Origin of the sequence: Mycobacterium sp. SMC-21, from assembly GCF_045310825.1 — a bacterium.
GTDB lineage: Bacteria > Actinomycetota > Actinomycetes > Mycobacteriales > Mycobacteriaceae > Mycobacterium.
Map to the genome: position 1 here is coordinate 1 of NZ_JBJIAO010000011.1, position 56811 is coordinate 56811.

At 66.0% G+C, this 56811-nt stretch carries 54 protein-coding genes and 1 pseudogene (1 of these 55 only partly in view); 23 read left to right on the top strand and 32 right to left on the bottom strand.

Annotated features, from left to right (window positions below):
• Positions 1-98 precede the first annotated feature (98 nt).
• A complete protein-coding gene (locus ACJH6H_RS13305) occupies positions 99-1037 on the bottom strand; it encodes a MerR family transcriptional regulator (RefSeq protein WP_406775023.1) in 939 nt (312 codons plus the stop codon).
• Between the two features lie 99 nt (positions 1038-1136).
• On the opposite strand from ACJH6H_RS13305, the gene ACJH6H_RS13310 reads away from it, so the two are divergent.
• Entirely contained in the window at positions 1137-2108 is a 972-nt protein-coding gene (locus tag ACJH6H_RS13310; RefSeq protein ID WP_318986403.1) for a nitronate monooxygenase, read from the top strand.
• Positions 2108-2908: an endonuclease VIII Nei2 gene (gene nei2 / locus ACJH6H_RS13315; protein WP_318986402.1), complete on the top strand. Its 801-nt coding sequence runs from the start codon at positions 2108-2110 to the stop codon at positions 2906-2908. Before ACJH6H_RS13310 ends, nei2 begins: the two co-directional genes overlap by 1 nt.
• On the opposite strand, the gene ACJH6H_RS13320 is transcribed toward nei2, so the two are convergent.
• Together ACJH6H_RS13320 and ACJH6H_RS13325 are read right to left on the bottom strand one after the other, a co-directional pair.
• The gene (locus ACJH6H_RS13320; RefSeq protein ID WP_318986401.1) at positions 2810-3955 is read right to left on the bottom strand and encodes an acyl-CoA desaturase; all 1146 of its coding nucleotides are present in this window, start codon (positions 3953-3955) and stop codon (positions 2810-2812) included. The two genes, nei2 and ACJH6H_RS13320, sit on opposite strands and share 99 nt — an antisense overlap.
• Before the next feature lie 36 nt (positions 3956-3991).
• Positions 3992-5044 carry a ferredoxin reductase gene (locus ACJH6H_RS13325; protein ID WP_318986400.1) on the bottom strand — a complete coding sequence of 351 codons (1053 nt, stop codon included), beginning with the start codon at positions 5042-5044 and terminating at the stop codon, positions 3992-3994.
• Between the two features lie 145 nt (positions 5045-5189).
• Here ACJH6H_RS13325 and ACJH6H_RS13330 point away from each other — a divergent pair, with 145 nt between their 5' ends.
• Together ACJH6H_RS13330 and ACJH6H_RS13335 are read left to right on the top strand one after the other, a co-directional pair.
• Entirely contained in the window at positions 5190-5870 is a 681-nt protein-coding gene (locus ACJH6H_RS13330) for a TetR family transcriptional regulator (RefSeq protein ID WP_318986399.1), read from the top strand.
• A gap of 10 nt (positions 5871-5880) precedes the next feature.
• Positions 5881-6654: an enoyl-CoA hydratase-related protein gene (locus ACJH6H_RS13335; protein WP_318986398.1), complete on the top strand. Its 774-nt coding sequence runs from the start codon at positions 5881-5883 to the stop codon at positions 6652-6654.
• Here the strand turns inward: ACJH6H_RS13335 and ACJH6H_RS13340 are convergent, their stop codons facing one another.
• From ACJH6H_RS13340 to ACJH6H_RS13350, 3 genes are read right to left on the bottom strand one after another with little or no spacing between them, the layout of a single operon-like run.
• Positions 6655-7080, bottom strand: coding sequence for a hypothetical protein (locus ACJH6H_RS13340; RefSeq protein ID WP_406775024.1), 426 nt, complete (start codon positions 7078-7080; stop codon positions 6655-6657).
• Positions 7077-9986, bottom strand: coding sequence for an RND family transporter (locus tag ACJH6H_RS13345; protein ID WP_406775025.1), 2910 nt, complete (start codon positions 9984-9986; stop codon positions 7077-7079). The genes ACJH6H_RS13340 and ACJH6H_RS13345 overlap by 4 nt, the downstream gene beginning before the upstream one ends.
• Positions 9983-10429, bottom strand: coding sequence for an MmpS family transport accessory protein (locus tag ACJH6H_RS13350; protein WP_406775026.1), 447 nt, complete (start codon positions 10427-10429; stop codon positions 9983-9985). The genes ACJH6H_RS13345 and ACJH6H_RS13350 overlap by 4 nt, the downstream gene beginning before the upstream one ends.
• A 142-nt stretch (positions 10430-10571) precedes the next feature.
• Here ACJH6H_RS13350 and ACJH6H_RS13355 point away from each other — a divergent pair, with 142 nt between their 5' ends.
• Positions 10572-11177, top strand: coding sequence for a TetR/AcrR family transcriptional regulator (locus ACJH6H_RS13355; RefSeq protein WP_226519231.1), 606 nt, complete (start codon positions 10572-10574; stop codon positions 11175-11177).
• Here ACJH6H_RS13355 and ACJH6H_RS13360 read toward each other — a convergent pair.
• From ACJH6H_RS13360 to ACJH6H_RS13370, 3 genes are all read right to left on the bottom strand, one after another.
• Positions 11147-13363 (bottom strand): heavy metal translocating P-type ATPase, encoded by a 2217-nt coding sequence (locus tag ACJH6H_RS13360; protein ID WP_406775027.1) that lies wholly within the window; start codon positions 13361-13363, stop codon positions 11147-11149. The genes ACJH6H_RS13355 and ACJH6H_RS13360 overlap by 31 nt on opposite strands.
• Positions 13353-13637 carry a DUF1490 family protein gene (locus ACJH6H_RS13365; protein ID WP_061007103.1) on the bottom strand — a complete coding sequence of 95 codons (285 nt, stop codon included), beginning with the start codon at positions 13635-13637 and terminating at the stop codon, positions 13353-13355. The genes ACJH6H_RS13360 and ACJH6H_RS13365 overlap by 11 nt, the downstream gene beginning before the upstream one ends.
• Positions 13638-13819: 182 nt before the next feature.
• The gene (locus ACJH6H_RS13370; RefSeq protein ID WP_406775028.1) at positions 13820-14965 is read right to left on the bottom strand and encodes a GTP-binding protein; all 1146 of its coding nucleotides are present in this window, start codon (positions 14963-14965) and stop codon (positions 13820-13822) included.
• 130 nt (positions 14966-15095) lie between these two features.
• Here ACJH6H_RS13370 and ACJH6H_RS13375 point away from each other — a divergent pair, with 130 nt between their 5' ends.
• The gene (locus ACJH6H_RS13375; RefSeq protein WP_406775029.1) at positions 15096-15641 is read left to right on the top strand and encodes a YceI family protein; all 546 of its coding nucleotides are present in this window, start codon (positions 15096-15098) and stop codon (positions 15639-15641) included.
• A 76-nt stretch (positions 15642-15717) separates the two neighbouring features.
• Here the strand turns inward: ACJH6H_RS13375 and ACJH6H_RS13380 are convergent, their stop codons facing one another.
• From ACJH6H_RS13380 to ACJH6H_RS13415, 8 genes and pseudogenes are all read right to left on the bottom strand, one after another.
• Positions 15718-16356: an HD domain-containing protein gene (locus ACJH6H_RS13380; protein ID WP_406775030.1), complete on the bottom strand. Its 639-nt coding sequence runs from the start codon at positions 16354-16356 to the stop codon at positions 15718-15720.
• 107 nt (positions 16357-16463) lie between these two features.
• Positions 16464-16730, bottom strand: coding sequence for a UBP-type zinc finger domain-containing protein (locus ACJH6H_RS13385; protein ID WP_061007099.1), 267 nt, complete (start codon positions 16728-16730; stop codon positions 16464-16466).
• A 459-nt stretch (positions 16731-17189) separates the two neighbouring features.
• A pseudogene (locus ACJH6H_RS13390) lies at positions 17190-18673 on the bottom strand (N-6 DNA methylase).
• A gap of 14 nt (positions 18674-18687) precedes the next feature.
• Positions 18688-19086, bottom strand: coding sequence for a PIN domain-containing protein (locus ACJH6H_RS13395; protein WP_406775031.1), 399 nt, complete (start codon positions 19084-19086; stop codon positions 18688-18690).
• A gap of 20 nt (positions 19087-19106) precedes the next feature.
• On the bottom strand, positions 19107-19964 hold the full coding sequence (locus tag ACJH6H_RS13400; protein ID WP_406775032.1) for a hypothetical protein: 858 nt from the start codon (positions 19962-19964) through the stop codon (positions 19107-19109).
• A 123-nt stretch (positions 19965-20087) separates the two neighbouring features.
• Positions 20088-20987, bottom strand: coding sequence for a GIY-YIG nuclease family protein (locus ACJH6H_RS13405; RefSeq protein ID WP_267323766.1), 900 nt, complete (start codon positions 20985-20987; stop codon positions 20088-20090).
• A complete protein-coding gene (locus tag ACJH6H_RS13410) occupies positions 20984-22294 on the bottom strand; it encodes a restriction endonuclease subunit S (RefSeq protein ID WP_406775033.1) in 1311 nt (436 codons plus the stop codon). Before ACJH6H_RS13410 ends, ACJH6H_RS13405 begins: the two co-directional genes overlap by 4 nt.
• Positions 22291-25014: a DEAD/DEAH box helicase family protein gene (locus ACJH6H_RS13415; protein WP_406775034.1), complete on the bottom strand. Its 2724-nt coding sequence runs from the start codon at positions 25012-25014 to the stop codon at positions 22291-22293. The genes ACJH6H_RS13410 and ACJH6H_RS13415 overlap by 4 nt, the downstream gene beginning before the upstream one ends.
• Before the next feature lie 565 nt (positions 25015-25579).
• Here ACJH6H_RS13415 and ACJH6H_RS13420 point away from each other — a divergent pair.
• A complete protein-coding gene (locus ACJH6H_RS13420; protein WP_267323770.1) occupies positions 25580-26761 on the top strand; it encodes an NAD(P)/FAD-dependent oxidoreductase in 1182 nt (393 codons plus the stop codon).
• Between the two features lie 6 nt (positions 26762-26767).
• On the opposite strand, the gene ACJH6H_RS13425 is transcribed toward ACJH6H_RS13420, so the two are convergent.
• From ACJH6H_RS13425 to ACJH6H_RS13440, 4 genes are all read right to left on the bottom strand, one after another.
• Positions 26768-27538 carry an SDR family NAD(P)-dependent oxidoreductase gene (locus tag ACJH6H_RS13425; RefSeq protein ID WP_267323771.1) on the bottom strand — a complete coding sequence of 257 codons (771 nt, stop codon included), beginning with the start codon at positions 27536-27538 and terminating at the stop codon, positions 26768-26770.
• 139 nt (positions 27539-27677) lie between these two features.
• Complete coding sequence (locus ACJH6H_RS13430; RefSeq protein ID WP_267323772.1) at positions 27678-28535, bottom strand: pseudouridine synthase; 858 nt, start codon at positions 28533-28535, stop codon at positions 27678-27680.
• Complete coding sequence (locus ACJH6H_RS13435) at positions 28532-30277, bottom strand: glycerol-3-phosphate dehydrogenase/oxidase (protein WP_267323773.1); 1746 nt, start codon at positions 30275-30277, stop codon at positions 28532-28534. Before ACJH6H_RS13435 ends, ACJH6H_RS13430 begins: the two co-directional genes overlap by 4 nt.
• A gap of 73 nt (positions 30278-30350) precedes the next feature.
• Positions 30351-31766 carry an NAD(P)H-quinone dehydrogenase gene (locus ACJH6H_RS13440; RefSeq protein WP_318986386.1) on the bottom strand — a complete coding sequence of 472 codons (1416 nt, stop codon included), beginning with the start codon at positions 31764-31766 and terminating at the stop codon, positions 30351-30353.
• A 60-nt stretch (positions 31767-31826) separates the two neighbouring features.
• Between ACJH6H_RS13440 and ACJH6H_RS13445 the strand changes: the two genes are divergently transcribed.
• Complete coding sequence (locus ACJH6H_RS13445; protein WP_267318214.1) at positions 31827-32294, top strand: gamma-glutamylcyclotransferase; 468 nt, start codon at positions 31827-31829, stop codon at positions 32292-32294.
• 73 nt (positions 32295-32367) lie between these two features.
• Here ACJH6H_RS13445 and ACJH6H_RS13450 read toward each other — a convergent pair whose 3' ends face one another.
• From ACJH6H_RS13450 to ACJH6H_RS13460, 3 genes are all read right to left on the bottom strand, one after another.
• Entirely contained in the window at positions 32368-33255 is an 888-nt protein-coding gene (locus ACJH6H_RS13450) for a hypothetical protein (protein ID WP_406775035.1), read from the bottom strand.
• Between the two features lie 214 nt (positions 33256-33469).
• Positions 33470-34639, bottom strand: a complete 1170-nt coding sequence (locus ACJH6H_RS13455) for a M20 family metallopeptidase (protein WP_318986384.1) — start codon at positions 34637-34639, stop codon at positions 33470-33472.
• Positions 34636-35847, bottom strand: a complete 1212-nt coding sequence (locus ACJH6H_RS13460) for a M20 family metallopeptidase (protein ID WP_346417049.1) — start codon at positions 35845-35847, stop codon at positions 34636-34638. The genes ACJH6H_RS13455 and ACJH6H_RS13460 overlap by 4 nt, the downstream gene beginning before the upstream one ends.
• A 1-nt stretch (position 35848) precedes the next feature.
• Here ACJH6H_RS13460 and ACJH6H_RS13465 point away from each other — a divergent pair, with 1 nt between their 5' ends.
• Entirely contained in the window at positions 35849-36709 is an 861-nt protein-coding gene (locus tag ACJH6H_RS13465; RefSeq protein ID WP_406775036.1) for a purine-nucleoside phosphorylase, read from the top strand.
• Positions 36710-36775: 66 nt separating this feature from the next.
• Here the strand turns inward: ACJH6H_RS13465 and ACJH6H_RS13470 are convergent, their stop codons facing one another.
• Positions 36776-36976: a hypothetical protein gene (locus ACJH6H_RS13470; protein WP_346417033.1), complete on the bottom strand. Its 201-nt coding sequence runs from the start codon at positions 36974-36976 to the stop codon at positions 36776-36778.
• Positions 36977-37023: 47 nt separating this feature from the next.
• Positions 37024-37188, bottom strand: coding sequence for a colicin E3/pyocin S6 family cytotoxin (locus ACJH6H_RS13475; RefSeq protein WP_406775096.1), 165 nt, complete (start codon positions 37186-37188; stop codon positions 37024-37026).
• Between the two features lie 30 nt (positions 37189-37218).
• Between ACJH6H_RS13475 and ACJH6H_RS13480 the strand changes: the two genes are divergently transcribed.
• Both ACJH6H_RS13480 and ACJH6H_RS13485 read left to right on the top strand, forming a co-directional pair.
• Positions 37219-38727 carry a phospho-sugar mutase gene (locus tag ACJH6H_RS13480; RefSeq protein ID WP_406775037.1) on the top strand — a complete coding sequence of 503 codons (1509 nt, stop codon included), beginning with the start codon at positions 37219-37221 and terminating at the stop codon, positions 38725-38727.
• Between the two features lie 83 nt (positions 38728-38810).
• Positions 38811-39347, top strand: coding sequence for a hypothetical protein (locus tag ACJH6H_RS13485; protein WP_406775038.1), 537 nt, complete (start codon positions 38811-38813; stop codon positions 39345-39347).
• Here the strand turns inward: ACJH6H_RS13485 and upp are convergent.
• Positions 39344-39967 (bottom strand): uracil phosphoribosyltransferase, encoded by a 624-nt coding sequence (upp, locus tag ACJH6H_RS13490; protein ID WP_406775039.1) that lies wholly within the window; start codon positions 39965-39967, stop codon positions 39344-39346. The two genes, ACJH6H_RS13485 and upp, sit on opposite strands and share 4 nt — an antisense overlap.
• 50 nt (positions 39968-40017) lie before the next feature.
• Between upp and ACJH6H_RS13495 the strand changes: the two genes are divergently transcribed.
• The 7 genes from ACJH6H_RS13495 (at position 40018) to ACJH6H_RS13525 (ending at position 47440) form a co-directional block, all read left to right on the top strand.
• Positions 40018-40323, top strand: coding sequence for a type VII secretion target (locus tag ACJH6H_RS13495; protein WP_406775040.1), 306 nt, complete (start codon positions 40018-40020; stop codon positions 40321-40323).
• Complete coding sequence (locus tag ACJH6H_RS13500; RefSeq protein WP_406775041.1) at positions 40320-41420, top strand: C40 family peptidase; 1101 nt, start codon at positions 40320-40322, stop codon at positions 41418-41420. The genes ACJH6H_RS13495 and ACJH6H_RS13500 overlap by 4 nt, the downstream gene beginning before the upstream one ends.
• A gap of 58 nt (positions 41421-41478) precedes the next feature.
• A complete protein-coding gene (locus tag ACJH6H_RS13505; protein ID WP_318986377.1) occupies positions 41479-41661 on the top strand; it encodes a hypothetical protein in 183 nt (60 codons plus the stop codon).
• Between the two features lie 10 nt (positions 41662-41671).
• Positions 41672-42955: a primosomal protein gene (locus ACJH6H_RS13510; protein ID WP_346417040.1), complete on the top strand. Its 1284-nt coding sequence runs from the start codon at positions 41672-41674 to the stop codon at positions 42953-42955.
• Positions 42956-43000: 45 nt separating this feature from the next.
• Positions 43001-43840, top strand: a complete 840-nt coding sequence (locus ACJH6H_RS13515; protein WP_406775042.1) for an alpha/beta fold hydrolase — start codon at positions 43001-43003, stop codon at positions 43838-43840.
• 196 nt (positions 43841-44036) lie between these two features.
• A complete protein-coding gene (locus ACJH6H_RS13520; protein ID WP_406775043.1) occupies positions 44037-44486 on the top strand; it encodes an MmpS family transport accessory protein in 450 nt (149 codons plus the stop codon).
• Positions 44483-47440 (top strand): RND family transporter, encoded by a 2958-nt coding sequence (locus tag ACJH6H_RS13525; protein ID WP_406775044.1) that lies wholly within the window; start codon positions 44483-44485, stop codon positions 47438-47440. The genes ACJH6H_RS13520 and ACJH6H_RS13525 overlap by 4 nt, the downstream gene beginning before the upstream one ends.
• Here ACJH6H_RS13525 and ACJH6H_RS13530 read toward each other — a convergent pair.
• The 4 genes from ACJH6H_RS13530 to ACJH6H_RS13545 all read right to left on the bottom strand — a co-directional run bounded on the left by ACJH6H_RS13530 (position 47419) and on the right by ACJH6H_RS13545 (position 51176).
• Positions 47419-48504 carry an adenosine deaminase gene (locus tag ACJH6H_RS13530; protein WP_020102806.1) on the bottom strand — a complete coding sequence of 362 codons (1086 nt, stop codon included), beginning with the start codon at positions 48502-48504 and terminating at the stop codon, positions 47419-47421. The genes ACJH6H_RS13525 and ACJH6H_RS13530 overlap by 22 nt on opposite strands.
• 28 nt (positions 48505-48532) lie before the next feature.
• Positions 48533-49354 (bottom strand): dienelactone hydrolase family protein, encoded by an 822-nt coding sequence (locus tag ACJH6H_RS13535; protein ID WP_212806673.1) that lies wholly within the window; start codon positions 49352-49354, stop codon positions 48533-48535.
• Positions 49355-49405: 51 nt separating this feature from the next.
• The gene (locus tag ACJH6H_RS13540; RefSeq protein WP_318986372.1) at positions 49406-50695 is read right to left on the bottom strand and encodes a thymidine phosphorylase; all 1290 of its coding nucleotides are present in this window, start codon (positions 50693-50695) and stop codon (positions 49406-49408) included.
• Between the two features lie 85 nt (positions 50696-50780).
• The gene (locus ACJH6H_RS13545) at positions 50781-51176 is read right to left on the bottom strand and encodes a cytidine deaminase (RefSeq protein ID WP_318986371.1); all 396 of its coding nucleotides are present in this window, start codon (positions 51174-51176) and stop codon (positions 50781-50783) included.
• Positions 51177-51401: 225 nt separating this feature from the next.
• On the opposite strand from ACJH6H_RS13545, the gene sdhC reads away from it, so the two are divergent.
• From sdhC to ACJH6H_RS13565, 4 genes are read left to right on the top strand one after another with little or no spacing between them, the layout of a single operon-like run.
• A complete protein-coding gene (gene sdhC, locus ACJH6H_RS13550) occupies positions 51402-51836 on the top strand; it encodes a succinate dehydrogenase, cytochrome b556 subunit (protein ID WP_212806679.1) in 435 nt (144 codons plus the stop codon).
• A gap of 59 nt (positions 51837-51895) precedes the next feature.
• A complete protein-coding gene (locus tag ACJH6H_RS13555; protein WP_061002042.1) occupies positions 51896-52315 on the top strand; it encodes a succinate dehydrogenase hydrophobic membrane anchor subunit in 420 nt (139 codons plus the stop codon).
• 11 nt (positions 52316-52326) lie between these two features.
• Positions 52327-54081 carry a succinate dehydrogenase flavoprotein subunit gene (gene sdhA / locus ACJH6H_RS13560; RefSeq protein ID WP_212806680.1) on the top strand — a complete coding sequence of 585 codons (1755 nt, stop codon included), beginning with the start codon at positions 52327-52329 and terminating at the stop codon, positions 54079-54081.
• 1 nt (position 54082) lies between these two features.
• Positions 54083-54868: a succinate dehydrogenase iron-sulfur subunit gene (locus ACJH6H_RS13565; protein WP_020102797.1), complete on the top strand. Its 786-nt coding sequence runs from the start codon at positions 54083-54085 to the stop codon at positions 54866-54868.
• A gap of 71 nt (positions 54869-54939) precedes the next feature.
• Here ACJH6H_RS13565 and ACJH6H_RS13570 read toward each other — a convergent pair whose 3' ends face one another.
• The gene (locus tag ACJH6H_RS13570) at positions 54940-55788 is read right to left on the bottom strand and encodes a hypothetical protein (protein ID WP_406775045.1); all 849 of its coding nucleotides are present in this window, start codon (positions 55786-55788) and stop codon (positions 54940-54942) included.
• Positions 55789-55931: 143 nt separating this feature from the next.
• On the opposite strand from ACJH6H_RS13570, the gene ACJH6H_RS13575 reads away from it, so the two are divergent.
• On the top strand, positions 55932-56811 hold the 5' portion of the coding sequence (locus tag ACJH6H_RS13575) for a diiron oxygenase (RefSeq protein WP_406775046.1). It continues 98 nt past the right edge of the window; only the first 880 of its 978 coding nucleotides appear in the window; the start codon lies at positions 55932-55934; its stop codon lies off the right edge, out of view.

Sequence of the window (56811 nt, forward strand, 5' to 3'; positions counted from 1 at the left end):
TGCTTCGAATGCGGATACCCACTGGGCACGACAACCTCCCAAATCAATGGATGTTGTCTTGACCGTATGAATCTGCCCGGGAAAGTCGACGATGGAGTTCACGCTCGGCGCAACCAGTCCAGCACCTGCTGTGCGTGCGTGTTCGGCGGGAAGATCGGGTAGAAGACGTGCTCGATGCGGCCGTCGCAGATCACCATGGTGAGTCGGGTGTAGAGGCGCGGGTGCCCGTCGGCAGCGAACGTCGGGAGCCGCAGCGCGTCGGCCAGAACGAACGTCTCGTCGGACAGCATGTGGAAGGGCAGTCGCAGCCGACGCACCACTTCTGCCTGATAGTCGACGTCCTGGCTGGACAGTCCCCAGACCTGGCTCGCCCCAGCGGCTTTCAGCTCGGCGAAGTGGTCACGGAAGTCGCATGCCTCGGTGGAACACCCTCGGGCCCCGGGAATCGCATCCCAGCCCGCGGGGAGGTCAGCACCGGGACGGCCGGTCAGTGGATACAGATACACGATCGTCCGCCCCGCCGGCAGCTGCCGCAGCTGGACTTCCCCACCGCCGCTCGACCTCAGCGTGATGTCGGGGACCTCCAGGCCGACGAGATGATCAGCGGCGCCGTCGTTTTCGGGGACAGGCAGGCCGGCGGGGAGCGTCGTGAAATCTGTCAACGGTTCGTCCTTCTTGTCGAATGCTCGGCATGCGGCGGCGTCGAGCCGCGCCGCGAGGTCGTGTCGGCGCCGCGTCAGCGACGCGATGGTCTCGTCGAGGACGGCGATGCTGTCCCGATACGCCACGAGCGACTCGGGACACTCGTCGCTGTGTTCGTGGCCATGACGAAGGCAGTCGATGAACGGTCCGGCCTTCGACGGGGCGATGCCGACGGCGGCGAGAGCACGCACCTCGCTGACGATCTGCACATCCTCTTCGGAGTAGTCCCGGTAGCCGTTGGGCAGGCGCGACGGCGCCAGCAGGCCGAGGTCCTCGTAGTACCGCACGGCCTTGGTCGACGCGCCCGTCCGCCGGGCCAGCTCGGAAATCTGCATGGTCAATGTCCTCAATCGAGAGGGTAAACATTGCCGCCGGGGGCAAGGTCAACTTCCGCGGCCGCGGGACCCGCTCACACCGAGTCCTAGAGTGAAGCCATGGCCCTGCACACCCCGTTGACGGAACTGTTCGGCATCGAGCACCCGATCGTCCTGGCCCCGATGGGCGACGTATCCGGTGGCCGGCTGGCAGCCGCGGTGTCGGAGGGTGGCGGGCTGGGCCTGATCGGCGGCGGCCGCGGCGACCTCACGATGCTCGCCACCGAATGCCAGTTGGCCAAGCAGGGCACCGAAAAACCCTGGGGCGTCGGCCTACTCACCTGGGCGGTCAATCAGGAGATCATCGACTGGGTGATCGCGCAGCAGCCCGCCGCCATCATCTTGTCGTTCGGCGACCCGGCCCCGTTCGCCAAAGCGATCCACGACGCCGGCATTCCGCTGCTGTCCCAGGTCCACAGCCTCGATGAGGCCAAGCAGGCCCTCGACGCCGGAGTCCAGGTGCTGGTCGCGCAGGGCCGGGAAGCCGGGGGCCACCACGGCGGCCGGTCGACGTTGCCGTTCGTCCCCGCGGTCGTCGACATCGCGCACGGCATCCCGGTTCTTGCCGCCGGTGGGATTGCAGACGGCCGCGGCCTGGCCGCTGCACTGACGCTCGGCGCCGCGGGCGCCATGATCGGCACCCGATTCGAGGCCACCCACGAGTCCCTGCTCAGCGCCGCCGAGTCGAAGGTCATGCTCAAGGCGAAGGCGGCGGACACCACGAGCGGACGCGCCATCGACATCGCCGCCCGGCCCGTCGAAACGCGTTGGCCCGCCGAGTATCCGGCGCGCACGTTGCGCAGCGTCTTCACCGACACGTGGCAGGACCGCGACGCCGAGCTCGACGCGGATCCCAAGGCACAAAACGAGTTCCGCACCAAGGTCGCCGAGCTGGACATGGACTACGTGCCGATCTGGGCCGGTGAGGCCCTCGACCTGATCGACGAGCTGGAACTGGCCGCTCCCCTGGTCCAGAAAATCGCGCACGACGCCGAACGCGCGCTGACCCGAGCCCACGCCTACATCCGCTGATGCCCGAAGGCGACACCGTTTTTCACACCGCAGCGATCCTCCGTGAGGCGCTGCAGGGAAAGACGCTGACGCGCTGCGACATTCGCGTCCCGAAGTTCGCCACCGTCGACCTCACGGGCCAGACGGTCGAGGACGTCATCAGCCGCGGCAAGCATTTGTTCATCCGCACGGCCGAAGCCAGCATCCACTCGCATCTCAAGATGGAGGGCAAGTGGCAGGTCAACACCAGGCCCCGCCGGCCCGACCACAAGACGAGAATCATCCTGGAAACCAAGGACATTCAAGCGGTGGGTTCAGAACTCGGCATCCTGGAAGTCCTCAAGCGGGACCACGACGAGGAGCCCGTCAAGCACCTCGGCCCGGATCTGCTCGGCCCGGACTGGGATCCACACCGGGCTGCCCAGAACCTCACCCAGGACCCCGACCGGCCACTGCATGAAGCACTACTCGACCAACGCAACCTCGCCGGCGTCGGCAACGTCTACGCCAATGAGCTGTGTTTCATCGTCGGCCGCCGCCCGACCGCCCCGGTCAGCACAGTGAAAGACCCGCTGCGGCTGGCGCAGCGGGCCCGGGACATGTTGTGGCTGAACAGAAACCGATGGAGCAGGACTACAACGGGCGATACCCGGCCCGGCCGTCAACTCTGGGTTTACGGCCGGGCCGGGCAGGCGTGTCGCAGGTGCGGGACGCTGATCGAATCAGGCGACCGGAACCGGCACCAGAACCTCGACGTCGTCGGCGACCTCAACAACCTCCGTGACCGGATCACCTTCTGGTGCCCGCTTTGTCAGCCATGAGTCCGGCAGGGCCAGGCGGCAGATCTTCTTGACCACCGAGAAGAACTGCTTGTGGATCGGGCCGGTGTTGTAGGGCAGGTCGTACTTCTCGCACAGTGCCTTGACCTCGGGCGAGATTTCCGCGTAGCGGTGCGCCGGGATGTCGGGGAACAGGTGGTGCTCGATCTGGAACGACAGGTTGCCGCTGAAGATGTGGAACCACTTGCCGCCGGACAGGTTCGCCGAACCCAGCAGCTGGCGGTAGTACCACTGGCCGCGGGTCTCGCTCTTGGTCTCCTCGATGGTGAACTCGTGCGTGCCCTCGGGGAAGTGGCCGCAGAAGATGATCACGTACGACCACACGTTGCGCATCAGGTTCGCGGTCATGTTGCCGGCGAACACGAACGGCAGGAACGGCCCGGCCAGCAGCGGGAACGCCACGTAGTCCTTGATGGTCTGCTTACGGACTTTCGCCCACATCTCGCGCAGCATGTCCTTCTTGTCGCGCAGGCGGATTTCACCGGTGCGGATGCGCTCGGCCTCCAGCTCGTGCAGCGCGACGCCGTACTGGAAGAACACCATCAGCAGGAAGGCGTACACCGGGTTGCCCAGGAAGTACGGGCTCCACTTCTGGTCCTCGCTCATGCGCAGGATGCCGTAGCCGATGTCGCGGTCCATGTCGACGATGTTGGTGTAGGTGTGGTGCATGTAGTTGTGCGAGTGCCGCCACTGGTTGGACGGGCAGGCCGAATCCCATTCGAAGTTCTGGCCGCGCAGCGCCGGGTCACCCATCCAGTCGTACTGGCCGTGCATGACGTTGTGGCCGATCTCCATGTTGTCCAGGATTTTCGACAGGCCGAGCATCACGGTGCCGATGGGCCAGGCCGGCGGCAGGAACAGCAGGGCGCGGCCACCGACCTCCAGCTTGCGCTGCATGGCGATGATGTTGCGGATGTAGTCGGAGTCGCGGTCACCGAGGTCGGCGAGGTGGCGTTCGCGGATGGCGTCGAGCGCGCGGCCGAATTCGTCGAACTGCTCGGCGGTCATGGGGGCGGGACGTTGAGCCATGGTTCGTCTCCTTTGTGTGTGGGCTGGGTGGGTGGTCTAGAGGTCGATCTGGACGTCGCCGCACGGGGCGGTCACGCAGATTTCGATGTTTTCGTCGGGGGTTGTCGAGACGGCGCCGGTGATCAGGTTCTTCACGGGGCCGCTGATCTTCTTGCGCGTGCAGGTGTGGCAGATGCCCATGCGGCAGCCGTTGGTCGGGTTGAGGCCGGCGGCCTCGGCCTGCTCGAGGATCGAGCGACCGTCGTCGACGACGTCGACCTTGCTCTCGGTGAAGGCGACGCTGCCTCCGGAGGCCTCGGTCGGGACCGCGATGACCGGAGGCACGAAGCTCTCGGACTGCGCGCCCGGCAGCAGGTCCTTGACCGCATCGACGAGTGCCGGCGGGCCGCAGACGAACACCGCATCGGGGTTCGGCATGGCGGCGGCCAGGTGATCCGGGCCGAAGTGGCCGCTGAGGTCGCCGCGGTTGGACCGGGTGTAGCTGTGCAGCACCTTCACGCCGGGGGTGGCGGCCAGCTCGGTGGCGTACGCGGCCTCTTCGGGGTTGCGGGCGTAGTGGATGAAGGCCACCTCACCGTCGAAGTTCTCCTCACGCAGGGTGCGCAGCATGGACAGCACCGGGGTGATGCCGCTGCCGCCGGAGACCAGCAGGATGCGCCGGGGGCGCTGCTCGGGCAGGACGAAGTCACCACCGACGGAGTCGAGGTGGACGACCATGCCGGGCTCGGCGTGCTCGAACAGGTGGGTGGAGACCAGGCCGCCGTCGTGCAGGCCGACGGTCAGTTCGATGACCGGGCTGCCCTCGGAGTTGGCCGGCGAGTAGCACCGGGTGCGGCGACGGCCGTCGATCTCGACGGTCAGGTTGATGTGCTGGCCGGCTTTGAAGCCCTGCCAGGCGTCGTTGGGCTGCAGGGTCAGGGTGACGCTGCGCGGCGTCTGCCGACGGACCGCGACGACCTTGGCGCGGGCATCGTTGACAGTCCAGGTGCGGTCGAAAACCTCGGTGTACCGGTCCACGCCATGCGGGCCGGTGAGGATGCCAACCAGGGCGGAGCGCCGTACTCGGCGGCTCAAAGTTTCGGTGAACATGTGTACACAGTGGCCGACTCCAACCGTTTGCGTCAAGACTTAAAGTGCAGGTTGTTGCCCGGATCACAGGGTGAACATCCGTATCGATAACTCATACACATCTGTATCGATCTGCGGTTTCGGTGCGCTGTGTAAACTTTGTTCGGTGAACAGTCGTACCCCTGGTTCACGCGACCGGAGGTCCAGCCGCTCATCAAGCTCCCGCGTCCAGGACAACCTCTCTCGCGAAGAGCGCAAGGAAGCCACCCGCCGCGCCATCATCGCGGCCGCCCTCAAGCTGCTCGACGAGGACAGTTTCAGCGCGCTCAGCCTGCGTGAGGTCACCCGCGAGGCCGGCATCGTGCCGGCAGCCTTCTATCGGCACTTCGAAACCATGGACGCCCTCGGCCTGGTCCTGATCGACGAGTCGTTCCGCGCCCTGCGGGAGATGCTTCGTGGCGCCCGCGCCGGCCAACTCGATCCCAAGCGCATCATCGAGTCCTCGGTCGACATCCTGTTCAACAGCGTCGCCGAACGCCCCGAGCACTGGCGCTTCATCAGCCGCGAACGCAACAGCGGCGTCACCGCGCTGCGCTACGCGATTCGCACGGAAATCCGGTTGATCACCTCGGAGCTCGCGATCGACCTCGGCCGGCTGCCGGGGCTCACCACCTGGAGCGCCGAGGACCTGAACATCGTGGCCGGACTCTTCGTCAACACGATGATGACCACCGCCGAATCCATCGACGACGCCAACGACGCCAAGGCCCTGGACGACGTCAAACGGACCGCACGCAAGCAGCTGCGCATGATCGCCGTCGGCGTGGCCGGGTGGCACAGCGGCTAACGTCAGGCGCATGACAACGCTGTCGCTCGCATATCCTCGCCCCGATATCGCCGTCCTCACGCTGGACCGGCCGGACAAACTCAATGCGCTGAACCTCGAACTCGTCGAGGCCCTGCACAGCACCCTCGAGGAGATCCACCGGAACAACGAGTGCCGTGTTGTCGTACTCACCGGCGCCGGCCGCGGATTCTGTTCCGGCCTGGACCTTTCCGACCCCAACCCGCCGGAAGCCGGTGGCGGACTGGAATTTCCACGCTCGGGCATGCGCTGGCAGGAACGTATCGCCGAGCTGACCACGCGGATCCAGAATCTGCGCCAGCCGGTGATCGCCGCGGTCAACGGGCCGGCATACGGCGGCGGTTTCGCCATCGCGCTGGCCGCCGACATCCGGATCGCGGGACCCGGCGCACGGTTCTGCACCCAGTTCATCAAGCTGGGCATCGGCGGCTGCGACATCGGGGTGAGCTACACCCTCCCCCGGATCGTCGGCGCCGGGCAGGCGTTCGACCTGATCCTCACGGCCCGGACGGTCGAGGCCGACGAGGCGCTGCGTCTGGGGCTGGTCTCACGACTGTCCGCGGACGACGTCGTCGCCGATGCCCTGGCCATCGCCGAAACCCTGTGCGGCTACGGAAAGTTCGGTGTCGAATCGACCAAGCAGGTGCTGTGGGCCAACCTCGAGGCTCCCAGCTTGCAGGCCGCACTGCATGTCGAGAACCGCAGCCAGATTCTCGCGGCCTCGGCCCACATCGATCTGGCGGCAAAGGCGTTCGGTAACCGGTAACTAGGGCACGCGCTTCTTCAATCGTGCCACCCGGTGCAACTGACCGAAGATGTTGAGCGACGTCAACATCGGGATGCCGCCGACGAAGGTGCGGAACGAGGGGTGGCCGCCGTGGACCTGGAGTTCGTACATGCAGCCGACCACGTAGAAGAAGCCCATGGTGAACAGCAGCGCAGGTATCGCGTAGGCAAGCGGTGAGCCGGCGTCGGACACCAGTTCCTTCGCGTAGTCGATCTCGTCCTGCGACATCGGTTGGCCTTGACGCACTTTGGCCAGTACGGCTTTGTGGGCGCCCACCTGTTCACCCAATGGTGCGGGTGGTCGTCGTTCCAACCCGCGTACGTACACGAAGACGCACGTGATGAGGATCAGCGCCAGCATTCCGGCGAGGATTGTCAGCCCGCCCCACAGCTCCATGTCCGTCATGCGTCTCCTCCGTGGCTTCGCGAACCCACACCCGACCCGCTGACCGCGGGATCGCCGTCCTCCCACAGCAGCAGTTGACGCACCGATTGCCGCGATCCGTACGGCTGCAGCATCTGGCTCGCAGGGCGCGGCCGCACCTTCAGCGGCCACCAGAACCACCGACCGAGTAGCACCGCGATGGCCGGCGTCATGAACGACCGCACGATCAGCGTGTCGAACAGCAGGCCGAGGGCGATGGTCGTACCGATCTGGCCGAGGACCCGCAGATCGGCAAACAGGAAGGACGCCATGGTCGCGGCGAACACCAGCCCGGCCGACGTCACCACCGCGCCGGACCCGGCCATCGCGCGGATGATGCCGGTGTTGATGCCGGCGTGGATCTCTTCTTTGAACCGCGAGATGAGCAGCAGGTTGTAGTCCGACCCCACCGCCAGCAGCAGAATGACGGCCAGCGCCAACACAATCCAGTACAGGTCGATGCCGAAGATGTCCTGCCAGATCAGCACGGACAGCCCGAAGGAGGCGCCCAGCGACAGCGCCACGGTACCGACGATGACCAGGGCCGCGACGATGCTGCGGGTGATGAACATCATCACCAACAGAATCAGGCTCAGCGCCGCGATCCCCGCGATCATGAGGTCGTATTTCGCGCCCTCCTGAATGTCCTTGTACGTGGCCGCGGTACCGGCAAGGTAGATCCTCGATCCACCCAGGGGCGTGCCCTTCACCGCCTGCTGCGCGGCGTGCCGGACGGCGGCGATGTGCGAAATGCCTTCGGGCGTGGCGGGATCGCCTTCGTGCGTGATGATCATGCGGGCGGCCTTGCCGTCCGGCGACATGAACAACTTCATGCCGCGCTGGAACTCGGGGTTCGTGAACGCTTCCGGCGGCAGATAGAACGAATCGTCGGTTTTCGACGCGTCGTAGGCCTGCCCCAGTGCGGTGGCGTTCTGCAATGACGCGGCCGCCTGGTCGTTGAGACCTGAGTTCGTGGAGTAGTTCGTCATCGTCAGATCGCGGTTGGTCTCCTGGCTCGCGATCTGCGGCGGGATCAATGCGAGCAGCTTCGGTTGCAGCGCATCGAGTTTGGCGATACTCCCGGCGACATCACCCAGTTGGTCGGTCAGGTCATCGATACCGTCGAGCGAATCGAAGACCGAGCGCAACGCGGCGCAGATCGGGATGTCGTAGCAGTGTGGTTCCCAATAGAAGTAGTTACGGATCGGCCGGAAGAAGTCGTCGAAATCGGCAATCTTGTTGCGCAGGTCCTGCGCCGTGGCGACGGTCTGCTGAAATGCCTTGGCCTGCTCGTGGGTGAGTGCCCCGGATTGCTGCTGCAGCGAATACTGCTGGCGCAGAATGTCTATCGACTTGTTGATCACGTCGACCTGCCTGAGCAGGTCAGCACTGCGCGCCTGCTGGAAGGGCAGGTTGTTGATCTGCCCGGCGTTTCCGGCACTGATCAGGAACGGTATCGACGAGTGGTCCAGGGGCGTGCCCAGCGGCCGGGTGATCGACTGCACCTGCGCGATGCCGTCGGTGTGGAACACCGCTTTCGCGACGCGCTCCAGCAGGATCATGTCGGTGGAGTTGCGCAGATCGTGGTCGGCTTCGATCATCAGCAGTTCGGGATTGAGTCGGGCCTGAGAAAAGTGCCGCTCCGCGGCGGCGTAGCCGATATTGGCCGGAGCGTCGGCGGGCATATACGGGCGGGTGTCGTAACTCGTCTTGTACCCGGGCAGAGCGATCAGGCCGATGAGGGCCACCGCGACGGTCACCACGAGAATGGGGCCGGGCCAGCGCACGATGGCCGTGCCGATGCGCCGCCAGCCTTGCGTCTGCAGCTGACGCACGGGTTCGAAGAGGCCGAAGTGCCGGCCGATGCACAGCAGCGCGGGCGCGAGCGTCAACGCGGCGACGACCGCGACGAGAACGCCTGTGCCGGCCGGGATTCCGAGGCTCTTGAAGTACGGCAGCCGAGTGAACGTCAGACAGAACACCGCGCCCGCGATGGTCAGGCCCGACCCCAGGATGATGTGCGAGGTGCCGTGATACATCGTGTTGTACGCCGTGACCCGATCCTGACCGGCGTATCTGGCTTCGTGGAACCGGCCGAGGATGAAGATCGCATAGTCGGTGCCGGCGGCAATGACCAAGAGTGTCAAGAGGTTTGTCGAGTACGTCGACAGCTCGATGATGCCGGCGTTGGCGAGCACCGCGACGACGCCGCGGGATGCGGTCAGCTCGATCATCACCGTGAAGATCACCATGATGACCGTCGTGATCCTGCGGTAGAGCGAGAACAGCATCACCATGATGACGCCGATGGTGATCAGCGTGGTCTTCAGCGTGCCGTGCCGGCCCACCTCGAACTGGTCGGTGATCAGGGGCGCGGCGCCGGTCAGATACACCTTCAAACCTCTTGGCGGCGGCGTGGTTTCGATGATCCTGCGGACGGAGTCGACGGATTCGTTGGCCAAGGATTCACCCTGATTGCCGGCGAGGTAGACCTGTACCAGCGCGGCCTTGCCGTCGGCGCTCTGCGAACCGGCCGCGGTCAGCGGGTCACCCCAGAAGTTCTGCACGTGCTGGACGTGTTTGGTGTCGGCGGTGAGCTTGTCGATCAAGCCGTCGTAGTAGTGGTGCGCAGCGGCGCCCAACGGCTGGTCGCCTTCGAGGACGATCATGGCCGAACTGTCGGAATCGAACTCGTGGAACACCTTGCCGATCTGCTTCGCCGCCTGCAGCGACGGTGCGTCCGTCGGGCTCAGTGACACGTTGTGCGACTCGGCCACGGTCTCCAGCTGCGGCACAAAGACATTCGTGACGACGGCCAGGCCCAGCCAGAAGAAGGCGATCAGCACCGAGTATCGGCGGATGAAGTCGGGAACGCGGCCCGCGCTCATCCTGATTTGTCCAGACAGTAGGTGAAGGCGTGCACGGTGTTGACCGTTCTCTCGTCCTTGACGGCGTCGTCGATGGTGATGCGGCAGCCGATCGAGCCGCTGTCGCCCTGGGCCTGAAGATTGACGAACACCGCGGGCTGTGTGGTGGTCGTGTCGTAGGTCCACGGCAACGTGACGGCGTCGGCGCGCTGCGGTTGGGCATTGACGTCCAGGTAGGTGACGGTGGCGACCGTTCCCGGCGGTCCGTAGACCTCCATCACCACGTGCTTGGGGTTGAAGGGCACGATGTCGTTCACCGCGCCACTCGGGGTCGAGGTGACGTCATGCGAAGCGAAGATGCCTTGCAGTCGGTACACCGCGAACCCGGCGACCACGACCACCATCACGGCCACCACGTACATCCAGTGCTGACCGAGCCGGCGTCTGATCGAAAATCGCTGCATCCGTGAACCTTTCGCACGGGTGGGCGCGAACTGCGCGGGAACGTATCCGGTTGCGTCGTTCGTCAACGAGGTTGACGGTATGACATTAACCCCGCCGGGGCTATAATTCAACACGTAAAGAATTCTGTGAGTAGGGAGTCGAATGACCCAGCGACCCACCCGGGGTGGACGCCGCCCGGGACCCAACGGAACCCGCGAGGCGATCGAGGAGACCGCACGAAAGCTGTTCGCGGAGTTGGGGTACGAGCGGACATCCCTGCGGCAGATCGCGTTGCAAGCGGGCGTCGACCCCGCGCTGGTCAGCCACTTCTACGGTAAGAAGCGGGACCTGTTCCTTGCCGTGGTCGAGCTTCCGGTGGAACCGTCGGCGATCATCGGCCGGGTGCTCGACGGCGACAAGAATTCGGCGGGCCTGCGACTGGCGACATTCATCATCGAGGTGCTGGACGACGAAGTCCGGCGCCGGCCCATGATCGGCATGGTGCGCGCGGCCACGGCCGAGCCGGAAGCCGCGAAGCTGGTCCGGGACTTCCTGGCGCGCAAGATCATTGCGCCCATCGCCGAGGGACTGGGCTCCGCCGATGCCGACTACCGTGCCGCGCTGGTCATGTCACAGGTCAACGGTTTCGCCATGGCGCGCTACGTCATCGGCCTCGAACCGCTCGCCAACCGCTCGAACGAACAACTCGCCGCCGACCTCGGCGTGACGCTCCAGCGTTATCTGCTCGGCGAGCTCGCGCCGGACTGAGCCAGCTCGTGGCGGATGAGCCGCGAGCTGTTGGTGACAACGGCGACGGACGACGCGTTGTGCAAGATCGCGGCCAGGACCGGGGACAGCCCGCCGACCGCTCCCAGTAGCAGCCCGACGGCGTTCACCGCGATCGACATGGCGTAGTTCTGCCGGATCACGCCGACCGCGTGGTTGCTGAGCCCTCGGACGTCGAGCAGCCGTCGCAGGTCGTCTGTCGACAGTGCCACGTCTGCGGTCTCGACGGCGACGTCGGTGCCGGCCAATCCCATGGCGATACCGATGTCCGCCGCGGCCAGCGCGGGTGCGTCGTTGACGCCGTCCCCCACCACCGCAACGATGTAGCCCTCGTCATGCAGGGTGCGCACCAGCGCGAGCTTGTCCTCGGGTAGCGCGTTGGCCTTCCATTCGGTGATGCCGAGTTCGGCGGCGACTGCCTGCGCGGTCTCGGCGTGATCACCGGTGAGCATGACGATCCGGCGTACGCCCGAGGACCGCAGGCGCGCAAGCACTTCTGCCGCTTCGGGGCGCACCTCGTCGCGAAGGCTGATCAAACCCACCAGTTCACCGTCGACGGCAAGCAGTAGCGGCGTCTCGGCCTGACGGCGCAGGCGCTGCACCCACTCTTCGGCTTCGCCGCACACGGTGACATTTTCCCGATCCAGGAGAGACGGGCTGCCGAGCAGCAACGTGCGGCCATCGGCGCGGGTCCGCATGCCCAGACCGACGAGCACCTCGCACTCCTCGTGCGGCGGAATCACGATGTGTTTGTCTTCGGTCGAACGGATCACCGCCTCGGCCAACGGATGCCGTGAGTGAATCTCCGAACTCGCCGCGTACGCGAGAATTTCCTCGGGAGTCCAACTCTCCCGGAAGGAAACAATATTCGTGACAATGTGCCGGCCGAGAGTCAAGGTTCCGGTCTTGTCGAAGACCACGGCGTCGGCCCGGCCGGCCGCTTCCAGGTGCGAACCGCCCTTGATCAGAATCCCGCGCCGGGCGCCGTTGCCGATGGCCGCACTGATCGCGGTCGGAGTGGCCAGCCCCACGGCGCACGGGCACGCCACCAGCAGCATGGTCATCGCCCGGCGTACGTCGCCGGTGACGAGGAACGTCGCCGTTGCCAGAACGAATGAGGCGGGCACGAAGCGACGGGAGAAGTTCTCGCCCACCGTCTGGATCGGTGCCCGATCACGTTGTGCCTCTTCGACTCTCGCCACGATGCGGCCCAGCACGGTGTGACTGCCCACCGCCCGGGCCCGCACGACCACCCGGCCCCGCACGACCACTGATCCGGCGTGGACGGCCGCACCCGGCGCCACGGTCACAGGTAGGGTCTCGCCCGTGATGGCCGACTGGTCGACGATCGCCTCGCCCGCGACGACGTCGCCGTCGACGGGAATCGCGACCTGCTCGTGAACGACGACCAGATCGCCGATCCGCAGCGCTTCGGCATTGACCTGCACTTCGGTGCCGTCGTCCAACTGCACCCAGGCGGTGTCCTGAACGCCGCGCAGGAGGTCCGCGATGGCGCGGCGCGTACGACGCAGCGTCAGATCCTGAAGGTATTCACCGATGTTCAGCAGCCACAGCACCGTCAGTGCGACGACGTTCTCGCGCAGGACCAGACTCGCTATGGTCGCCGCGGATACCAGCAGATCGGTGCCGGGCGACTTGCCGCCGCGCAGGGCGCGCAGCGCCCCGCGCAGGAAGGGGTACCCGGTGACGATGGTCGCGCCCGTCGCGAACGTCCGCGCGGCCGGCCCGAGCAGCCGCGGTCGGGACAGTCCGTAGCGACGGAATCCCAAGAGTGCCAGAGCCAGCGCACCGAGCGCCATCCGAAGTACATCGGCATTGTGAATGTCGGCCGAACGCGGCGAGCGGGCGGGGACCAGCTGAGCGGGGGTGGCTTGCGCGGCCCGGATCGCGGTCAGCAGCTGCGCGGTGTCGCAGCGCTGCGGCGAGTACCAGATCACCACCGACGCCGTGCGCGGGTACGCGTGGACGGTTCTGACGCCACCGACCTTGTCGGCGGCGTCTTCGATCGCCACCGCACGGACGGCGTCACCCCGCAGCCACGGGACATGCACCCGAATCCGGCCCGCCGCAACGGATATCACCGTCAGTTCGGCGTCGGCATCGATGCTGGGCGCATCGGCCACGTCGGTCAGCACATCAGTGGTCATGGGAATGTTCGGCGTCGGCCACCGACGGCGGGGGCACTTCTTCGCCTATCCGCTCGCGCGCCTCGGCCATCACATCGGCGACCTTGAGCCGGGCGTTCTCTGCGGCTTCCTCGGCTTTGCGCGTGCCGCGCAGCGCCCACGCTGCGGTGGTGACACTGGCTTCGTGGACCGGCGCCGCGCGCAGCGCCTTCCGCAGCACATCGTATGCCGCCACGCCGATGACGCCGGTGGCCACCGTCCTGGTGGCTTTGATCAGTGCTGGGTGAATCGACATCAGGCGGTCCCTCTCGTCATGTGATGTGTTGTGCGGTTGTCATTTTCACGCGTTCCCCGGCGATGAGGCACGAGTGGCGGCCGTGATCATGGCGGACCGGGCCGGCACCGCGGACGCGTGTCATACAGCCCAAGGTAGTGCGTGATGCCCCTGCGCGGCGGGCTTGCTTCAAATGACACGCCTCAGACGTGACTGTGCGCGGCGGTCCAGGCCGGCAGCGGGTCCGCATAACGCAGCCAGGCACTCGTGCCGGCCGCCATTTCGTCGTCGGTGAGGAGCGCTGAGTCGAGAAGTGCTCGTACCGAGCTGGTTTCGAGGCGGATACCGATGAAGACGATCTCCTGACCGGGATCTATGTCGGTACTCGTCCAGTACTGCGCGGGCTCGATCGTGAGATTTGGACCGGCCTGCGACCAGATGGCGGCGATGTTCGGGCGGGTCGCGATCCAGCAGAAACCCTTGCTGCGCAACAGGCCTCGCACCTGATCGAGGGCCGCGGCGAGACGCTGCGGATGAAACGGGCGAGCAGCACGGAACGTCATGCTGCTGATGCCGTATTCCTCGGTTTCGGGAGTGTGCCCATTGGCGATCTCCTCGTCCCACCCGGGCGCTTCCGCGGCCAGTTCCGGATCGAACAACCCGGTGTCCAGAACGGTTGCCAGCGGGACGATCCCGTGCTCGGTGTGCTCGATCCGCGCGGTGGGGTTGAGGCGCCGCACGACGGCCTCGACGGTCGCAATCGTCTTCGCGCTCACCAGGTCGGTCTTGTTGACGAGGATGACGTCGGCGAACTCGACCTGATCGACCAGCAGATCGGCGATGTTGCGGCCGTCGCCGTCGGCCACCGCCAGGTTCCGGTCGGCCAGCGCCTCCCCGCGCGCCAATTCCGGCAGGAAGGTGCACGCGTCGATGACGGTGACCATCGTGTCGAGTCGGGCCAGCTCGGACAGGATGAAACCGTCCTCGAACTCCCAACTGAAGGTCGCCGCCACCGGCATCGGCTCGGAGATGCCCGTCGATTCGATCACGATCTGGTCGAATCGGTTCTGTCGGGCCAGATCCGCGACCGCGGTGATGAGGTCTTCACGCAGGGTGCAGCAGATGCAGCCATTGGTGAGCTCGACGAGCTTCTCTTCGGTCCGGTCGAGATGCCCCTGCCCCGCGATGAGCGCCGCGTCGATGTTCACCTCGCTCATGTCATTGACGATCACCGCCACCCGGCGCCCCTCCCGGTTGGCGAGGATGTGGTTGAGCAGCGTCGTCTTGCCTGCTCCCAGGAAGCCCGAAAGCACGGTCACCGGGATGAGGTCAGCTGAGGTCGAGGACATGACCTTAACGATAATCATTTTCATTAAGGAATGCGAGTCGACCGCCGGAATAATCCGGACTGCGGTCCGGTTGGGCAGTGCAGAGTCCGGACGAGCCGGTGCTCACACACGAGAGACAAAGGACAGGCACATGACCACCGCAACCGCTCCCCTCAGCGTCGGCACCTGGGCGATCGACACCGCCCACTCGACAGTCGAGTTCTCGGTACGCCACCTGATGGTCAGCAAGGTCCGCGGGAAGTTCGAGAACTTCAGTGGCACCATCACCGTCGACGCGGACGGCACGCCGTCGGTCACCGCCGAGATCGATGTGACATCGCTCAACACCGGCAACGAACAGCGCGACGGCCACGTCAAGTCGGCAGACTTCTTCGACGCCGAGAACCACCCCGTCGCGACCTTCGTCTCGACCGCCGTGCGGCCCAACGGCTCGTCGTACCTTCTCGACGGCAACCTGACCATCAAGGGCAACACCCGCCCGGTCACCCTGAACCTGGAATTCAACGGCGTGAGCCCCGGCATGGGCAACGGCGAGGTCTCCGGCTACGAAGCGTCAGTTGTCATCAACCGCAAGGACTTCGGCGTCGACCTCGACCTGCCGATGGAGACCGGTGGCGCCGTCGTCGGCGACAAGGTGACCATCACCCTCGACATCGAGGCCGTCAAGCAGGCCTGATCGAAGAGACGACGCCGGGCCGGGTTTTCCCCTGTCTGTCGCCCGGCCCGGCGTTGTCCATCGCCATCATCTGCGTTCATTCCGGCCAGGCATTGCCCTGAATGAGGTCAACCATGTTGATCCGTTCGAACGACGGGTCGAAGTGCGCCAGCACGTCGTCGTTCATCGTCCCGAACGTGGTGAGCGGACGATCGACCATGCCGGCGTTGAACGCCCGCAGGATGCGGTTCTTGAAATCGGGGCGCGGATGGGCGGCTACCACCTCGGCGCGCTGCCGGTCGCTGATCTCGTCGAGCCCCAGACCGATGACGTCGGTTTCGACGCCCATGATGACCACCGCGATCTCGGGCGCCAGGTGATGCGGGACCTCCGGCGTGGTGTGCAGCGCGATCGCCAACCACACGTTCGTCGCTTCCTGCTCGCTACGGCCGAAGTCCAGCAACAGTTTTCGAGCCAAGTCGGCGCCGTCGATCTCGAACCGCTGATGCTTGGTGCCGTACTCCGTCGTGAGGCCCAGGTCGTGGAACATGCCGCCCACGTAGGCAAGTTCCGGGTCGACATCGAGGCCGCGCGCAGCGGCCTTCAACGATCCCCACAGGAACACCCGGCGGGAGTGGTTGAACAAGGTGTCGTCGGTCGCCTTCCGGACGATCGAGGTGGCCTCCCGGACCAGCTCGGTATCCGGAATCGTCACTCCTGCAATGACTTCGGTCATGATCGTCAACCTTCCATCGGACTAAATTGGATACATTCCATTTTGTCCGCGGATCGACCAGACTTACAGGGCGCGCAATGCCACGCATCCCACAGATCAGGACATGATCAGACGTACTTCTCGTGCACGTAGCACCACCGCCAGTTCTCACCCGGCTCGAAGGACTGCACGATCTCGTGCCCCGGCGTCTGCGCGTGCGCACTCGCGTGTTTCATCGGCGACGAATCGCAACAGCCCACATGCCCGCACGTCAGACACAACCGCAGGTGCACCCAGCGGGTGCCGGCCGCAATGCAGTCCTGGCAGCCCTTGGTGGTCTGCGGGGTGACCAGGCGGACGTTCTTCAAGTGCGAGTCGCCGAAGATGGATGCCACGGCCGTGCCCTCCTCCGACTGTCGACGCTTGCGGTACCGCACCCGCGATCAATCCACCGTAGCGCGCGAAAAGTCCATCCGCTTCGTCGAGATACGCTCAGGACGCTGCCGGGGCTGCGGCGACTGCGCGCGAGTATCTTGGTCGAGCTTTACGTCATCTCCGCGTGGACCGCACGCGCCGTTGCGTTTACCTGGATCCGGGTCGTCGCCAGCTTTACGAGAGCCGCTCCGCCACCACCCCATTCCGGTGGGTTGGCTGAGTTCCTTGCCTTTGGGCAGCGGCCCAGGCTTCCCTCCCAGCAACACCGTCACGACCCTGCTGGCCTGGTTACGATAACGCCGACAACACCAATACCGCGCCCGACAATCCGGCTACAAGCGACGCGAATACCACTGAGCACGATCTAGCAGCCGCGTACCCGGCAACTCATCGAGAAGCAACAAGCACACGCACCGTGCTTACAGAGCCTCGCCGCCGGCCGAAGCTTCGAAGGCCGAGGCTACTGCCTCGAACTCGGCGAGCGCCGCCGTCAAGTCTTCAACGATTTCCCTGGCAATCACCTCAGGCGCCGGAAGGTTGTCCGCGTCCTCAAGCGACTCGTCGCGCAACCAGGTGATATCGAGGTTGACCTTGTCGCGGGCGAGGAGATCGTCGTAGGAGTACGCGTGCCAGCGAGTGGATTCGACCCGCTCGTCGCGGGGTTTGCCCGACAGATATGACTCGACGAAGTCATCCAGGTGGCTGCGCCGCAACGGATTCTGCTTGAGCGTGAAGTGCTGGTTGGTACGCAGGTCGTACACCCAGAGCTTACTGGTCCACGGGTGTTCCGACGCCGGCTTCTTGTCGAAGAAGAGCACGTTGGCCTTCACGCCCTGAGCGTAGAAAATACCTGTCGGCAGTCGCAGCATGGTGTGAAGGTCGAAGTCTGCCAGGAGTTTCCGGCGCAGTGTTTCCCCTGCGCCGCCTTCAAACAACACATTGTCCGGCAGGACAACCGCCGCGCGGCCATTGATATCCAAGATCGTCATGATGTGTTGCAGGAAGTTGAGCTGCTTGTTGCTCGTAGTGACGACGAAGTCTTGACGCTCGATTTCGATATCGTCGCGAACCTCGCGTCCGTCCGCGCCAATCATCGTCAGCGACGACTTGCGCCCGAACGGAGGATTAGATAGGACGACCGACCACCGACGGCCGGGGTCAGCAATCAACGCGTCACGCACCTCAATCAACGACGCGCCGTCAGCAGCGCCGATGCCGTGCAACAGCAGATTCATCGCAGCCAACCGGGCAGTGCCATCGACGAGTTCGTATCCGGCGACGAAGTTGTCGCGAAGGTGGGTTCGCTGCGTCGGGGTGAGCTTGCCTGCCGCTTCGGCCACGTGCTCATGCGCGACAAGGAGGAATCCGCCTGTGCCGCAGGATCGACGACGGTGTCTGCCACCGACGGGTCGATGACGTCGACGATGGCACGGATGAGGTCACGTGGCGTGAAGTACTGCCCGGCACCAGAACCCTTGTCCGAGGCACCCTTGGCAAGCAACTCCTCATATGCGTCGCCTTTGAGGTCCGTACCCGACGCGGACCAGTTTTCTTTGTCGATGAGGTCAACAATCAGTCGCTTGAGCTTGGCTGGATCCTGAATCCTGTTCTGCGCCTTGCGGTAGATAGTCCCCAATGTTCCCGGCTGCTGACCGAGCCCGACGAGAATCTTGGTGTACTCGACTTCGAGGTCGGTTCCCTCGGCATCAAGGAGCTTCTGCCAGGAGAACTCGTTGGGAACGATCTTCTGCGGGTTTAGTTTTCGCGTCGACCGCTCATGCGCCATTTTCAGGAATAGCAAGTACGTGAGCTGCTCTGTGTACTCGATGACGCCGACGCCGTCGTCGCGCAGCACATTGCAGTACGACCACAGCTTGTCGACGAGGCGACGCGATTCAGACATGCGTTCCTTTGAAATCAGTTGATAACATCGAGGTTTGGAGCACCCTGAAAAATTGCGTCTCCAGACAACAGCTCGAAGTGCTTGGCGATAGCGCAAGCTGCGATCCAGCGATCAGCGGTATGAATCTTGTCGTGGAGCGGGTGACCCCCGGCGCGGCAATCTGCCGAAAGCTTGGCATACGCCCCGACTACGTCGACATCTGCATAGATCGTCGGCGTGCGTTGAAGCACTTCAAGCAGACGCGCCATCCGGGGAGCGCCCCAATTCGCTTGGCGGGCACCGCTGAGGACCTCGCCTCGAGTCTGAAAGGAAATGACCGTGGGCCGCCCCGCCAAGACCTCACGCCATTCCTGCGCGCGCGAATCTGCAGCTACTGGATTGACGTAGATACGGCTAAACACATCGGTATCCACGACGGTCGCTCCCGGCCGGCTCATGAGCGAATTGCCTGAAGGAAAGCGGCCCATTCCTCCTCTGTGGGATCAACACCGCCGTTCGGATCCGGCCCGGGAGCACTCGCAAGAATTTCGTCCGGCGAAACGACGTCGTGCTGCCGAAACTCTGCGACCGGATCGACTGTTTCGTGTACCCGTGCGTCATCCAAGATCACTACCCGTCCAGACGGACTGAGCGTTGCCATGCCCTCGGCGTGAACCCATTGTCCGACGAGCCGCGCAGCAGCTGCATCATCGGCGACGCGGCGCAATTCGACTGTGTTGCCGACGTCGTCGCGGAGTCGAAACTTGTGGGAATGCAGGTCCACCTTCTCCAGCCGCCCAGCCGCAGTGCCGGCGCCACCAGCAGTCTGTCGGGCCGTTGCCCAAGTCTCGGGATGGGCGTTTGAGGCCTCGATACGAATGTCACCGCGGGACGGCGAGGCTACGACGACGGTGTCCGCGGCAGCCCTCATCGCGAGAGTCAGCTTGCCTGCCGACTCGGCGATCAATTCACTGACCCAGTCCGGCCGATGGTCGGTGCTGATCGCCGTCAGTACCTCCCAGAACCTGTCGTCGGCATCGGCCAGCCCGGGAACCTCGACGTCGAGCTTTTCGGTCGGCCCTTTGCTGAACTGGAGCACCGTGCTCCCCTGCTGAATGGCGCCCAACCGCAGTTCGGCGAACTCCTCCACGTACTGCTTGGATCGCCCAGGGCCAGCCGCATCTGCTGCATCACGGCTGAGTCTGGTGACCAACTCCTGCAGCGCAGCCGATATGGCGCTCAGGTCTTTCAGTGTGATCTCGCCGCTGGGCGCAGAGCCTCCGACGAGGCGCAGTTCGATCTGCTTGATCATGACCATCGCCTCCCATCTGCGATTCCATGAGGTCGGTCGTTTGCCTCCGGACCATTGTGCCGCGCGAAGCCGCTCTCGCTTACCAGAATAATTGCAGTGCCCACCGACAAGCTGCTCGCGCCGCTACTCGACGCCGCGACTCTCCCAGTCGCCAAAGGTTGAACCGTCCGAGGCGATCCACTCTCGGCGTCCATTGCAGGAGTGCCCCCATGCAACAGCGCCCGCCGTGGAAGGTGAGCTGAACGGGATGCTCCGGGTGACCACGCCCTTCCCAGCTTCGATGACGACCGCCCCGTCGGCGATCAACTGCTCATGATGCGCACGGTACGACGCATACGACTTAATCGTGCTCTGAGCCTTGCCGATGCCCTGCCAAACCGCCACGACAATTGACCCGGCGAGCATGGTGAACTCGCCGTCGATCTGCTGGGCCTTAGCGTCGACGCCTTGCTTGGCGTTGCGCAGGTGAAATACCGGCGAATCCGAGTCCACGACGTCCCGGATTCCGGGCTTCGGGAGCGGGATGCGGATGGCATTGACGCCAAGAACCGGCAGTACGATCTCAAGTTGCGAAACGAAGTAGTCCATGTCGGAGGCATCCGCTTCGGGCAACGCCGGCGGCGACGGAGCCGTACCGTTCTCGACCTTGACGCGCCCAGCTCTTGTCGCCAGATCGATGATGCGTGACTCAAGATAGCGACCATGGGCCTTCGTCAGATTCGCGTCCTTCGACGTGATCACGACGACGCGATCCCAAAAATCTTTCTCCCGTTGGTGATACCGCAAGCGCTCAGCGACGACGTCGGCCTCACCGATGTAGCAACGAGTGTTTCCAACAACAGCTTCGTCTTCGCCCATCAACAGGTAGGCGCCGGTGCGTTGAGCCTCTTCGCGTTTGAGGAGATCGGCCAGTTCTGACCGCGGCGCCGACAGCACATGCCCAGTCCAATTGGTGATCTCAGCGGTGGTGAGTCCGCCGGCGCTGCCGTCTACAAGGAAGAGCTTGATCTGCTTGCCGCTCATACAGTTTCGAGTTCTTTCACGTCAGCTAAGGGAGCGGTGAGGCGACCGGAGAAAGCTGCGGTTAGAAGCGATGTTCTGAGCACAGCTCCTCGACCAACCGCGTCATCGATCGACTTCTCAAGTCGATCGAAATCTGCTTGCTTGTCGTTCAAGGTATCAGCGATACGCGCAGCCACGCCCGGCGAGGGCACAATCACCGGCATCTTCCGAATCATCGACAGACTGATGGAGGCCAGATTGACGCTCTGCTTGCCATTGCGCTCAGCCCAACGTCCTCCGAATGTGTTTGCAGTCCAGGACAAGAAGTAAGGATCAAGCCGAGGCTCGGTAATGCGAGCACGGAATACATGATTCTGATGAATACAGTTGTGCACCTGTCCTTCCCACACCCAGCCGCGCGCAAGCTTGTCGCGGTCGCCGCCTTCGTTGAGCAGCACGTCGCCACGCTCCAAACGGAGAGACATCGCTTTAGCGGGCGCCACGCGAATCGTGACAACTTCACTGAGGTTCAAGTGTCCTCGCTGAACATTGGCCACTCGCAAATAGGGCACCTCGACAAACGACGGATCGTTCTGCTTTTTCGAGTCCTTCGTGACGCCACCAACGACTTCTGCAACGTCTCCAAGCCGGGACCACACCCATCCCACTGGCAACGGCGGAAGAATCCCGTCGACAGTGCCCACATCCGATAAACCTGTGTCGATGCGATCAATCGCAGTACCGCCAGTCAGGGCTTGAACCACAGTGCGCTCGCGTAGGGCCGCGAGCTTTGATCGCGCATGATCAAGTTCAGTTCGCGCAGCCTCGAGGCGCGACAGATGGTCTTCAAGAATCTCTACGATGCGGTGCTGCTCATCCGAAGGAGGTAACGGCACCGGAATTCTCCTCAACTGCTGCTGCGGAAGGTGCGCGATTGTTGAGCCGGTGGCAAACGCCGCTAACGTTCCGTTATTCGCTTGGTGCTCAAGCAGGTAACGCAGAAAGCGCACATTCAACACTGGGGAGGGTCTAATCCGGTGCAATGCCTTCTGAAATGCGATGTACTCGGGCCTGCCGCGCCAAATAGCACAGCGGCCGATCTCACCACCTTCACAAACGAGGAGATCGCCTTCAAGAACCTCAAACCGTTCGCGCTCTGCGTCGGCAAGTTCCATCGACAGCAAGTCGTCCGCGTCGATACGCCCCCACTGAACGTTGACGTTGCGAAGATACTGAACCCGAGGCTTGCCCGAATCTCGGCCCTTGTCCAGCATCTTCCCAAGTGCCGTATCGGCGACCTCACCCAGCGGCTTAACTGGCCAGCTCACGCCGTCAACTCCGCGTTCAATTCGTCGATCAACTCCGCTGCCCGCTCACCCAAATCCCTTATCGCTCCATCAGTTCCGCCACGCTCGGTGAATGGCGCGTCGTCGAGGTCTTCGACCCGGATACCCGCGGAACTCGCGATCACCGACACCATCCGGTCCAGCCACCACCTCTCGGTCTCGGCAAAGACCGCACCCGACTGCTCCTGCTGCACCAACCAGGCGGCATATCGCTCACGCACCCGCTCACCGTAGGGCACCAGCTCGTCATCAATACCAGTGGCATAGCGGATCAGCGACACCAGGTCGGTCACCGTATGGGTCGCACTCGTGCGCACCTTCGACCCATCCACCGCGGCATAGGCGTTCCAGATCACGTCAGTTGTCCAATTATGGGGCGGCCGTGAGATTCTCGCCGCCAGCCCTTCGATAACCGCGAAGTCTATCCGCCGTTCCCCCGCCTCATAACCGACCTGCAATGCTGTGATCTCGTCGCGGTGTTCAGCCAGATAGGCTGCCCACGACTCCACCACCGAGCGAGCCTTGTCCGTATTGACCACACCCCCAGCTTCGATCAATTCGTCGCGACTGACCTCGTCAATCACTCGATCATGCGCAGCCCGGAGCTCCAAAATACGGTTGCGCAGCTCAGGGTTCGAGGCCAGCGGTTCAATCGCACGATCAATGGCTTCTCGTGTCGTGGCCGCTGGTTCGACCGCATCAACGAGATTCCGGATGATGTCGCGAACCGAACCGGATGCGACTTCATCTAGTTCAACCCGCTCTTTGTCGGTGAGGTCGAGCTCCAATTTGGCTAAACGCGAAGCAAGAGTGGCTGCTTCATCCTCGGTGATCGTTAGATTGGCCGCTTTCTCCAGCAACTTCTTGAGCGGCACCGACCGTTGCCGGTTCAGGGGCGGCTCGACGAAGTCGTGCTCGGTGACGCCGACGGCGTCGACTATCACAAACCGCGTCTTCGTCTGCGCATCCGGCGTGACCGATTGAAAGTCAGCGTCCGGAATTGTCCGTGCCCCACGACCTTTCATCTGTTCGAAGTACTGCGCTGAGCGCACATCGCGCATAAAGAACACACATTCCAGTGGTTTAACATCGGTACCGTGGGCGATCATGTCGACAGTGACGGCGATGCGAAGGCTCGGGCTGGTCCGCAGGGCTTGTAACTGCTCCTTGGCATTTCGCGCGTTGTAGGTGATCTTCGCAGCGAAATCGTTGCCCTTACCGAACACTTCACGTACTTGTTTTACGATCTCCTCCGCATGGTTGTCATCCTTGGCGAAGATCAGCGTTTTCGGCACCGCGCTACGTCCCGGGAAAATCTCGGTGAAGAGCCGGTCCCGGAATGTTTCGAGCACCGTCCGGATCTGATCGGTCGCGGTCACTGCCCGATCGAGCTGTGCTGCACCGTAATCCAGATCATCGTCGAGTGCCTCAAGCCGCTGTTCACGAGTACGCCGGTCAACCTTCGGCACGATGGTGCCTGCCTCAATCCGCGATCCCGCATCGCTGATCTTCGTGCGGATCCGGTACACGTCGAAGTCGACGTTGACGCCGTCAGCTACGGATTCGGGATAGGTGTAGTCCGACACCAGGTTCTGCCGGAAGAACGCGAACGTCTGTTTACCAGGAGTGGCCGTTAGCCCGACCACGTGGGCGTCGAAATACTCGAGGACACCCCGCCAAACCCCGTAGATGCTCCGATGAGCTTCATCGACAACGATGAGATCGAATGTCTCCGGTGGGATTTCACCGCTGTACGAAACAGTCACCGGCACTTCCGGGATGTAATCGTCGATGTCCGGGTCGTCGGTGTCGCTGACTTCGCCAACCTTGATGGCCTTGAAAACCCGCTGAATCGTCGAAATCGATACCTTCGTCGACCCCAACAATCCCGCCTTCGACAGCTTGGCGACGTTGTACAGCTCCGTGAAACGCCGACCGTCGTCAGGCGTGCGATAGTTCTGGAATTCAGCAAGTGTCTGGTCGGCCAGGTTGTTTCGGTCGACCAGGAACAGAATTCGATTGAAACTACCGTGTTTGAGCACGCGGTACGACTGCGTCACCGCGGTGTACGTCTTGCCGGCGCCAGTCGCCATCTGGATCAGCGACCGATCGAACTGCTGTGCAGCCAAACTCTTTTCGACGCCATTGATAGCCTCTATCTGGGCCGGGCGGAGCGGAGCAGTATCGAGCGCAGGCAGGTTCTGCACCTTAGCCCGCCATGTCGGTCGACGTGGGTCCCCTTCGGCGTCACGCAGAACGCGGGCTAACGCCTCGGGCCTAGGCACATTGAAGATCAGCCGCGCGCGTGGTTCCGGATCGAAACCGTTCGTGAAATGAGTTTCGACGCCCGAAGCCTCGAACACGAATGGCAAGCGTCCTTCACGCGTCTTCGCGGCGATCCGCACATCGGCTGGCAAACCCTCGGCATACATGGCTGACTGCCACTCGACCCCAGACAACGGCGTACCGACTGGTTTCGCCTCAATGACGCCGACGACTGCCTTATCGACGTAAAGCAAATAGTCGACCCGTCCGTGGCTTGGCTTCATCACCACTTCGCGAACAGCAATGCCCGAACCCGCGAAGAGGTTCAGGCCCTTCTTATCTTGGACTACCCAGCCCGCCTGGGTGAGCTGCTCATCGATGAGCCGTCGCGCACGCGCCTCGGCCGGCAGCCGAGAATCGTCCCCCACGTCGCTCATTAGCACAGCTTATCGACTTCGATCGTATGGAAAGCCAGTATCAGACGAGTCATACCCACAACGGAGTACAAAGTCGTGCCCTCCGAGGCATCCAACCGACAGTGCTAAGACTTATGGAGTGCACGATCTCGTGGCCCGGCGTCTTCGCATGGGCACTGGCATGGCGCATCGGCGACGAATCGCAGCACCCGACGGACCACATGCCAGACAAAGCCGCAGGTGCGCCCAACGGGTGCCGGCGGCGATGCAGTCCTGGCGGCCCTTTGCGGTCTGCGGAGTGACCAGGCGGACTGTTCGTCAAGTGCGGACGCCGAAGATGGATGCCGCGACATCCACGGTAGCCCCGTTGCGCCCTGATTACCCGTGCGCGCTCGACACGTCGGCCGGGAGCATCTCGGCCCGGTCACCAGCCCGACGGAACCCGCCAGGCTCCTCGTCGTCTTCGTCTCGAACACCGGGGACGAACTTAAGGTCGACGACCCGCTTCGGTAAGTTTGTCCGCCTGGCGGCTCCACGCGAAAGCTGATGAACTGGAGCCACTTCGGGGAGGAACGGGGCGGGCACGATGGCACAGCGGTATGACGTCGTCGTCGCCGGTGGCGGTCCGTCGGGCGCCGCCGCGGCCTGGCAGGCGGCGCAGGTGGGCGCCAAGGTGCTGGTCGTGGACAAGGCGGAGTTTCCGCGCGACAAACCATGTGGCGACGGCTTGACGGCCCGCGCCGTCAGTTACCTGCAGAAGATGGGCCTGGCCGACGAGGTCTCCACCTTCCACCGGGTCGACCGTGTCACGGTGTTCAGCCCGAGTCGGTGGGAGATGTCCTTCCCACAGCGTCCCGGTATGCCCGATCACGGACATACCGTCAGCCGAACGCATTTGGACACCGTGTTGCTCAGTCATGCCGAGAAGGCGGGAGCCGAGGTACGCGAGGGCGCCGAAGTGGCAGGACCCGAACTCGATGCCGGCGGCCGGGTGGTCGGCGTGGTTCTCAAGACCGGCGAGAAGATCTCGGCAGACGCGGTCATCGCCGCCGACGGCGCGTATTCACCGATCAAGCGCGCCCTGCACATCGATTCGGAGTACAACGGCTACTCGGCCATCGCGATCCGCGCGGAGATGCACGCCAACCGGCCGGACACCGATTCGCTGGACATCTACCTCAAGCTGCAGTTCCAGGGCGATCAGCTGCCCGGCTACGGCTGGGTGTTCCCGATGGGCAACGGCGTGCTCAACATCGGCGTGGGCTACGTCAACTGCTACCGGAATTGGCAGGCGATCAACGCCACACAGTTGCTCGGCGAATTCCTGGGGTCCCTGCCGCGGGACTGGGAGCTGCCATCGATCGCGGAATTGAAGATGAGCAAGAGCGTGCGGGCATGGCGGTTGCCGATGGGTTTCACCGCGTGGCCACCGTGGCGTCCGGGCGTGGTGTTCACCGGCGATGCCCTCGGTGCCGCCAAACCGGTTTCGGGCGCGGGTATTTCGAAGGCGCTCGAGGCCGGCCTGGGCGCCGGCGAGAGTGTGATCGCGGCACTGCAGAACGGTGGCCCCGACGACTTCACCAACTACACCCGGCGCCTGGAGGCGGCCTGGGGCAGGGAGTACCGCATGGGCCGCTTCGGCCACAAGCTCGCCGGTATCCCGGCCATCCCGAACACCGGTATCAAGCTCCTCGACAAAGGATTCGTCCGCGACGCCACACTGCGGGTGATGTACGGAAAATCGCACGGTCCCCTGCACACGTACTGACGAGCCCTACCGCGGAGTCCCGCCGCCGTCGACGATCACGACCTGTCCGGTGATGTAACTGCCTGCGCCCGAACACAACAGCAGTGCCGTGCCCACCAGTTCGTCCGGATTGGCCAACCGCTTCATCAGCGTGTTGGACGCCATCACGTCGATGACCTCCTGCGGATTGTTGCGCACCATGTCGGTATCGACGGGACCGGGCGCAATGGCGTTGACCCGGATGCCGTCGGCCGCGTAGGCGGCTGCCATCGAGCGGGTGAACGACAGCAGCGCCGACTTGCCCGCGGCGTACATCGACACGAACGGCGCGAACTGAAACGCCCCGACCGATGACATGTTCAGCACGGCGGCGGCCGGGCTGGCCTTCAAGTGCGGCAACGCTTTCTGCACCAGGAACACCGGGCCGCGCAGGTTGGAGTCGTAGGACTTGGCCCACGCCTCGGGCGTCATCTCCCCCAGCGGCTGAGCGAGTGCGTTGGCCGCGTTGTTGACCAGGACGTCGATGCCGCCGAATTCCGCGACGGTGGCGTCCACCAGCTGGTCGAGATCGTCGAGGTTGCCCATGTTCGTCGGCACGCCGATCGCCTTGCCGCCGAGCCCGCGCAGGTGCTCGGCGGCGGCCTCGCAGGCGTCGGGCTTGCGGCTCGCCACCACCACGTTGGCGCCGGCCAGGATGAAGCCCTCTGCCATGGCGAGGCCGATACCGCGGGTCCCGCCGGTCACGATGGCGGTGCGGCCGGTCATGTCGAACAGGCGGTCAAATGTGGTGCGGTCCATGGCTAGCAGTAGAACACAGGGGTCTGCCTGGTTGATCCCGCGGCAATGGCGAGAAAGTTCGAGTAGCCAACGCCGTCGGTACAGAGTCAATGCAAGTGTCGGTGATTCTGCGGTCAGGGCGCGTGACCCACGTGGTCCCTTACGTCTCCAACGTTCGCTCACTGACGAACTCCCGCTTCACCCCGGTCACCGGATCGGTGAACGTGAGCCGCTGCGCCAACAACTGCAGCGGCGTCGAGAAGTCACCGGCGGCGACGTCGAGCACCGTGGGGTACAACGGATCCCCGTCGATCGGCAGCCCCAGTGAGTTCATGTGCACCCGCAGTTGGTGGGTGCGTCCGGTCGCGGGCGACAGCTGGAACAACCCGGAACCCAAGGGCTCGATCAGCGTCACCGCATTCACCTCACCGGGCTCGATGACGGCCTGTAAAGACCCGCGCCGCTTCACGATTCGATTGCGCAGCTCGACGGGCTCGGTCAGTGTCCCGGCCGACGACCGCGCCAGATACGTCTTGGACGCCCCGCCGGAAGCGAACATCGTCTGATACGCCCCGCGGACCTCGCGTCGCGCGGTGAACACCAGGACGCCGGCGGTCAGCCGGTCCAACCGGTGCGCTGGGGACAGTTCCCACAATCCCAAGGCCCGGCGCAGCCGCACCAGGGCCGTCTGCACCACGTGCCCACCGCGCGGCATGGTGGCCAGAAAGTGCGGCTTGTCGACCACGACGATGTTCTCGTCGCGGTACAGCACCGGCACGTCGAACGGGACGGCGACCTCGTCGGGCAGGTCGCGGTACCAGTAGATGAACGCGCCGGCCGGCAGTTCCGTCGCGTCCGAGACGACCGACCCGTCGGCGCAAACCACCTCGCCGGCAAGCACTTTCGCGGCCGCGTCGTCGCCGAACCGCGCCTGCAACTCGGCCAGCACCGGCCCGCCGTGCACCCGCAGCCGGGCAGGCCCGATCCCCTCGTATCCGGGACGGACGGGCAGGCTCAATCGAGCGGAACCGGCTCGAGGATCTCCGAACGGGCCTCGGGAGCCGCCGCGCGCAGCGCATCTGCCGATTCGTCGTCGGGCTGCGTCTGTGACAGCACCTCGGCTTCGACGCGGGCCAGGTACGTCGCGACCTCGCGGTCGATGTCCTCGGCACTCCAACCCAGCACGGGCGCAACGACTTCCGCGACCTCGCGGGCGCAGTCGACGCCGCGGTGCTGGTACTCGATGGAAATCCGCATGCGGCGGGCCAGGATGTCCTCGAGGTGCAGCGCGCCCTCGGCCGCGGCCGCGTACCAGGCCTCGACCTTCAGGTACACCGGCGCCTCGGTGATGGGCTCCAGCAGCTCGGGGCGGTCGGCCGCCATGTCCAGCACCTCGCCGATCAGCGAGCCGTAGCGGTCCAGCAGGTGCCGCACCCGGTAGGGATGCAGCCCATAGTGCTGGCCCACGTGTTCGGTCTGGTTGATCAGCGCGAAGTAGCCGTCGGCCCCGAGCAGCGGCACCTTCTCCGTGATCGACGGCGCCACGCGCGTCGGCACGAACTCGCTGGCCGCGTCGATGGCGTCCTCGCCCATGACCCGGTAGGTGGTGTACTTGCCGCCGGCGATGGCCACCAGGCCGGGAGCCGGCACCGCGACGGCGTGCTCGCGGGACAGCTTGGAGGTCTCCTCGCTCTCGCCGGCCAGCAGCGGACGCAGGCCCGCGTAGACGCCGTCGATGTCGTCATGGTTGAGCGGCGTGGCCAGCACCTTGTTGACGTGCCCGAGGATGTAGTCGATGTCGGCCTTGGTCGCCGCCGGGTGCGCGAGGTCGAGGTTCCAGTCGGTGTCGGTGGTGCCGATGATCCAGTGCGTGCCCCACGGGATGACGAACAGCACCGACTTCTCGGTGCGCAGGATGATCGCCACCTCGCTGACGATGCGGTCCCGCGGGACGACGATGTGCACGCCCTTCGAGGCGCGGACCCGGAACCGGCCGCGCTGCTTCGACAGGGCCTGAATCTCGTCGGTCCACACTCCGGTGGCGTTGACCACGACGTGGCCGCAGACCTCGGTCACCGCACCGGTTTCCGAATCGCGGACCCGTACACCGGTGACCCGGTCGCCTTCGCGGAGCAACGCCACGACCTGCGTCGAAGTGCGGACGACGGCGCCGTAGTGCGCAGCGGTGCGGGCGACGGTCATGGTGTGCCGCGCGTCGTCGACGACGGTGTCGTAGTAGCGGATCGCGCCGATCAGCGAACTGCGCTTGAGCCCGGGCGCCAGGCGCAGCGCGCCGGCCTTGAGCAGGTGCTTCTGCGCGGGCACCGACTTCGCTCCGCCGAGCTGGTCGTACAGGAAGATGCCTGCGGCGATGTAGGGGCGCTCCCAGACCCGCTTGGTCAGCGGGAACAGGAACGGCAGCGGCTTCACGAGATGCGGCGCCAGCGTGGTCAGGGACAGTTCGCGTTCGTACAGCGCCTCACGAACCAGGCCGAACTCGAGCTGCTCGAGGTAGCGCAGGCCGCCGTGGAACATCTTGCTGCTGCGGCTGGAGGTGCCGGAGGCGAAGTCGCGCGCCTCGACCAGGGCGACCTTCAGCCCGCGCGTCGCCGCGTCGAGCGCCGCACCGGCGCCGACGACACCGCCGCCGATCACGATCACGTCGAACTGCTCGGAGCCCAACCGGTTCCACGCGGTGTCGCGCTGTGCGGGGCTCAGCAGGGTCTGACCATTGCCCGGACCGGGAATCGGGTCACTCACGGCGGAACTCCTCGTGGTTACTCGTCGGTAGGCCTTGCGTGACCGAGCCTACGTGGTCGGCGCGGTTCGCGTGTCAGTCCAGATCGTCGTGAGCCATGAGCCGGCGGGCCGTCTCGATGATCGAGCCCGACAGCGACGGGTAGACCGACAGCGTCTGCGCCAGATCGGTCACCGAGATCCGGTTCTGCACCGCCAGCGCGATCGGCAGGATCAGCTCGGAGGCGATCGGCGCGACGACGACGCCGCCGATCACCACACCGGTGGCCGGGCGGCAGAAGATCTTCACGAAACCGTGCTCGAGCAGCGACATCTTGGCTCGCGCGTTGGTGTTCAGCGGCAACATCAGGGTGCGGGCCGGCACCGTGCCGGCGTCGATCGCGGACTGCGGCACGCCGACCGCGGCGATCTCCGGGCGCGTGAACACCGCGGCGGCGACCGTCCGCAGCCTGATCGGCGAAACCCCTTCACCCAGTGCGTGATACATCGCGATGCGGCCCTGCATGGCGGCCACCGAGGCCAGCGGCAGCAGGCCGGTGCAGTCGCCCGCGGCGTAGATGCCCGGCGCCTTGGTGCGCGACACCCGGTCGACCGTCAGGTAATTACCCGGCCCGAGTTCGATGCCGGCCTTCTCCAGCCCCAGGCCCGAGGTGTTGGGCACCGAACCGATACTCATCAACGCGTGGCTGCCCTCCACGACGCGGCCGTCGGCGAGGCTGACCTTGACGCCGGTCTCGGTCCGGACCACCGAATCGGCGCGCGCGTTCTTGACCAACGTCACACCGCGCTCGGAGAACACCTCCTCCAGCACCGCGGCGGCGTCGGAGTCCTCGTGCGGCAGGATCTGGTCGCGGCTGGCCACCACCGTGACCTTGACGCCCAGTTCGGTGTAGGCGTTGCAGAACTCGGCGCCGGTGACGCCCGAGCCCACGATGACCAGGTGCTCCGGCAGGTCGGTGAGGTCGTACAGCTGCCGCCAGTTCAGGATGCGTTCGCCGTCGGGCACCGCGTTGGGCAGGACCCGGGGGCTGGCGCCGGTGGCGATCAGCACCACGTCGGCCTTCAGCACGCCGGACCGCCCGTCGGGCGTCGTGACCTTGACCCGGTGGTGCGCCATTCCCGGGATGCTGTCGACGAGCTCGCCGCGGCCGGCCACGACGTTGACGCCGGCGCGCAGCAGTTGCCCGCCGATGTCGACGGACTGGCTGCGAGCCAGCGTCTTGACCCGGTTGTTGATCTGCGGCAACGAGATCTTGGCGTCCTCGATCTTGATGTCGAAGCCCAGCCCGTCGGCGCGGCGCAGCTCGGTGCGCACGCCCGTCGACGCGATGAAGGTCTTGGACGGCACGCAGTCCCAGAGCACGCAGGCACCGCCGATGCCGTCGCGGTCGACGACGGTCACCTCGGTTGCCTCACGGCCGTAACCGGCGGCAACCAGGGCGGCCTCATATCCGGCGGGACCGCCGCCGATGATCACGATGCGGGTAGCCACGGCTACATCTAACCCCGAGTTGGGTGTTGGTCGCCGGACAACAAGCCGTAGGCTTGCCGAGTGCCGCTCTACGCCGCTTACGGATCGAACATGCATCCGGAGCAGATGCTTCAGCGGGCGCCTCATTCTCCGATGGCGGCCACGGGGTGGCTGCACGGCTGGCGACTGACGTTCGCCGGCGCCGACATCGGCTGGGAGGGCGCGCTGGCGACGCTGGTCGAGGATCCGCTCTCGAAGGTCTTCGTCGTGCTCTACGACATGACGCGCGAGGACGAGGAACGCCTGGACCGGTGGGAAGGCTCCGAGCTGGGGATCCACAAGAAGATCCGCTGCCGGGTGCACCGGGTGTCGTCGGACACCTCCACCGACCCCGTGCTGGCCTGGATGTACGTCGTCGACGCCTGGGAAGGCGGGCTGCCCTCGGCGCGGTACCTCGGCGTCATGGCCGAGGCCGCCGAGATCGCCGGCGCCCCCGCGGACTACGTCCACCACCTCCGCACCCGCCCCTCCCGCAACATCGGGCCCTAGTCCCTTTTTCTTTCCCGCGAGCGGCCGTGTTTGTACAGCGACACACCGTGTTTCGCGTGCAATTTGGGGCCGCTCAGGCGGCGCGAGCGCGCCCGAAGTTCGCGTTGATGCGCGCGACGAGGTCGTCCGGGCGGTAGCGGACGTCCTCGAACACCATCGAGATCGCCGTCCATCCGACGTCCATCAGTGCCGAACTGCGCTCGCGGTCGGCCAACATCGCGTCCGGTCCGCTGTGCCAATCCAATCCGTCGTACTCTGCGGCGACCATGTACTGCGGCCACGCGAAATCCAGCCGACGCAGCTTTCCCCGGCCGTCGATGACCTCGTATTGCAGTTCGGGCATCGGTAGGCCGCCGTCGATCATCACGAGGCGCGCCTCGCTCTCCATCGGCGACTCCGCGCGTGGATCTGCGATCGGCAACATCTCCCTCACGATGACGATTCCGCGACGTCCGGCCTGCCTGGTCACCGCCCGCGACAACTCCACCCGGTCGCAGGTGCCGGAACGCAGAGCAGCATCGAGCGTCGCCAGTACACGTGGCCTTCGCAGCGAGCGTGCTACTTCGATCGCAGTCCACGCCGGCGCGGTCGCGGGCCGGCCCTGCTCCACAACCATCGGTGCGCCGTCGCGGCGATGGATCATCAGTCCATCAGCGTGCCGCAGATGTGAACCTGCGGGATTGAGCACATGCAGGTCCTTGGGATTCTCGGTGTCGAATCCGTAGAGGGCCGCCGCCGTCCCCAGACACACCGGGACCGGCTTGCCGGCCGAGAGGTCCAGGCCGCGCAGCCGCGTCCAGTCGTCGGGTTCACCCCGCGAGTAGATCCCTTGCCAGATACGTTCGAGCGCACCAGTTTTCAGATACGAGTCAAAGGTCCTGCGGGACAGCTTCGACAGGATCTGAGCGCTGGTGGCTACCCCGTCCTGGAGGTCGAGTAGTGCTTGAAGGTCGGCGTCCACGTCGTTGATGCTCGGCTTCCACGGCTGTGGCCGAAAGGCGCATCAGACGATCTGTGGATCAATCACGAACTGTGGAATTTCGCGGCACGTGGATCAGGTGCGCAGTTCACGGCCCCTCGGCGAGCGTGAGCGGCCCCAAGATGCACGCGAAACACGGCGTGTCGGCGTACAAACACGGCCGCTCGCGGTTAGGAGCAGACACCCACGCTCGCAGTTAGAAAGCGGCGGCCTGTTCGATGATGTTGACGAGGACCCGGACGCCGACGGCGAGGGCGCGTTCGTCGAGGTCGAAGGTCGGCTGGTGCAGGTCCAACTGCGGGCCGACGCCGGGCCACACGCCGAGGCGCGCCATGGCCCCCGGCACCTCCTCGAGATACCACGAGAAGTCTTCGCCGCCACCGGATTGCTTGGTGTCGGCCAGGGCATCGGGGCCCAGCGCCTCGATGGCGTGGGTCATGATGCGCGTCGAGAGTTCCTCGTTGACCACCGGCGGGACGCCGCGGCGGTACAGCACCGTGTGATCCACGTTGAGCGGCGCCAGCAGGGACGAAACGATCTCGCGGACAATCGATTCCATCTCGACCCAGGCATCACGGCTGGCGGTGCGGATGGTCCCGGCCAGGGTGCCCGTCTGCGGGATGGCGTTCGACGCGAATCCGGCGTTGACCGCGCCCCACACCATGACGGTGCTGTGCCGCGGATCGACGCGGCGGGACAAGATGCCGGGCACCCCGGTGATCAGCGAGCCGAGCGCGTAGACCAGATCACCGGTCAGGTGCGGGCGCGACGTGTGGCCGCCCGGCGAGTGCAGGGTGATCTCCATCTGATCGGCGGCCGAGGTGATGGGACCCGGAATGGTGGCGACCTTGCCGACCTCGAGCCGCGGATCACAGTGCAGCGCAAAGATTCTCGACACACCAGCCAGTGCACCCGCGGAGATGGCGTCCAGCGCGCCGCCGGGCATCAGCTCCTCGGCGGCCTGGAACACCAGGCGCACACCGACCGGCAGCGTCGGCGCCGACGCCAGAGCCAACCCGGTGCCGAGCAGCACCGCGGTGTGCGCGTCGTGTCCGCAGGCGTGCGCCACATTGGGCACGGTCGAGGCGAACGGCAGGCCGGTGCGCTCGTCCATCGGCAGCGCATCCATGTCGGCGCGCAGGGCGATCCGCGGCCGGTCCTCGGGACCGAAATCGCACGTCAGGCCGGTACCGCCGGGCAGAATCTTCGGGTTCAACCCGGCCTCGGCCAGCCGCGTCGCAACGAACTTGGTGGTCTCGAACTCCTGCCGGCCCAACTCGGGGTTGGCGTGCAGATGCCGCCGCCAGCCGACCAGGTCGTCGTAGTTCGTGGCCAGCCAGCGCTCGGCGTGGTCCGAGAGGGTCATCCGCGCCCTGCCTTCACTTGTCGCTGAACCGCCGCCCGGTCCGCCATCTTCTGCAAAACCCGAGCCCGCTCGTCAGGCGCCTGCGCCAGCGCAACCACCGTGCGCGCCAACATGATCGCGCCTTCGGTGACGGCCTTGTCCGCACTCGGCCCCGCCGCCGCCGCGGTGAACTCCGGTTGGTGGATCGACGCGCCATTGGCCTCGATCCCGACGACCGGGTGGATTCCCGGCATCACCTGCGTGACGTTGCCCATGTCGGTACTACCAAGGGGCACAGACACTTCCAGGTCCACCGGCAGCGGCGTCCGGCCGAGACGCTCCATCTCGGCGCGGAACACCGTCGTCAACCACGGATCGGGCGTCAGCGCGTCATACCGCGGCGACACCTCCGTCACCTCGTGCGTACAGCCCGCCGCCAAGGCGCCGGCCGCGAAGCACGAGAACATGCGTACTTCCAGTTCGTCCAGTGACGCGGAGTCCGTGGCCCGCATCGTGTACAGCAATTCCGTATGCGCCGGAATGACGTTCGGTGCCTGACCGCCGTCGGTGACGATGCCGTGCACCATCTGACCGGGCGTCAACTGCTGACGCAGAAGCCCGATCGCGACCTGCGCGACCGTGACCGCATCGGCGGCGTTGATGCCCAGGTAGGGCGCGACGGCGGCGTGCGACTCGCGCCCGCGGTAGGCCACAGACACCTCGGACAGCGCCAGGGACCGCGCCCCCGCGATGTCGACCGGACCGGGGTGCAGCATCACCGATGCCGCGACGTCGTCGAACACCCCGGCGTTCAGCAGCAACGCTTTTCCGCCGCCGGCCTCTTCGGCGGGCGTGCCGATCAATGCCACGGTGATGCCGATCTCGTCGGCGACCTCGGCCAGCGCCAGCGCCGTGCCGACCGCCGACGCGGCAATGATGTTGTGCCCGCACGCATGTCCGATACCGGGCAGCGCGTCGTACTCGGCGCAGACGCCGATCACCAGCTCGCCGCTGCCGTAGTCGGCACGGAACGCGGTATCCAGGCCGCCGGCGGCCGGGGTGACCTGGAAGCCGCGCTCGGCCACGAGCGCCTGGGTCTTCGCGCAACTGCGGTGCTCCGCGAAAGCCAGTTCCGGTTCGGCGTGGATCGAGTGGGACAGCTCGATCAAATCGGCACGGTGACGCGCGACGGCATCGGTGACCGTCTGCATGGCGTCTCCCGTCAGCATCATGGAAGTATCGCACCGGCCTGTTCGGCCGCAGCTGGCAACTAAGGTGGACGCCGTGACCGATCCGCAGGCCACCCCTGACTCCGCCGCCGCTGCGGCCGCCGCCGCCATCCGTGACCGCACCGGAATCGCCGGCTTCGACGTGGCGGTCGTCCTCGGTTCCGGCTGGGCCCCGGCCGCCGCCGTGCTGGGCGAGCCGTCAGCCACCATCGCCATGGGTGACCTGCCCGGATTCACCCCACCGACCGCGTCGGGTCATGGCGGCCAGGCACTCGCGCTGCAGGTCGGCGGCCGCGACGTGCTGGTCCTACTGGGCCGCATCCATGCCTATGAGGGCCACGACCTGCGCCATGTCGTGCACCCGGTGCGCACCGCCATCGCGGCCGGTGTGAGCACCGTGGTGCTGACCAATGCCGCCGGCGGCTTGCGCGCGGAGTACTCGGTGGGCCAGCCGGTGCTGATCAGCGACCACCTGAACCTGACGGCGCGGTCGCCTCTGGTCGGCGCCCAGTTCGTCGATCTGGTCGACGCCTATTCGCCGCGGCTGCGGGCACTGGCCCGCGCGGTCGACCCGTCGCTGACCGAAGGCGTGTATGCCGGGCTGCCCGGCCCGCACTACGAGACACCCGCCGAGATCCGGATGCTGCGCACCCTGGGCGCCGACCTGGTCGGCATGTCGACGGTGCACGAGACCATCGCGGCCCGCGCCGGCGGCGCCGAGGTGCTCGGCATCTCGATGGTGACCAACCTGGCGGCCGGCATGACCGGTGAGCCGCTGAGCCACGCCGAAGTCCTGGAGGCGGGGCGCCAGTCAGCGACCCGGATGGGGACGCTGCTGGCCGAGGTGTTGGCGCGGTTGTGAGACAGCGACACCAAGCTTTGATGGAGGCAACGCCCAACGAAAGCCGATTCAGGCGTTTCGAAACTTCTATGAGCCCTCGTAGCAACCCAACTGATAGATGAGCGCTTCATCGATTGCAATCGGCTGATCCGCATACTCCGCCAGTGATCGAACCGCATCGAGGTTCGGAACATCGAAGTCAAAGGGCTCCACAGGAATGTCATCGTCGACCCGCAGGATCTCGCGAATCGCAGCCACCGTCAGACGGGTCAGATGAGTTTCCTGCACTAGTCGCTCCGTCGTGCGGTCAAAACCCTGAAGCCACCACGTAAGCACTACGGCTCCACCTTCCGTCCGGGATCTGCTGGCTTTGTCTGCGCACCCGTGTCCGGGTCGAATTCGCCTTGATGAACGCCACGCTTGTTGTAGACCTCAACCTTGCCGTGCTGGCTGTCCCACTCGTAGATAGTCCCGTCGTCATCTTTCCAACGTCGCCGCATACGTCCGCCCACTGCGAGCACAATGGCCCCGTGAACCACACACCCCTGACCTTCGGCACCGCGGGCCTGCGTGGCCCCATGCGTGAGGGCCTCGACGCCATGAACGTCACCACCGTCAGCCGCGCGACGTGGGCCGTGGCGCAGGTGCTCAAGGACCGTTGCCTGGGCGGGTCGACGGTCGTGGTCGGCCGGGACGCCCGGCACCACTCCGACGAATTCGCCACCGCGACCGCGGAAATCTTTGCCGCCGAAGGGTTTTCCGTCATCCTTCTCCCCCACCCCGCGCCGACCCCGGTCGTGGCCTACGCGGTGCGGCAGCTCGACGCCGTTGCCGGCGTACAGATCACCGCTTCGCACAATCCCCCTGCCGATAACGGCTACAAGGTGTACTTCGACGGCGGCATCCAGATCGTCCCACCCACCGACCGGGACATCGAAACGGCCATGCGGCAGGCACCGACCGGCATCGCCCGGCAGCCCGTCACGCCCGTCGACGAAACCCTCATCGAGCAGTACGCGCGCCGGGCCGGGTCACTACGCCGGACGCAAGGCGACGTCCGGGTGGCGCTGACCGCGATGCACGGTGTCGGTGGCGCGCTGGCGATCGACGTCCTGAACCGCGCCGGTGTCAGCGATATCCGGACGGTGGCAACACAATTCGAACCCGATCCCGACTTCCCCACCGTCGCGTTCCCCAACCCCGAGGAACCCGGCGCCACCCACCTGCTGCTCGCCCTCGCCGCCGAGGCCGGCGCCGAAGTCGCCATCGCCCTGGACCCCGACGCGGACCGCTGCGCCGTGGGCATCCCGACCACGAGTGGCTGGCGCCTGCTGTCCGGTAACGAAACCGGTTGGCTGCTGGGCGATTATCTGCTGTCGAACCTGACTCCCGAGGAAGCCGGGACCACTGTCGTCGCCAGCTCGCTGGTCTCGTCGCAGCTGCTCGCGAAGATCGCCGCCGACCACGGAGCCCACCACGTCGAAACGCTGACGGGCTTCAAATGGCTGGCGCGCGCCGACCAGGACATCCCTGGCGCCACGCTGCGGTACGCGTACGAAGAGGCCATCGGGCACTGCGTCGACCCCGATGCCGTACGCGACAAGGACGGCATCAGCGCGGCCGTGGTGTTCTGCGATCTGGTTGTGGCACTGCGCCATCAGGGCCAGACGGTGCAGGATCGGCTGGACGCCCTGGCCGCGAAATTCGGTGTCCACGCCACCGGCGCGGTCTCGGTGCGCACCGACGCCGACGCGGTGATGGCCCGCCTGCGGGCCGAGCCGCCGGCCCAGATCGCCGGTGTCCCGGTCCGGACCGAGGACCTGGCCGAGCTGCGGGGAAAACGGCGCACCGACGCCCTGGTCTTCACCGGCCATGGCCTGCGGGTGGCGGTGCGCCCGTCGGGAACCGAGCCAAAGATCAAGTGCTACATCGAGGTCAGCAAGCCGCCGACCGCCGATCTGGCGACCGGTCGGACGTCGGCCGCAGCCGAACTACGCGACGTCGAGGCCGTGGTCACCGGCCTGCTGGCCCCGGCCTGACGCCGAACCGTAGGGAGATCCCTTATATCCGGCGGGCTCCTGTGCGACTTAGCCTCGATTCATCGGAGGAAAGAGGTGTCGGCATGTCGGACAACACACTCGCTCGCCGCTGGGGTGGCGCCGCGACGGTCCTGATCGGCGGAATCGGTACTGCGGGCATCGCTCTCGCCCCGCCGGCGGCCGCGGTCCACGCCGAGCAGTACATCTCGACGTACTGTCGGCCTGCCACCATGCAGGACTGCCGGCAGCCGGCGGTGCTCCGCTTCGACCTTCCGACCGACGACTGGGTGCAGCCGTCCTTCACCAATGCCGCCGACGGCTGTTCCGATATCTCGGTGCGCTTCTCGGTCAGTCCCGCGGGAACTCCGGGCACCCTCAGCAGCAGCTACCGGCTCAGCCCGGGCCAGACCGCGGTGGGCCCGCATGCCCACATGTCGGCAGGCGCGATGCAGGTGAGCGTCTTCGCCACCGGAATCGAAGGCGGTTGCAACACCGGCGCTCTCATGGCCTGGGGCGGCACGGTGTCCGTCGACTCCACCGGCAAGCCGAACCTGCCCGACGCGGTTCCCCGGCCGAGCCAAACCCCGCTACCGACCCCGACCGGGCCGATCGTCCACTAGCGCGGACCGAACTGCCGATCCCCCGCATCGCCCAGGCCCGGCACGATGTAGGCATCGTCGTTCAACTCGGCATCGATGGTGGCCGTGAACAGTCGCAGGGACGGAACCGCCTTCTCCACCAACGCAATTCCCTCCGGCGCACACACCACGCACACCGCGGTGATGTCGTCGGCCCCGCGGTCGACCAGGAGTTGCAGGGTGTACGCCAGCGACCCACCGGTGGCCAGCATCGGGTCGAGCACCATCACCGGCCGGCCACTCAGGTCGGCCGGCAGGGACTCCAGATACGGCGTCGGCTGGTGCGTCGTCTCGTCGCGCGCCATACCGACGAAGCCGACCTGGGCCTCCGGAATCAGCGCGTGTGCCTGGTCGACCATGCCCAGGCCCGCCCGCAGCACCGGAACCAGCAGTGGCGGGTTCGACAGACGCGAGCCGGTGCACGCGGCGACCGGGGTCTGCACCGGCAACTCCTCGCTGGCCAGCGAGCGCGTGGCCTCGTAGACCAGCATCAGCGTCAGATCGCGCAGCGCCGCCCGGAACCCGGCGTTGTCGGTGCGCTCGTCGCGCAGAGTGGTCAGCCGCGCCGCGGCCAGAGGGTGATCGACGACCCGGACGTCCATGGGCGCCAACATTAATGGAACCGAACGGGCGCGGCGCCCGTCTTATCCACATGATCCGAAACCTGACCGTGGACCCGTCAGCCCTGCACAACCTGTCCGCGGACTACCGCGGTCACAGCACCGAACTGGCCGCGCACGCCGCGGACCTGACCGCCATCGCCGGACAGTTCGACGTGTTCGGCCCCGTGGGCGAGGCCTTCGCCGCGGCCCTGGCGCAGGCGACGCACCACCAGGCCCAGTTGGCGTACCGCCTCAGCGCGCATCTCGACGCCGGCGCCACGACCGCCGTCGCCACCGCGAACACCTTCGTCGACGCCGACCACAACGTCGGCGGCCGGATCGGAACCTGGTGGTGACGGGCTCCCTGACAGCCGCGCTGGCCGCGCCGATCCGAGACGTGCAGGCACTGGTGGGCCCCGGCTTCTCGGGCGCGGATCCGGCCGGTGCCCTGCGTGCGGTGCAAACCGGGCTCGACGGCGTGGCCGCCGCTGCCGACGACGGGTGGCAGCGGACCCAGGACCAGTGGACCGGCACGGCAGCAGGCAGTGCGGGCCAGTTCGCGAGCGCGGCGGTCACCGCCATCGTGGCGATGGCGATGACGGCCGGGCAACTGAGCACGCACACCGAACGGGCCGCTGCCGCGGTGGCCCGGGCCCGCGAGCGCCTCCAAACCATCCTCCAGAACTTCGAGGCCCGCGCGACCGAACTGGAAGCCACTCTCGAATCCCCTGCCGACGCCGCCGCGCTCGTCGACGAAGCCGGCCGGGCCCTGGCTGAGGCCATCAGCGTCGTCGACGAGCTGCACACCGAACTCGCCACGCAGGCCGAGCAGATCACCGCGACGACGAGCGCCGCCGCACCCCAGAGCCACGGATCAGATTGGGAGACAAGCGGATCACGCCCGGCCGTGAGCCTGCCCAGCCTGGGCGCGTCCGGTGGCCAAGGTGCGACCGGGGCCGGCAGACTCGGCGCCCTCGCCACTCCCGCGGCGCACGCCGCGCAAGCGGCACTCAGCACACGGAACCACCGCCGGCCACCCGACCCCGGGAAGTTCGGCGCCGGCGAGGCCGTCACGTTGCCCGACGGCCGCACCGCCACCGCACCGAACAAGGTCGCCGCCGACGCGGTGCGGCACGCCCTCACCCAGCTCGGCGTGCCGTACGTGTGGGGTGGCACGACGCCCGGCGTGGGCCTGGACTGCAGCGGCCTGACGCAGTGGGCGTACCGCGAAGCGGGACTCGACCTGCCGAGGCTGGCGCAGGAGCAGGATGTGGGCGCCGCCGTCGACCGTGGCTCGCTGCGCCCGGGCGACCTCGCGGTGTGGGATGGCCACGTCGCGATGATCGTCGGGAACGGCCTCATGGTCGAAGCGGGCGATCCGGTTCAGCTGTCCCCGATCCGGACGACCAACCTGAATCAGGGTTTCCACGGCTTCTTCCGCCCGACGGCATGACCCGCCGCATGACGATCAAGCAGCGAGGAACGAGCGCGATGAGGAATGCGGCCCATAGATGAAGCCGGAATACGACGACGCGATGGCCCGCGCCCGCGCGGCGCTCGCGGTGTTCCGGCGCACGGCTGCCGAGCTGTCGAACGCCGACGCCACCGCTGATGTCACCACGGCCCTGCGCCACCTGCGCGACGATCTGCACCGACAAGATGCCCCCAGCGTGGCCCGACCCACACGTCGATAGGCTGTGCCGCATGGCTGCTGACATCGTGCCGGTTCGGCTCGGGTTGACCAATGGCGATCTGTACACCCTGTGGGCGCCGCTGTGGCGCGACTCCGACGACGAGTGGGAAGCGTTCCTGGGTCACGGCGACGACCTCTACGCCTTCGAATCCGTCGCGGACCTGGCCGCTTTCGTGCGGACCAACACCGACAACGACCTCGCCGACCACCCGAAGTGGAAGGCGCTCGGCGAGGCCAACGCACACCGCCTCAACCCCGACGAGAGCCACATCCACGACCTGGTCGGCGTGCCCGAGCTGGTCGCCGAGAAGCCCACCGAGGAGTCCGTCACCTCGCTGCGGCGGACGCTCCAGGTGGTCGGCGCGCTCGGTTCGGTCTGCGACCTGATCGCGGTCGCGAAGTTCTTCAACGGCAACCCCGTGCTGTCGACGCTCGGCGGCGGCGCCGAAGCCTACTCGGGCCGGGCCGGCCGCAAGCGGTGGGCCGACATCGAGGCTGCCGTCGGCCGCAGCTGGGACCACGTGCTCGACGCCATCGACGCCCTGGTGACCACCCCCGAGGTCGACGCCAAGGCCGCCGAGAAGGCCCAGGCCGAACTCGATGGGCCCGCACCCGAGCCCGAGGAAGACGAACTCGACGAGGTCGACGAGACCGACGTCGACGACGTCGTCATCGAGGACGAGGTCGACACCGACTCCGAAGAGGCGGCCCTCACCGCGCAGGCCGAGCGGCAGCTGCTCGGCAGTGACGAGGACTTCTGGGAGCGCGTCGGCATCGACCCGATCCGTATCATGACCAAGGGCGCCACCCTCTACACGCTGCGCTGCTACTACAACGACCAGCCGCGGTTCCTCGGCCGCAACGGCCGGATCAGCGTGTTCGGCTCGGAGCGCACGCTGGCCCGCTACCTGGCCGACGAGCACGAGAGCGACCTGTCCAGCTTCGAGGCCTACAGCGACATCCGCACCGCTGCCACCGACGGCTCGCTGCAGATCCGCGTCACCGAGGACAACGTCTACGTGCTCAGTGGCCTGTCCGACGACATCGCCGACGGCCCCGAGGCCGTCGACCGCGAGCAGCTGGACCTGGCGGTCGAGTTCGTGCGCGACGTGTGCGACTACGCCGAGGACGGCACCGCCGACAAGTACCTGACCACCAGCCAGCCGCTGGGCAAGTTCGTCGGTCATGTGCTGGAGCCCGAGACCGTCGGCGCCCCGTCGAAGCCGTACGCCGAGGCCGTGGCCCAGTGGGAAACCCTGGAGCGTTTCGTCGAGTCGCGCCTGCGTCAGGAATGACGCGCGGTGCGATGAGTTAGAGCGACTGGTCGGGTCTGCACTGACATGACCCAGACCAGCGCCCAGCCCATCGTCCGAAATCTCGCCGTTCCCGGCGCCACGCTGCATTACGAGGTGCGGGGCAGCGGGCCGGTGTTGGCCGTCATCGGTTCGCCCATGACGGCATCGGAGTTCGCCGCGGTGGCCGACGCCCTGGCCGCCGACCACACCGTCGTGACGTACGACCCGCGTGGACTCGGTGCCAGCCCCATCGACGATCCCGCGCAGGACTCGACGCCCGAACTGCGGGCCGACGACGTCGCCGCGATCCTCGAGGATCTCGGTGCCGGTCCGGCCGACGTGTTCGGCTCCAGCGGCGGCGCGGTCACCGGCCTGGCACTGGCCGCCAAGTACCCCGGTTGGGTTCGGACGCTGATCGCGCACGAGCCGCCGCTGCTGGAGTTGTTGCCGGCTTCGGAAGCCGCCAAGCAACGCGCCGCGACGCGGGAGATCATCGACACCTTCCACAGCGACGGGCCGGGCGCGGCCATGGCGAAGTTCATGGCGACGGCGGGCTTCGATCAGGCCGACGACGGCGCTCCCGGGCCGCAGGGGCCGCCGCCCGCTCCCGACGAGATGACCAAGCAACTCGCCGACCTGTCCCGGTTCTTCAACCATGAATTGCTCTGCACCACAACGTATCTGCCTGATATTGAGGGGTTGCGGGCCAGCCGGGTCGTGGTGGGCATCGGCGCCGAGTCGGAGCATCTCATCACCTACGGCACCTCGCTGGCGCTGTGCCGCCTGCTGGGCGTCGAGCCCGTCGTCTACCCGGGCGATCACGGCGGGTTCATGAGTGCGCCCGGCGAATTCGCCGACGCGCTGCGGGCCGTTCTGTCCGACTGAAACCCCGAGTCGCGCCCGGCCACCGCGCGCGCTCACAGCCGACACACAACTACGCCGCGTTGCAAAATTAGTTAGCAAGGCGTAAGAATTTCCCAAGAATCCGCTGAGTGAGCGGAGCCGCCTGCCGAGCGCAGGCGAAGGCAGCAGCTTGATCGTCGGGGATTCGGTCAGCGCGTGTTGAGCGGAAGGTGGTCGGGTGCGGTCGGAATCAAAGGGCCTGCTGAAGAAAGTCTGGATACCGCTCGTCCTGGTGGCCGTATTGGCGGTGTCGGGCCTCGTGGTGTCCCGCCTGCACGCGAAGTTCGGGTCGGAGAACCTCAACGCCCATGCCGGCGCAGGCGTCGAGATCGTCCAGTTCAACCCCAAGGTCCTGGTGTACGAGGTCTATGGGCCGCCGGGAAGTTCGGCAGAGATCAGCTATTTCGATCCCGACGCCAACGTGCACTCGGTGAGCGCCGTGCTGCCCTGGTCCGTCACCCTGTCCACCACGCTGCCGACCGTCAGCGCAAACCTGATGGCGCGCAGCGACAGTGAGCAGAGCAGCGACCACATCGGCTGCCGCGTCACGGTGAACGGGACCGTCCGCGAGGAGCAGTCCGCCGATGGCGTCAACGCCCAGACCTACTGCCTGGTGAAGTCCGCATGACCGAAACACTTGAGACACAGCACAAGACGGCGGAGAAGCGGCCGAAGTTCGCCCATGCGCTGCGCATCCTGTCGGTGCCGATCATCCTGTTCTGGGTCGCGATCGCCGTCCTGGTCAACGTGATCGCGCCGCAACTGGAAGTCGTCGGTGAACTGCACGCCGCGCCGATGGCGCCCGAGGACGCCCCGTCGATGCACGCGATGAAGCTGATGGGCGCGAACTTCAAGGAGTTCAACTCCAACAGCACGATCATGATCGTCGTCGAGGGCAAGGAACCGCTGGGTCCGGACGCCCACAAGTACTACGACGAGATCATCCGCAAGCTGCAGCAGGATTCCGAGCACATCCAGCACATCCAGGATTTCTGGGGTGACACGCTGACCGCGGCCGGCGCGCAGAGCGCCGACGGCAAGGCGTCCTACGTGATGATCAACCTCGCGGGCGAGCAGGGCATGACGCTCGCCAACGAGGGTGTCGAAGCCGTCCGCAAGGTCATCGAGGAGACCAAGGCTCCGCCCGGAGTCCAGGCGCATGTCGCCGGGCCCGCTGCCCTCACGAACGACATGCACGTCATTGGCAACGCCAGCCTGGTCATGATCACGGTGATCACCCTGGCCGCGATCGCCGGCATGCTGCTCGTGGTCTACCGCTCGGTCCGGACCACCCTGGTTCAGCTGTTCCTGACGTTCCTGGCGCTACTGACCGCGCGCGGCGTGGTGTCGGTCCTGGCGACCCACGACGTGTTCGGGCTGACGACCTTCGCGGGCAACATCCTGACGATGCTGGCCATCGCCGCGGCCACCGACTACGGCATCTTCATCTTCGGGCGGTACCGCGAAGACCGCGGCATCGGATTGGACCGGGACGACTCGTACTACGCGACGTTCAAGTCCGTCGCACCCGTCATCGTGGGTTCCGGCCTGACCATCGCCGGCGCGACGTACTGCCTGAGTTTCTGCCGCCTGCCGTACTTCACCACGATGGGCGCACCGGTCGCGATCGGCATGCTCGTCGTGGTGGCGATCTCGGTGACGCTCGGCCCGGCCGTGCTGTACCTCGGCAGCCGCGTCGGGATGTACGAGTCCAAGCGACCGCCGCAGAGTCGCTTCTGGCGCCGCATCGGGACGGCCGTCGTGCGGTGGCCCGCACCGATTCTGGTGGCCAGCCTGTTCGTCGTGCTGGTCGGCATCGTCGCCATCCCCGGCTACAAACCGGCCTACAACGACCGCTATTACCTGCCCGAGGACGCCCCGGTGAACGTCGGCTTCGCCGCCGCCGACCGGCACTTCACGCAGGCCCGCATGAACCCCGACATCCTGATGGTCGAGTCGACGCACGACATGCGCAATCCCGCAGACATGCTGGTGCTCAACAAGATCGCGAGCAACGTGATGCACACCGACGGCATCGCGATGGTGCAGAGCATCACCCGGCCGCTGGGAATTCCCATCCAGCACAGCTCGATTCCGTTCCAGACGAGCGTCTCGGGCCAGACCAGCAACATGAACCTGCCGTTCCAGCGCAAGCAGCTGGAGGACCAGCTCCGGATGGTCGACGCCACCAACGTGTCGATCAGCATCCTCGAGAAGCAGTACGCGCTGTCGCTCGAGCAGACCAAGCTGACGCAGGACTCGGCCCGTAAGTCGCAGGCGCTCCTCGAGGTCACCGAGGAGATGCGCAACAACATCGCCAACTTCGATGACCAGTTCCGGCCGATGCGCAACTACTTCTACTGGGAACCGCACTGCTTCGACATCCCGATGTGCGCGGCGATGCGGTCGGTGTTCGACTCCCTGGACGGCATCGATGAGCTGACCGACCGGACCGGCGACGTCCAGGTCAACACCGACAAGCTGGCCGACCTCGCACCGAAGCTGACGGCGCTGCTCCCCCAGACCATCGCGTCGATGAAGACCAGCCGCGACCTGTCGCTGGCGTCGTACAACTCGCAGAAGGCCCTCATCGACCAGATGCAGGCCATGAACGACACCGCGTTGTCGATGGGTGCCGCATTCGACGGCGCCAAGAACGACGACCTGTTCTACCTACCACCTGAGGCCTTCCAGAACCCGGACTTCCAGCGCGGCCTGAAGATGTTCATGTCGCCGGACGGCAAGTCCGCGCGCATGTTCATCACGCACCAGACCGACCCCGCGACGGTCGACGGCATCAACCGCGTCGAGTCCGAACGCAAGGCCGCCCAGGACGCCTTGAAGATGTCGTCGCTGTCGGACGCCAAGATCTACCTCGGCGGCGTCGCGGCGACCTACAAGGACATGGCCGACGGCGCCCGCTACGACCTGATGATCGCCGTGGTGTCATCGCTGACGCTGATCTTCATGATCATGCTCATCCTGACGCGCAGCGCGGTCGCGGCCCTGACGATCGTCGGCACGGCGGGCAGTTCCATCGCCGCGTCGTTCGGCATCTCGGTGCTGTTGTGGCAGGACCTGTTCGGGATTCAGGTGCAGTGGCTGGTCATGCTGATGTCGGTCATCATCCTGTTGGCGGTCGGCTCGGACTACAACCTGCTGCTGGTCTCGCGGTTCCAGGACGAGATCCACGCCGGCCTCAAGACCGGCATCATCCGGTCCATGGCCGGCACCGGCGGTGTCGTCACCTCGGCCGGGCTGGTGTTCGCGGCCACCATGGCCGGCATGATGGCCAGCAAGCTGATCGTGCTGGCGCAGATGGGTTCGACCATCGCGATCGGTCTGCTGATCGACACCTTCATCGTGCGGTCGCTGCTGATGCCGTCGATCGCGGTGCTGCTCGGCCGCTGGTTCTGGTGGCCGCAGGTGGTACACCCGCGCGGCAGGTACAACACCGAGAAGTTCGTGCCGAAGGCGTTCCAGCGGACCGCCCAGCACGAGCCGGTGTCGGCGGGCGCGGCCGGGCGCTCCGGCTTCGTCGACGACACCCCGACCGACAGCTACCCGACCAGCACGGCGTAGCGCGGTTTGATGACGTCGTCGATGATCGCCAGTCGCTCGTCGAACGGGATGAAGGCCGACTTCATGGCGTTGATGGTGAACCGCTGCAGGTCGGTCCAGCCGTAGCCGAACTCGTTCACGAGGAGCGCCATCTCCTGCGTCATGGTGGTGTCGCTCATCAGGCGGTTGTCGGTGTTCACGGTGACGCGGAAGCGGAGCCGCGCCAGCTGGTCGAACGGATGCTCGGCGATGCTGGCCGCGGCGCCGGTCTGCACGTTGCTGCTCGGGCACATCTCCAGCGGAATTCGCTTGTCCCGCACGATGTTCGCCACCCGGCCCAAGTGGAAGGTGCCGTCCGGCCCCTCCTCGATGTCGTCGACGATGCGGACGCCGTGGCCCAGCCGGTCGGCGCCACAGAACGCGATGGCCTCGTGGATGGACGGCAGGCCGAAGGCCTCACCGGCGTGAATCGTGAACCGCGCGTTGTTGCCCCGCATGTATTCGAAGGCATCGAGGTGGCGGGTCGGAGGGTAGCCGGCCTCGGCACCGGCGATGTCGAAGCCGACCACACCCCGGTCGCGGAACCGGATGGCCAACTCAGCAATCTCGCGAGACCGGGCAGCGTGCCGCATGGCGGTGACCAGACAGCGGACCGTCGTCACCTGCCCGGCCGCGGCCGCCGCCTTCTCGCCGTCCGCGAACCCGGCCAGCACCGCGTCCACGACCTCGTCCAGCACCAGACCGCCGTCGATGTGCAGTTCGGGCGCGAACCGCACCTCGGCGTAGACGACGTTGTCGGCGGCCAGATCCTCGACGCATTCGTACGCGACGCGGTACAGCGCATCGGTGGTCTGCATGACGCCGACGGTGTGCGCGAACGGCTCCAGATACCGGACGAGCGATCCGCTGTGCGCCTGGGTGCGGAACCACTTCGCGAGCTCGTCGACGTCCATGGTGGGCAGGTCGCCGTAGCCGCTCTGTTCGGCCAGCTCCACCACCGTGGCGGGACGCAGCCCGCCGTCGAGGTGATCGTGCAACAGCGCTTTCGGTGCCTGCTTGATCTGATCCAGCGTCAGGGTGGTCATCTGTCCATCTTGCGCCGGATCGTCGCTTTTAGCCCGCCGGCTCGTCCGCCAGCAGCAGCCGCGTCCGGAACAGATCCAGCACCTGGTCCAGCGCCGCCCGGGTGGCCTGGCCCGGCTCGTCGATCAGGTGCTCGGTGACCACCGAGTGCGGCGCCAGGCGCGCATCCGGGTTGGCGTCGGCGTCCTCGAGTTCGACGGCGATGAAGGCGTCACCCAGCTGCTCGCGCAGGAAGTCGAAACGCTCTGCGGGCACCAGCTTGTCGCTCTTGAACCGCATGCCGATGACGTTGAGGCCCGCGGCGCACCGGCCCTTGACGACCTCCAGGTCGGCCGGCGAGATGTCGATGTTGCGGCGCTGCTTGGCGGTCAGGCCCAACGGCATCGACGGCTGGGACAGCACCGGCGCCAGGATGACGTCGTCGGTGGCCATCGCCAGGGCGTAGCCGCCGGTGAAGCACATGCCGATGGCGCCGACGCCGGGGCCACCGCAGCGCTTGTGTTCGGCACGGGCCAACGCGCGCAGCCAATCGACCACCGGCGACGTCTTCCCGGTCGCGAGGATGGTGAACTCCTTGCTGATGCACGACGGCAGCGCCGACCCCATGGCCTTGAGTGCCGCCAGGTTGCTGGCGTTCGGATCCAGGCCGGGGATGCCGAACAGGTGCGGCAGCACGGCGGTACAACCCAGGTCGGCGACCTTGCGGGCGAAGTCGAGAACCTTGGGCGTGATGCCGGGTATCTCGGCGATCACGATGACGGCCGGACCGGTGCCCTTCCGAAAGACCGTGCGGGTCGTGCCATCGTGGGTGAACTCGGTGCGCTCGAAGTCGCGGAGGTCATCGTCAGCCATGCGGACGACCCTAGTGGCGGGCGGGGTCGCTGACCACCGTTGGTTTCGCGGCTATTCGACGCGGTCGAGCACCACGGGACGCTGCGGCGGCGCCGCGTCGTCCACCGACCACCCGCCGTCGAGTTCGGCCAGCGCAGACGGCAACCGCTCGGGGGTCTCGGTGTACAGCGTGAACAGGGTCTCACCGGCCGCGACGGGCTCGCCGCTGCGCCGGTGGAGGTACAGCCCCGCCCCGGCCTGCACCGGGTCTCCGGGCTGGGCCCGTCCCGCGCCGAGCCGCCACACCGCCATCGCCATCGCCATCGCGTCGACGTCGCCCATCACCCCGCTTCGCGACGCCACGACCGTCTCGGTGTGCGTCCCCATCGGCAGGGGCGCATCGGGATCGCCACCCTGTGCGGCGATCAGTTGCCGGAAGCAGTCCATCGCGGTGCCGTCGGTCAGGGTCTGGGCGGGGTCGACGCCGTCGAGGCCGGCCACGTCGAGCATCTCGCGCGCCAGGGCGACAGTCAGTGCGACGACGTCGTCCGGGCCGCCGCCGGCCAGCACCTCCAGCGACTCGGCGACCTCGATCGCGTTCCCGACCGCGCGACCGAGCGGCCGGTCCATGTCGGTGAGCAACGCCCGCGTCGGGACGCCGTAGGCCGTGCCGAGGTCGACCATGGTGCGCGCCAGCTCACGCGACTCGGCCTCGGTCTTGAGGAACGCACCGCGACCGACCTTGACGTCCAGCACCAGCGAGCGGGCGCCCTCGGCCAGTTTCTTGCTCATGATCGAGCTGGCGATGAGCGGTAGCGATTCCGTCGTGCCCGTGACGTCGCGCAGGGCGTAGATCTTGCGGTCGGCAGGCGCCAGGTCCCCGGCCGCGAAGATCGCCGCGCCGATGCCGGAAAGCTGTTGGCGGATAGCGTCTTTCGACAGCTCGGCGGTGAATCCGGGGATCGCTTCCAGCTTGTCCAACGTGCCGCCGGTGTGCCCGAGGCCACGGCCGGCGGCCTGTGGGACGGCGCCGCCGCAGGCCAGGACGACGGGCACCAGCGGGATGGTGATCTTGTCGCCGACGCCGCCGGTGGAGTGCTTGTCGACCAGTGCGAGCGGACGGCCTTCGCGCCGCAGGTCGGTGAAATCGAAGCGCTCCCCCGAGTCGACCATGGCCGCGGTCCAGCGGGTGATCTCGGCCGGCGTCATGCCGCGCAGGAAGATCGCCATCAACAAGGCCGACATCTGCGCGTCGGCGACGCGCCCATGGGTATAGCCGTCGATCACCCAGTCGATCGCGGCGTCGGACAGCACACCGCCGTCGCGTTTGGTGCGAATGACTGTCGGCGCATCGAACGGCATCGCTGGGATCCTCCTGCCGGGGCCTCGGTCGACCCCATCGAAACTGGTTACCGGCGGGTAATCAGAAGTGTTGCACCGCTTGGCGTTACCGGCGGTTCAGGTCATCCGGCCCGAAGGCGTCGGGCAGCAGTTCGGCCAATGGCCGCGGACCCGATGCGTGATCGATCAACATGGCCGGCCCACCGTGCTCGAGCAGCACCTGCCGGCAGCGTCCGCACGGCATCAACACGGCCCCCGAACCGTCCACACACGCCAGCGCGAGCAGCCGTCCACCACCGCTGGAATGTAGGGCGCAGACCACAGCACACTCCGCGCAGAGGCCAAGGCCATATGAGACATTTTCCACATTGCAGCCCACCACGATTCGGCCGTCGTCGACCAGCGCTGCCGCCCCCACCGGGAAGTGCGAATAGGGTGCATAGGCACCCCGAGAAACAGCTATGGCCTTGTCCCGCAACAGTTTCCAGTCAATTTCCGGCATCACTGACACCCCGTTCCCGGCACCCCGACACTGCCTCGAGGACCGACCCGACCACCAAGTAAGTTAATGTAGGCAAACCTAATTTCCGGCGCGGGTTGCCCATTCCCCCCACACGCTAGTTCTGACTGTGCGCAAATTGGGATTAGAGTCGCCCCGAGGTTTGGGCTCGGCACGCGAAAAAGTTGCTGCCGGGTCACGCGTCCACCGACGGCGTTGGAGGTCGAAATGAGTACAGCGGCAGCCGCGGAATCCGCCATACCCGCGCCGCGTTCAGCACAGAAGCGACGGAGCCTGTATCGCGGAGACCCGGGCATGTGGTCCTGGGTGCTACACCGCATCACCGGTGCCACCATCTTCTTCTTCTTGCTGGTCCACGTTCTGGACACGGCTCTGGTCCGGGTCAGCCCCGAGGCCTACAACGAGGTGATCAACACCTACAAGACACCGATCATCGGGTTCATGGAGATGGGCCTGGTCGCGGCGGTGCTCTACCACGCCCTCAACGGCGTGCGAGTCATTCTGATCGACTTCTGGCAGCAGGGACCCAAGTACCAGCGGGTCATGCTGTGGACCATCCTGGCCATCTGGATCGCGGTCGTCATCGCCGCAGTTGGGGTAGAGGGCATGCACATGGTTGAGCACTACGGGTGGCTCAAGTGACCACGCACACCGATTCCGGCGCCGCCGAGGCGCGCCGCGGGGGCCGTCCGGCCCCGGTCATGGAGCGCGAGCACGACCGCCCCGCAGCCCTCGATCACCCGCGCGCTCCCCGGCGCGCCCGTGGCATCCCCTACTTCGAGAAGTACGCCTGGCTGTTCATGCGCTTCTCCGGCGCCGCGCTGGTGCTGCTCGCCCTCGGTCACCTGTTCATCGGGCTGATCTGGCAGAACGGCGTCTACCGCATCGACTTCAACTACGTCGCGCAGCGCTGGGCCTCGCCGTTCTGGCAGATCTGGGACATGGCCCTGCTGTGGCTGGCGCTGGTGCACGGCGCCAACGGCATGCGCACCATCATCGGTGACTACGCCCGCAAGAACACCACCAAGTTCTGGCTGAACTCGATTCTGCTGCTGGCCACCGGATTCACCCTGGTGCTGGGCAGCTACGTGCTCGTCACCTTCGACGCGAACATCAAATAGGGGCTCGCAGGATGATTCAGGAACATCGCTACGACGTCGTCATCGTCGGTGCCGGTGGCGCAGGCATGCGCGCGGCCGTGGAAGCCGGCCCGCGCGTGCGCACCGCCGTGCTGACCAAGCTGTACCCGACGCGTTCGCACACCGGTGCCGCGCAGGGCGGCATGTGTGCCGCACTCGCCAACGTCGAGGACGACAACTGGGAGTGGCACACCTTCGACACCGTCAAGGGTGGCGACTACCTCGCTGACCAGGACGCCGTCGAGGTCATGTGCAAGGAAGCCATCGACGCCGTGCTGGACCTCGAGAAGATGGGCATGCCGTTCAACCGGACGCCCGAGGGCCGCATCGACCAGCGTCGCTTCGGCGGTCACACCCGTGACCACGGCAAGGCCCCGGTCCGCCGCGCCTGCTACGCCGCCGACCGCACCGGCCACATGATCCTGCAGACGCTGTACCAAAACTGCGTCAAGCACGACGTCCAGTTCTTCAACGAGTTCTACGCGCTCGACGTGGTCCTCACCGAGACCCCCGGCGGCCCCGTCGCCACCGGCGTCATCGCCTACGAGCTGGCCACCGGCGACATCCACATCTTCCACGCCAAGGCGATCGTCTTCGCCACCGGCGGCTCGGGCCGGATGTACAAGACGACCTCCAACGCCCACACCCTCACCGGTGACGGCCTGGGCATCATCTTCCGCAAGGGACTTCCCTTGGAGGACATGGAGTTCCACCAGTTCCACCCGACAGGCCTGGCCGGCCTCGGCATCCTGATCTCGGAAGCCGTGCGTGGTGAAGGTGGGCGTCTGCTCAACGCCGAAGGCGAGCGCTTCATGGAGCGCTACGCCCCCACCATCGTCGACCTCGCGCCGCGTGACATCGTGGCCCGCTCGATGGTGCTGGAGGTCCTCGAGGGCCGCGGCGCCGGACCCAACAAGGACTACGTCTACATCGACGTGCGTCACCTCGGTGAAGAGGTGCTGGAGGCCAAGCTTCCGGACATCACCGAATTCGCGCGCACCTACCTGGGCGTCGACCCCGTCACCGAACTGGTGCCGGTGTACCCGACGTGCCACTACGTCATGGGCGGTATCCCGACCACGATCAACGGCCAGGTTCTGCGCGACAACGTCAACATCGTCCCGGGCCTGTACGCCGCCGGCGAGTGCGCCTGTGTCTCGGTGCACGGCGCCAACCGCCTGGGCACCAACTCGCTGCTCGACATCAACGTGTTCGGCCGTCGCGCCGGCATCGCGGCCGCCGAGTACGCGCAGAACCACAACTACGTCGAGCTGCCGGACAACCCGGCCGACATGGTCGTGGGCTGGGTCGGCGACATCCTGTCCGACCACGGCAACGAGCGCGTCGCCGACATCCGCACCGCGCTGCAGCAGTCGATGGACAACAACGCCGCCGTGTTCCGCACCGAGGAGACCCTCAAGCAGGCACTGACGGACATCCACGCGCTGAAGGAGCGGTACAGCCGAATCACGGTGCACGACAAGGGCAAGCGCTACAACAGCGACCTGCTCGAGGCCATCGAGCTGGGCTTCCTGCTCGAACTGGCCGAGGTCACCGTCGTCGGTGCGCTGAACCGCAAGGAATCGCGTGGCGGCCACGCCCGCGAGGACTACCCGGACCGCGACGACACCAACTACATGCGCCACACCATGGCCTACAAGCAGGGCGCCGACCTCCTGTCCGACATCCGGCTGGACTACAAGCCTGTCGTCCAGACCCGGTACGAGCCGATGGAACGGAAGTACTGACATGAGTGCACCCGTATTGGACAAGCCCGAAGCCGGCGACCCGCCGCTGCCCCCGGTGCCCGAAGGCGCCGTCATGGTCACGCTGAAGATCGCCCGGTTCAACCCGGAGAACCCGGACGCCGCCGGCTTCCAGAGCTTCCGCGTGCCCTGCCTGCCCAGCGACCGGTTGCTGAACCTGCTGCTGTACGTGAAGGGCTACCTCGACGGCACGCTGACGTTCCGCCGGTCCTGCGCACACGGCGTGTGTGGCTCGGACGCCATGCGGATCAACGGTGTGAACCGGCTGGCCTGCAAGGTCCTCATGCGTGACCTGCTGCCGAAGAAGCCCGGCAAGGACCTGACCATCACCATCGAGCCCATCCGCGGCCTGCCCGTGGAGAAGGACCTCGTGGTCGACATGGAGCCGTTCTTCGACGCCTACCGCGCCGTGAAGCCGTTCCTCATCACGTCGGGCAACCCCCCGACCCGTGAGCGCATCCAGTCGCAGACCGACCGCGCCCGCTTCGACGACACCACCAAGTGCATCCTGTGCGCCTGCTGCACCACGTCGTGCCCGGTGTACTGGAGCGAGGGCTCGTACTTCGGCCCCGCCGCCATCGTCAACGCGCACCGGTTCATCTTCGACTCGCGTGACGAGGCCGCCGCCGAGCGTCTGGACATCCTCAACGAGGTCGACGGCGTGTGGCGCTGCCGCACCACCTTCAACTGCACCGAGGCCTGCCCCCGTGGCATCCAGGTGACCAAGGCGATCCAGGAAGTCAAGCGCGCCTTGATGTTTGCCCGCTAGGGCATTCCTCCCGCCGAAACTGAGCTTGTGTGCCAAATTCCGCAAGGATTTGGCACACAAGCTCATTTTCGTCAGTAGCCCGCGCCGGCAGCGCGGAGCTGGGCCCGGGTCCGGGCGATGATGACGGGCTCTCGATAGCGCAAGAGATCAGCGCCGACACGGACCATCCGCCAACCGAGGTCGCGATACTCGACGTCCTGGTCGATGTCACGCGTGCGCTGACGCGGGTCATCCCAATGCTGAATGCCGTCGTACTGCACACCGACCTTCCACTCCGGCCAGCCCATGTCGATACGCCCGACGAGATATCTGCCGTCGAACACCTCGATCTGAGTGTGCGTCGGCCGCATGCCATTCCTGGTGAACAACAGCCTGAGCCTGGTCTCTTGCGGTGACTCGGCACCGTAGTCCGCCAGGTCGACGACTTCTCTGAGCTGAACAATCCCGCGCGCGCCACCATGTGTGTCGATAAGTGCTTGCACCTCAGCGAGTTTCAGCTGTGTGGCCTGGAGCAGCGCGTCCACTCGGACGACCGCAAGCGTCCGCCCTTTACGACGCCCCAGGTCGAAGGCCGTCCGAGCAGGTGTCGTCGCGCGGATACCCCGGATCGGGCAGATCTCGTCCTCGGTGAGCTCATCGCTGTGCAACACGATGCCGGCCTGCCCATGCATGCTCGCCTGATTGAGTTCGGCGGGTTCATGGTCACCGATCCAACGCGAACCATGCAGTGCCGACGCCGACAACCCGGCCGCCACGCCGCGCCGTCTCGACCACAACCAAGCCGCCTCAGCCTTGTCGACAGCGGTCAGCTCAGCATCGCGCGGGACATAGACGTCGCGGTAAATCTGCTGGTAACGGGTCCTGAGCTGGTACCGGTTGACGATGCCGGCCGCACGCGCCTCAGACCCCAGAAATGGCATACGGATCTGACGGCCAGATACCCGCCTCGGTTCCATCTGCGCCGAAGATGAGCGTGTGTGCCAGAACTTGGCCGGTTTTGACACACAAGCTCATCTTCGGCCCAGGTATTTACTGGGACCACTGTTCCCGGTAAATTGGAGACATGACTCAGGCAATGGAGCCCGGTTACCAGAACCTCCTCGACGTGCTGTCGGAAGGCTCGGTGCGGCGCCGCTTCGACCCCTACCTCGACATCGCGTGGGATGCCCCGGACATGCAGATCGACCTGCACGATCCGCGCTGGGTGCTGTCCCCCGCCATCGACCCGCTGGGTGCCACCGAGTGGTACCAGAGCCAGCCACTGGAACGGCAGATCGAGATCGGCCGGTGGCGGACGCTCAACACCGTCAAGGTGGGTGCGGCGTTCGAGAGCATCCTGATCCGCGGGCTGATGGCCTTCATCATGAAGCTGCCCAACAACTCCCCCGAGTTCCGGTACGCGCTGCACGAGATGACCGAAGAGTGCAACCACATCCAGATGTTCCAGGAGCTGGTCAACCGCTCCGGGACCGATGTGCCGGGCATGCGGAAGCTGTTCTTCAAGCTGTCGCCGTACATCGGCCTGGTGGGTCAGTACTCGCCGACGGCGTTCATGGCCGGCATCCTCGCCGGCGAAGAGCCCATCGACCACTTCCAGAAGGGCATGATCCGCGAGGGCGCCAACCTGCCGCCCGCAGTGCTGCGCACCATGCAGATCCACATCGCCGAGGAAGCCCGGCACATCTCGTGGGCCAACGAATTCCTCAAGACCCACATGCCCGAGCGGTCCTGGCGGTTCAAAGCTTTCGCCACCGTCGCCTTCCCGCTGACGCTGCGCTGGCTGGCGCACGAGATCATGGGGTCGTCGAAGTCGTTCGGCAAGCAGTTCGACATCCCGGAAGACGTCATGCGGCAAGCCTTCTGGCGCAGCCCGCAGTCGCGCAAGATCATGGCGAGTTTCTTCGACGAGACCCGCGCACTGGCCGAGGAGATCGGTCTGATGA

Coding starts and splice junctions, on each gene's coding strand:
- ACJH6H_RS13515 (WP_406775042.1), top strand. CDS start 43,001: ATGACCCAGACCAGCGCCCAGCCCATCGTCCGAAATCTCGCCGTTCCC.
- ACJH6H_RS13465 (WP_406775036.1), top strand. CDS start 35,849: ATGGAAGTATCGCACCGGCCTGTTCGGCCGCAGCTGGCAACTAAGGTG.
- ACJH6H_RS13540 (WP_318986372.1), bottom strand. CDS start 50,695: ATGCCGTTCGATGCGCCGACAGTCATTCGCACCAAACGCGACGGCGGT.
- ACJH6H_RS13335 (WP_318986398.1), top strand. CDS start 5,881: ATGACAACGCTGTCGCTCGCATATCCTCGCCCCGATATCGCCGTCCTC.
- ACJH6H_RS13325 (WP_318986400.1), bottom strand. CDS start 5,044: ATGTTCACCGAAACTTTGAGCCGCCGAGTACGGCGCTCCGCCCTGGTT.
- ACJH6H_RS13485 (WP_406775038.1), top strand. CDS start 38,811: ATGTCGGACAACACACTCGCTCGCCGCTGGGGTGGCGCCGCGACGGTC.
- ACJH6H_RS13310 (WP_318986403.1), top strand. CDS start 1,137: ATGGCCCTGCACACCCCGTTGACGGAACTGTTCGGCATCGAGCACCCG.
- ACJH6H_RS13475 (WP_406775096.1), bottom strand. CDS start 37,188: ATGCGGCGACGTTGGAAAGATGACGACGGGACTATCTACGAGTGGGAC.
- sdhA (WP_212806680.1), top strand. CDS start 52,327: ATGATTCAGGAACATCGCTACGACGTCGTCATCGTCGGTGCCGGTGGC.
- ACJH6H_RS13425 (WP_267323771.1), bottom strand. CDS start 27,538: ATGGACCGCACCACATTTGACCGCCTGTTCGACATGACCGGCCGCACC.
- ACJH6H_RS13365 (WP_061007103.1), bottom strand. CDS start 13,637: ATGTCGATTCACCCAGCACTGATCAAAGCCACCAGGACGGTGGCCACC.
- ACJH6H_RS13320 (WP_318986401.1), bottom strand. CDS start 3,955: ATGGCTCAACGTCCCGCCCCCATGACCGCCGAGCAGTTCGACGAATTC.
- ACJH6H_RS13405 (WP_267323766.1), bottom strand. CDS start 20,987: ATGAGCGGCAAGCAGATCAAGCTCTTCCTTGTAGACGGCAGCGCCGGC.
- ACJH6H_RS13400 (WP_406775032.1), bottom strand. CDS start 19,964: ATGATCAAGCAGATCGAACTGCGCCTCGTCGGAGGCTCTGCGCCCAGC.
- ACJH6H_RS13455 (WP_318986384.1), bottom strand. CDS start 34,639: ATGACCCTCTCGGACCACGCCGAGCGCTGGCTGGCCACGAACTACGAC.
- upp (WP_406775039.1), bottom strand. CDS start 39,967: ATGGACGTCCGGGTCGTCGATCACCCTCTGGCCGCGGCGCGGCTGACC.
- ACJH6H_RS13530 (WP_020102806.1), bottom strand. CDS start 48,504: ATGACCACCCTGACGCTGGATCAGATCAAGCAGGCACCGAAAGCGCTG.
- ACJH6H_RS13305 (WP_406775023.1), bottom strand. CDS start 1,037: ATGCAGATTTCCGAGCTGGCCCGGCGGACGGGCGCGTCGACCAAGGCC.
- ACJH6H_RS13420 (WP_267323770.1), top strand. CDS start 25,580: ATGGCACAGCGGTATGACGTCGTCGTCGCCGGTGGCGGTCCGTCGGGC.
- ACJH6H_RS13355 (WP_226519231.1), top strand. CDS start 10,572: ATGACCCAGCGACCCACCCGGGGTGGACGCCGCCCGGGACCCAACGGA.
- ACJH6H_RS13415 (WP_406775034.1), bottom strand. CDS start 25,014: ATGAGCGACGTGGGGGACGATTCTCGGCTGCCGGCCGAGGCGCGTGCG.
- ACJH6H_RS13460 (WP_346417049.1), bottom strand. CDS start 35,847: ATGCTGACGGGAGACGCCATGCAGACGGTCACCGATGCCGTCGCGCGT.
- ACJH6H_RS13360 (WP_406775027.1), bottom strand. CDS start 13,363: ATGACCACTGATGTGCTGACCGACGTGGCCGATGCGCCCAGCATCGAT.
- ACJH6H_RS13380 (WP_406775030.1), bottom strand. CDS start 16,356: ATGACCGAAGTCATTGCAGGAGTGACGATTCCGGATACCGAGCTGGTC.
- ACJH6H_RS13370 (WP_406775028.1), bottom strand. CDS start 14,965: ATGTCCTCGACCTCAGCTGACCTCATCCCGGTGACCGTGCTTTCGGGC.
- nei2 (WP_318986402.1), top strand. CDS start 2,108: ATGCCCGAAGGCGACACCGTTTTTCACACCGCAGCGATCCTCCGTGAG.
- ACJH6H_RS13570 (WP_406775045.1), bottom strand. CDS start 55,788: ATGCCATTTCTGGGGTCTGAGGCGCGTGCGGCCGGCATCGTCAACCGG.
- ACJH6H_RS13350 (WP_406775026.1), bottom strand. CDS start 10,429: ATGCAGCGATTTTCGATCAGACGCCGGCTCGGTCAGCACTGGATGTAC.
- ACJH6H_RS13535 (WP_212806673.1), bottom strand. CDS start 49,354: ATGGCTGACGATGACCTCCGCGACTTCGAGCGCACCGAGTTCACCCAC.
- sdhC (WP_212806679.1), top strand. CDS start 51,402: ATGAGTACAGCGGCAGCCGCGGAATCCGCCATACCCGCGCCGCGTTCA.
- ACJH6H_RS13545 (WP_318986371.1), bottom strand. CDS start 51,176: ATGCCGGAAATTGACTGGAAACTGTTGCGGGACAAGGCCATAGCTGTT.
- ACJH6H_RS13525 (WP_406775044.1), top strand. CDS start 44,483: ATGACCGAAACACTTGAGACACAGCACAAGACGGCGGAGAAGCGGCCG.
- ACJH6H_RS13375 (WP_406775029.1), top strand. CDS start 15,096: ATGACCACCGCAACCGCTCCCCTCAGCGTCGGCACCTGGGCGATCGAC.
- ACJH6H_RS13555 (WP_061002042.1), top strand. CDS start 51,896: ATGGAGCGCGAGCACGACCGCCCCGCAGCCCTCGATCACCCGCGCGCT.
- ACJH6H_RS13565 (WP_020102797.1), top strand. CDS start 54,083: ATGAGTGCACCCGTATTGGACAAGCCCGAAGCCGGCGACCCGCCGCTG.
- ACJH6H_RS13495 (WP_406775040.1), top strand. CDS start 40,018: ATGATCCGAAACCTGACCGTGGACCCGTCAGCCCTGCACAACCTGTCC.
- ACJH6H_RS13340 (WP_406775024.1), bottom strand. CDS start 7,080: ATGACGGACATGGAGCTGTGGGGCGGGCTGACAATCCTCGCCGGAATG.
- ACJH6H_RS13345 (WP_406775025.1), bottom strand. CDS start 9,986: ATGAGCGCGGGCCGCGTTCCCGACTTCATCCGCCGATACTCGGTGCTG.
- ACJH6H_RS13505 (WP_318986377.1), top strand. CDS start 41,479: ATGAAGCCGGAATACGACGACGCGATGGCCCGCGCCCGCGCGGCGCTC.
- ACJH6H_RS13510 (WP_346417040.1), top strand. CDS start 41,672: ATGGCTGCTGACATCGTGCCGGTTCGGCTCGGGTTGACCAATGGCGAT.